At 71.2% G+C, this 57671-nt stretch carries 49 protein-coding genes (2 of these 49 cut by a window edge); 21 read left to right on the top strand and 28 right to left on the bottom strand.

The genetic code is table 11. The features are described 5' to 3' along the window. The 6 genes in view from ACSP50_RS17850 to ACSP50_RS17825 are tightly spaced (at most 4 nt apart) and all read right to left on the bottom strand, a layout consistent with a single transcriptional unit that may run on beyond the window. On the bottom strand, positions 1-608 hold the 5' end (the start) of the coding sequence (locus tag ACSP50_RS17850; RefSeq protein WP_014690639.1) for a glycogen/starch synthase. The gene continues 1597 nt to the left of window position 1, outside the view; only the first 608 of its 2205 coding nucleotides appear in the window; its start codon is at positions 606-608; its stop codon lies off the left edge, out of view. Continuing rightward, on the bottom strand, positions 596-1183 hold the full coding sequence (locus ACSP50_RS17845; RefSeq protein ID WP_014690638.1) for an NUDIX hydrolase: 588 nt from the start codon (positions 1181-1183) through the stop codon (positions 596-598). The genes ACSP50_RS17850 and ACSP50_RS17845 overlap by 13 nt, the downstream gene beginning before the upstream one ends. Beyond that, complete coding sequence (locus tag ACSP50_RS17840; protein WP_014690637.1) at positions 1180-2271, bottom strand: sugar phosphate nucleotidyltransferase; 1092 nt, start codon at positions 2269-2271, stop codon at positions 1180-1182. Before ACSP50_RS17840 ends, ACSP50_RS17845 begins: the two co-directional genes overlap by 4 nt. After that, positions 2268-4397, bottom strand: a complete 2130-nt coding sequence (locus tag ACSP50_RS17835; RefSeq protein WP_014690636.1) for a glycogen/starch synthase — start codon at positions 4395-4397, stop codon at positions 2268-2270. The genes ACSP50_RS17840 and ACSP50_RS17835 overlap by 4 nt, the downstream gene beginning before the upstream one ends. 4 nt (positions 4398-4401) lie before the next feature. Then, the gene (locus ACSP50_RS17830; protein ID WP_014690635.1) at positions 4402-5880 is read right to left on the bottom strand and encodes a 1-epi-valienol-7-phosphate 1-kinase; all 1479 of its coding nucleotides are present in this window, start codon (positions 5878-5880) and stop codon (positions 4402-4404) included. Beyond that, complete coding sequence (locus tag ACSP50_RS17825) at positions 5877-7172, bottom strand: aspartate aminotransferase family protein (protein WP_014690634.1); 1296 nt, start codon at positions 7170-7172, stop codon at positions 5877-5879. The genes ACSP50_RS17830 and ACSP50_RS17825 overlap by 4 nt, the downstream gene beginning before the upstream one ends. Positions 7173-8011: 839 nt before the next feature. Between ACSP50_RS17825 and ACSP50_RS17820 the strand changes: the two genes are divergently transcribed. Genes ACSP50_RS17820 through ACSP50_RS17810 form a run of 3 tightly spaced genes read left to right on the top strand, consistent with a single transcriptional unit; the run spans position 8012 to position 10685 of the window. After that, positions 8012-9085: an ATP-binding cassette domain-containing protein gene (locus tag ACSP50_RS17820; RefSeq protein ID WP_014690633.1), complete on the top strand. Its 1074-nt coding sequence runs from the start codon at positions 8012-8014 to the stop codon at positions 9083-9085. Beyond that, the gene (locus ACSP50_RS17815) at positions 9082-9885 is read left to right on the top strand and encodes an ABC-2 family transporter protein (RefSeq protein ID WP_014690632.1); all 804 of its coding nucleotides are present in this window, start codon (positions 9082-9084) and stop codon (positions 9883-9885) included. The genes ACSP50_RS17820 and ACSP50_RS17815 overlap by 4 nt, the downstream gene beginning before the upstream one ends. Further along, complete coding sequence (locus tag ACSP50_RS17810) at positions 9882-10685, top strand: ABC transporter permease (RefSeq protein ID WP_014690631.1); 804 nt, start codon at positions 9882-9884, stop codon at positions 10683-10685. The genes ACSP50_RS17815 and ACSP50_RS17810 overlap by 4 nt, the downstream gene beginning before the upstream one ends. A gap of 64 nt (positions 10686-10749) precedes the next feature. Here the strand turns inward: ACSP50_RS17810 and ACSP50_RS17805 are convergent, their stop codons facing one another. Then, entirely contained in the window at positions 10750-13950 is a 3201-nt protein-coding gene (locus ACSP50_RS17805) for an alpha-amylase family glycosyl hydrolase (RefSeq protein WP_052311612.1), read from the bottom strand. Positions 13951-14240: 290 nt separating this feature from the next. On the opposite strand from ACSP50_RS17805, the gene ACSP50_RS17800 reads away from it, so the two are divergent. The 3 genes from ACSP50_RS17800 (at position 14241) to ACSP50_RS17790 (ending at position 17619) form a co-directional block, all read left to right on the top strand. Further along, positions 14241-14525, top strand: a complete 285-nt coding sequence (locus ACSP50_RS17800) for a hypothetical protein (RefSeq protein ID WP_014690629.1) — start codon at positions 14241-14243, stop codon at positions 14523-14525. Between the two features lie 123 nt (positions 14526-14648). Next, positions 14649-15854: an EAL domain-containing protein gene (locus ACSP50_RS17795; protein ID WP_052311611.1), complete on the top strand. Its 1206-nt coding sequence runs from the start codon at positions 14649-14651 to the stop codon at positions 15852-15854. A 262-nt stretch (positions 15855-16116) separates the two neighbouring features. Then, a complete protein-coding gene (locus ACSP50_RS17790; RefSeq protein WP_014690627.1) occupies positions 16117-17619 on the top strand; it encodes a family 43 glycosylhydrolase in 1503 nt (500 codons plus the stop codon). A gap of 179 nt (positions 17620-17798) precedes the next feature. Here ACSP50_RS17790 and ACSP50_RS17785 read toward each other — a convergent pair whose 3' ends face one another. The 7 genes from ACSP50_RS17785 to ACSP50_RS17755 all read right to left on the bottom strand — a co-directional run bounded on the left by ACSP50_RS17785 (position 17799) and on the right by ACSP50_RS17755 (position 25392). Then, a complete protein-coding gene (locus ACSP50_RS17785; RefSeq protein WP_014690626.1) occupies positions 17799-19364 on the bottom strand; it encodes a GGDEF domain-containing protein in 1566 nt (521 codons plus the stop codon). Between the two features lie 21 nt (positions 19365-19385). Continuing rightward, a complete protein-coding gene (locus tag ACSP50_RS45060) occupies positions 19386-19565 on the bottom strand; it encodes a hypothetical protein (protein ID WP_369793957.1) in 180 nt (59 codons plus the stop codon). Between the two features lie 225 nt (positions 19566-19790). Further along, positions 19791-21560: a glycoside hydrolase family 15 protein gene (locus ACSP50_RS17775; RefSeq protein WP_014690625.1), complete on the bottom strand. Its 1770-nt coding sequence runs from the start codon at positions 21558-21560 to the stop codon at positions 19791-19793. A 162-nt stretch (positions 21561-21722) separates the two neighbouring features. Beyond that, the gene (locus ACSP50_RS17770; RefSeq protein WP_231956962.1) at positions 21723-22295 is read right to left on the bottom strand and encodes a MarR family winged helix-turn-helix transcriptional regulator; all 573 of its coding nucleotides are present in this window, start codon (positions 22293-22295) and stop codon (positions 21723-21725) included. A gap of 122 nt (positions 22296-22417) precedes the next feature. Beyond that, positions 22418-23368, bottom strand: a complete 951-nt coding sequence (locus ACSP50_RS17765; RefSeq protein WP_014690623.1) for a sensor histidine kinase — start codon at positions 23366-23368, stop codon at positions 22418-22420. Then, entirely contained in the window at positions 23365-24147 is a 783-nt protein-coding gene (locus tag ACSP50_RS17760) for an MEDS domain-containing protein (protein WP_014690622.1), read from the bottom strand. Before ACSP50_RS17760 ends, ACSP50_RS17765 begins: the two co-directional genes overlap by 4 nt. Before the next feature lie 66 nt (positions 24148-24213). Continuing rightward, the gene (locus tag ACSP50_RS17755) at positions 24214-25392 is read right to left on the bottom strand and encodes an ROK family transcriptional regulator (protein ID WP_014690621.1); all 1179 of its coding nucleotides are present in this window, start codon (positions 25390-25392) and stop codon (positions 24214-24216) included. A gap of 79 nt (positions 25393-25471) precedes the next feature. On the opposite strand from ACSP50_RS17755, the gene ACSP50_RS17750 reads away from it, so the two are divergent. The 3 genes from ACSP50_RS17750 to ACSP50_RS17740 are packed head-to-tail and all read left to right on the top strand — an operon-like array spanning position 25472 to position 28296. Further along, a complete protein-coding gene (locus ACSP50_RS17750; RefSeq protein ID WP_014690620.1) occupies positions 25472-26299 on the top strand; it encodes a LacI family DNA-binding transcriptional regulator in 828 nt (275 codons plus the stop codon). A gap of 60 nt (positions 26300-26359) precedes the next feature. Next, the gene (locus ACSP50_RS17745; RefSeq protein WP_043514522.1) at positions 26360-27358 is read left to right on the top strand and encodes a glycosyl hydrolase; all 999 of its coding nucleotides are present in this window, start codon (positions 26360-26362) and stop codon (positions 27356-27358) included. Then, positions 27355-28296, top strand: coding sequence for a PHB depolymerase family esterase (locus tag ACSP50_RS17740; protein WP_099343805.1), 942 nt, complete (start codon positions 27355-27357; stop codon positions 28294-28296). Before ACSP50_RS17745 ends, ACSP50_RS17740 begins: the two co-directional genes overlap by 4 nt. Before the next feature lie 135 nt (positions 28297-28431). Here ACSP50_RS17740 and ACSP50_RS17735 read toward each other — a convergent pair whose 3' ends face one another. Both ACSP50_RS17735 and ACSP50_RS17730 read right to left on the bottom strand, forming a co-directional pair. Beyond that, positions 28432-28809: a hypothetical protein gene (locus ACSP50_RS17735; protein ID WP_014690617.1), complete on the bottom strand. Its 378-nt coding sequence runs from the start codon at positions 28807-28809 to the stop codon at positions 28432-28434. Between the two features lie 143 nt (positions 28810-28952). Then, a complete protein-coding gene (locus ACSP50_RS17730; protein WP_014690616.1) occupies positions 28953-29348 on the bottom strand; it encodes a DUF1707 domain-containing protein in 396 nt (131 codons plus the stop codon). Positions 29349-29390: 42 nt separating this feature from the next. On the opposite strand from ACSP50_RS17730, the gene ACSP50_RS17725 reads away from it, so the two are divergent. Beyond that, positions 29391-30017, top strand: coding sequence for a TetR/AcrR family transcriptional regulator (locus ACSP50_RS17725; RefSeq protein ID WP_014690615.1), 627 nt, complete (start codon positions 29391-29393; stop codon positions 30015-30017). Between the two features lie 180 nt (positions 30018-30197). Here ACSP50_RS17725 and ACSP50_RS17720 read toward each other — a convergent pair whose 3' ends face one another. The 4 genes from ACSP50_RS17720 to ACSP50_RS17705 form a co-directional block, all read right to left on the bottom strand. Beyond that, a complete protein-coding gene (locus ACSP50_RS17720) occupies positions 30198-30692 on the bottom strand; it encodes an SUKH-3 domain-containing protein (RefSeq protein ID WP_157432784.1) in 495 nt (164 codons plus the stop codon). A 202-nt stretch (positions 30693-30894) separates the two neighbouring features. Then, on the bottom strand, positions 30895-32517 hold the full coding sequence (locus tag ACSP50_RS17715; RefSeq protein ID WP_014690614.1) for a methyl-accepting chemotaxis protein: 1623 nt from the start codon (positions 32515-32517) through the stop codon (positions 30895-30897). 302 nt (positions 32518-32819) lie between these two features. Then, positions 32820-33773 carry a GGDEF domain-containing protein gene (locus ACSP50_RS17710; RefSeq protein ID WP_231956961.1) on the bottom strand — a complete coding sequence of 318 codons (954 nt, stop codon included), beginning with the start codon at positions 33771-33773 and terminating at the stop codon, positions 32820-32822. A gap of 279 nt (positions 33774-34052) precedes the next feature. Then, positions 34053-34967 (bottom strand): GAF domain-containing protein, encoded by a 915-nt coding sequence (locus ACSP50_RS17705; RefSeq protein WP_014690612.1) that lies wholly within the window; start codon positions 34965-34967, stop codon positions 34053-34055. A 263-nt stretch (positions 34968-35230) separates the two neighbouring features. Here ACSP50_RS17705 and ACSP50_RS17700 point away from each other — a divergent pair, with 263 nt between their 5' ends. Beyond that, complete coding sequence (locus tag ACSP50_RS17700; protein WP_014690611.1) at positions 35231-35854, top strand: hypothetical protein; 624 nt, start codon at positions 35231-35233, stop codon at positions 35852-35854. Between the two features lie 26 nt (positions 35855-35880). Here the strand turns inward: ACSP50_RS17700 and ACSP50_RS17695 are convergent, their stop codons facing one another. Further along, positions 35881-36723: a hypothetical protein gene (locus ACSP50_RS17695; RefSeq protein WP_043511631.1), complete on the bottom strand. Its 843-nt coding sequence runs from the start codon at positions 36721-36723 to the stop codon at positions 35881-35883. A gap of 428 nt (positions 36724-37151) precedes the next feature. On the opposite strand from ACSP50_RS17695, the gene ACSP50_RS44610 reads away from it, so the two are divergent. Then, entirely contained in the window at positions 37152-37286 is a 135-nt protein-coding gene (locus tag ACSP50_RS44610) for a hypothetical protein (protein ID WP_255344734.1), read from the top strand. Positions 37287-37370: 84 nt separating this feature from the next. Further along, positions 37371-38291 carry a hypothetical protein gene (locus tag ACSP50_RS41975; RefSeq protein ID WP_014690609.1) on the top strand — a complete coding sequence of 307 codons (921 nt, stop codon included), beginning with the start codon at positions 37371-37373 and terminating at the stop codon, positions 38289-38291. A gap of 13 nt (positions 38292-38304) precedes the next feature. Here the strand turns inward: ACSP50_RS41975 and ACSP50_RS17690 are convergent, their stop codons facing one another. Then, positions 38305-39129, bottom strand: coding sequence for an aminoglycoside N(3)-acetyltransferase (locus tag ACSP50_RS17690; protein WP_014690608.1), 825 nt, complete (start codon positions 39127-39129; stop codon positions 38305-38307). After that, entirely contained in the window at positions 39126-39872 is a 747-nt protein-coding gene (locus ACSP50_RS17685) for a hypothetical protein (RefSeq protein WP_099343804.1), read from the bottom strand. The genes ACSP50_RS17690 and ACSP50_RS17685 overlap by 4 nt, the downstream gene beginning before the upstream one ends. Positions 39873-39991: 119 nt before the next feature. On the opposite strand from ACSP50_RS17685, the gene ACSP50_RS17680 reads away from it, so the two are divergent. The 4 genes from ACSP50_RS17680 (at position 39992) to ACSP50_RS17665 (ending at position 46321) form a co-directional block, all read left to right on the top strand. Continuing rightward, positions 39992-45025: a DUF6531 domain-containing protein gene (locus ACSP50_RS17680; RefSeq protein WP_014690606.1), complete on the top strand. Its 5034-nt coding sequence runs from the start codon at positions 39992-39994 to the stop codon at positions 45023-45025. Between the two features lie 21 nt (positions 45026-45046). After that, complete coding sequence (locus ACSP50_RS17675) at positions 45047-45349, top strand: hypothetical protein (protein ID WP_014690605.1); 303 nt, start codon at positions 45047-45049, stop codon at positions 45347-45349. After that, a complete protein-coding gene (locus ACSP50_RS17670; RefSeq protein ID WP_014690604.1) occupies positions 45346-45957 on the top strand; it encodes a hypothetical protein in 612 nt (203 codons plus the stop codon). Before ACSP50_RS17675 ends, ACSP50_RS17670 begins: the two co-directional genes overlap by 4 nt. A 67-nt stretch (positions 45958-46024) precedes the next feature. Then, positions 46025-46321 carry a WXG100 family type VII secretion target gene (locus tag ACSP50_RS17665; protein ID WP_014690603.1) on the top strand — a complete coding sequence of 99 codons (297 nt, stop codon included), beginning with the start codon at positions 46025-46027 and terminating at the stop codon, positions 46319-46321. A gap of 57 nt (positions 46322-46378) precedes the next feature. On the opposite strand, the gene ACSP50_RS17660 is transcribed toward ACSP50_RS17665, so the two are convergent. Beyond that, positions 46379-50716 carry an FtsK/SpoIIIE domain-containing protein gene (locus tag ACSP50_RS17660; protein ID WP_014690602.1) on the bottom strand — a complete coding sequence of 1446 codons (4338 nt, stop codon included), beginning with the start codon at positions 50714-50716 and terminating at the stop codon, positions 46379-46381. A 140-nt stretch (positions 50717-50856) separates the two neighbouring features. Here ACSP50_RS17660 and ACSP50_RS17655 point away from each other — a divergent pair, with 140 nt between their 5' ends. After that, positions 50857-52284: a hypothetical protein gene (locus ACSP50_RS17655; protein ID WP_014690601.1), complete on the top strand. Its 1428-nt coding sequence runs from the start codon at positions 50857-50859 to the stop codon at positions 52282-52284. Positions 52285-52306: 22 nt separating this feature from the next. Here the strand turns inward: ACSP50_RS17655 and ACSP50_RS44815 are convergent, their stop codons facing one another. Then, a complete protein-coding gene (locus tag ACSP50_RS44815) occupies positions 52307-52912 on the bottom strand; it encodes a TetR/AcrR family transcriptional regulator (protein ID WP_014690600.1) in 606 nt (201 codons plus the stop codon). A gap of 96 nt (positions 52913-53008) precedes the next feature. Here ACSP50_RS44815 and ACSP50_RS17645 point away from each other — a divergent pair, with 96 nt between their 5' ends. Further along, positions 53009-53476 carry an SRPBCC domain-containing protein gene (locus ACSP50_RS17645; RefSeq protein WP_014690599.1) on the top strand — a complete coding sequence of 156 codons (468 nt, stop codon included), beginning with the start codon at positions 53009-53011 and terminating at the stop codon, positions 53474-53476. On the opposite strand, the gene ACSP50_RS17640 is transcribed toward ACSP50_RS17645, so the two are convergent. From ACSP50_RS17640 to ACSP50_RS17630, 3 genes are all read right to left on the bottom strand, one after another. Continuing rightward, positions 53460-53651, bottom strand: coding sequence for a hypothetical protein (locus ACSP50_RS17640; protein WP_014690598.1), 192 nt, complete (start codon positions 53649-53651; stop codon positions 53460-53462). The genes ACSP50_RS17645 and ACSP50_RS17640 overlap by 17 nt on opposite strands. 140 nt (positions 53652-53791) lie before the next feature. Further along, positions 53792-54646: a hypothetical protein gene (locus ACSP50_RS17635; protein WP_014690597.1), complete on the bottom strand. Its 855-nt coding sequence runs from the start codon at positions 54644-54646 to the stop codon at positions 53792-53794. A gap of 111 nt (positions 54647-54757) precedes the next feature. After that, positions 54758-56407 (bottom strand): Ig-like domain-containing protein, encoded by a 1650-nt coding sequence (locus ACSP50_RS17630; protein WP_014690596.1) that lies wholly within the window; start codon positions 56405-56407, stop codon positions 54758-54760. A 237-nt stretch (positions 56408-56644) separates the two neighbouring features. Between ACSP50_RS17630 and ACSP50_RS17625 the strand changes: the two genes are divergently transcribed. Together ACSP50_RS17625 and ACSP50_RS17620 are read left to right on the top strand one after the other, a co-directional pair. Beyond that, entirely contained in the window at positions 56645-57454 is an 810-nt protein-coding gene (locus ACSP50_RS17625) for an alpha/beta fold hydrolase (RefSeq protein WP_014690595.1), read from the top strand. 121 nt (positions 57455-57575) lie between these two features. After that, positions 57576-57671, top strand: the 5' portion of a protein-coding gene (locus tag ACSP50_RS17620) for an ROK family protein (RefSeq protein ID WP_014690594.1). The gene runs 459 nt beyond the window's last position; only the first 96 of its 555 coding nucleotides appear in the window; the start codon lies at positions 57576-57578; its stop codon lies off the right edge, out of view.

The following is a 57671-nucleotide window of genomic DNA, read 5'->3' as shown; positions in this document are numbered from 1 at the left end:
AGGCGGTCCACCTGGGGCCGGTACACACCCAGGTCGATCGGCATGCTGCTGGCCACCGTGGACATCACCCGGAACCGCGGGTCGCCGGCCAGCACCGGGGGCAGGAGGTAGTGGTAGTACGGCTCGTAGGCCTGCACGACGGCGGGCTCGTCACCGGCCAGCCGGGACTGCAGGAAGCGCAGCCCACCGACCTGGAACACCAGCGGTTTGAAGTACGCCAGGTCGCTGCCCTCACTCGTGCCGGCCGGGTAGAGCCGCTCCGGCAGCAGATCGAGGTACTCGTCGCTGAGCAGGTAGATGTCGACGCCCTCGTGCCGCAGCAGGTGGGCCCGGGTGACCAGGGGCAGGCCCAGTTCGCGGGGCTGCCCCGCCCAGACGTCGGGGTCCGGGACCACGGGAACGACATGCTCGTCCCGGTAGTCGAGTTCGACCAGGTCGTACCGCTCGGCGAGGTACGGCAGGCGGCCGTGCGCCGGGGTGACGATCGAGGAGCGGTGTCCCTGGGCGGCGTAGTGGCGGGCCAGTTCCCAGGCCAGCGGGGCGAGCCCGCCGCGCATCATCCCTACGTCGAAGGCGAGGGCTTCGAAGGCGAAGCTCACCACGTGCACGATTCGGCTCCTTCCGGCATGGGCTGTCGCGTTCCGCTGTCGTACATCCGCAGCAGGGTGTAGGCCGCGAGCGTCGCGGCGTCGGTGATCCGGCCGGAGCCGACCAGGTCGGCCCAGCCGGCGGCGTCCACGGCACGCTGGCGCATGTCGGACTCGGTGCGCTCCCGCTGAGAGCGCCCCGCTGTGAGCTGTTCGGCCAGGAAGACGTGACAGCCCTGGCTGGCGTAGCCGTACGCGACGTGGATGCGCCCCAGCGGTGTCAGCCGGCCGGCCCGCAGCCCGGTCTCCTCGGCCAACTCGGTACGGGCGAGCAGGTCAGCGGCACCGCCGGCGGCGTCGGCCGGCCACGAGCCCTGCGGGAACTCCCAGAACCGCCCGCCGACCGGGTAGCGGTACTGCTCCACCAGGTGCAGCAGGCCGTTGTCCCGCGGGATGATCAGCGCGTAATCGGGTTTGGTGACGACCCCGTAGCTGCCCGGCGAGCCGTCGGCGTGCACGATGTCGTCCTCGCGCACGCTCATCCACGGGTTGCGGTACACCTCACGGGATCGCACGGCCCGGACGGCGCCGGTCATCGCCGGGCTCCGGTGGTGACCTGCTGGACGGTGCCGTCCTCGAGCACCACGGCGCCGTCGATCTCCGCGCCGGCCGGCACCACCGCTCCGGGCAGCAGCACACTGTCGCGCACCGTCGCGCCGGGCCCGATCCGCGCCGCCGGGAAGAGCACGCTGCGCTCGACGGTGCCGTGGTTGACCAGGTCCGCCGGTACGACACTGTGCCGCACACCGTCGGCCGAGGTCACCAGTGCCCGGGCGGTCCGGGGCGCCACGGTCCACGGCATGGCGTCGACGGCCAGCGACGGCGGTGTGCCCACCAGCGACAGGTGGGCCTCGTGATAGCGCTCGACGGTGCCGATGTCGGCCCAGTAGCCGGGCACCGGGCAGCCGCGGATGTGCTCGCCGGCGGCCAGCATCGCCGGGATGACGTCGCGGCTGATGTCGTGCTGCCAGTCGGTGCCGTCCAGCAGTTCCAGGTAGCGGTGCAGCACCGCGGCGTCGAACACGCAGAACGCGGCGAACACCAGGTCGCTGGTCGGTTCGGCGGGCTTCTCCACGAACGAGACCAGACGGTTACGGTCGTCGAACTCGACCATCCCGAACAGGTGCACGTACCGGCGGTCGATCCGCTGGTAGGACACGGTCAACGCGGCACCGGACGCGCGGTGCTCGGCGATCATCGGCCGGTAGTCGAAGCGGTACACGTGATCGGCGTGCTGCACCAGCACCTCGGTGACATCCGGCCCGAACAGGTAGGGGGCCTTGCGGATCAGCGCGTCCGCGGTGCCCCGCTCCGGTGGCCCGGTCGGCGGCTCGTACTCCACCGGGATCCCGTCGGTGTAGGCCCGGTCGTACGGCCCGAAGTGCACCCGGAACCCCGGCTGCCACCAGGTGCGCCGCAGGTCGTCCATCAGCTGCCGCTCCTGGTACTGCGACAGCAGCAGCACCTGGTCCAGGCCGGAGTCGCGGGCATTGGCCAGACTGAAGTCGATCAGCCGGGCCGCGCCCCCGAACGGCACCAGCGGCTTGAGCCGGCCCGCGCCGAGCGCTCCCATCCGCCGTCCCTCACCACCGGCGAGCAGCACCGCCCGTACGCCCGTGCTCATGCCGTCACCTCGTCCCAGACGGTGCGCCCGTCACTGAGGGTGAGCAGCAGGTCGGCACGCCGGGTTCCGGCCGGCAGCTGTCCGGTGAAGGTGTCGCCGGTCGGAGCCATCGCGGTCACGGTGACCGTTCCGCGCAGGGGTTCGGCCAGGTCGGGCAAGACCAGTTCGACCCGTTCGGCGGACGGCGGACGGTAGTGCAGCCGACCGTCGCGGTCGATGCGGCCGCGGCCGGCGAGCCGGGCCCGCCACTGCGGCACCCGCTCCTGCCGGTGCTCCTCGGCCAGCTCTACGGTCCGCGCGCAGGCCGGGAAGTCGGCCCGGGCCCAGGCCCGCTCGAAGAGTGCCGCCAGGGCGTCGAGGTCGTCGGGCCGGCAGCGCAGGTAGGCGTCGGCGTCGCCGTGGGCCAGGGCCACCTCCGCGATCTCGTCGCGGTGCAGCGTCCAGGCGTCCGCGGGCAGCTCGTCGAACCAGCCGAACCGCAGCAGGTCACCGACCGGCAGGCGGGGGGTACGGCCGGCCCACACCCCGGCGAACGCGGCCTCGTGCGCCTGGGCCGCCCGCCGCCAGGTGAACTCGCGGGCCCGGGCGACGGCGTTGGCGGACAACCGGCGGTACTGGCCGGGCTGCTCGTTCCAGAGCGTGACGGCCCGGCGGATCTGCTCGGTCAGGCCCTGGACCAGCAGCGGATCGTCCTCGGCGAACGAGCGGTTGACGGCGAATCCGGTGGCCGTCGCCGCGTCCGGCCCGGTCAGCGGGTCGGCGACGTGACCGAAGTGCGCCATCCCCAGCTGGGCGGTGGCGATCGGTACCGCACCGGCAGCCATCGCCTCACCCTGGGCGATCAGGAAGGTGTCCATCTCGAACTTGGACGGGAAGAGACAGAAGTCCGCGGCTCGGGCGTACTCCCGCAGCTGGTCCTCCGGCACCCGGTGCCACTCCAGATTCACCCGGCCCGGGTGGCGGGCCACCACCTCGTGGAAGAGCGGGTCGGCGATCCCGGCGTCGCTGAGGCAGCGCACGATGAAGCTGGCCCGCACGCCGCCGCTCAGCACCCGGTCGACGGCCCGGATCAGCTCGACCTGCCCCTTGTGGTTGACCGCGTACCGGGCGTTGTGGTAGAAGGCCGGCAGGTCCGGGTCCAGGCCGAGCCCGGCCAGCACCTTCTCCCGGTCGACCGGGGGCAGCTCGCCGGTCACCCACTCGTCACCGACGGCGCAGCCGCCGACGAACGTCTTGTCCGCGTTGCGCCGTACCGTCCGCGACACCGGCAGGGTGGCGAACAGCTGCGCGAACGGGGTGTCGGCGAAGCAGGTGTAGTAGTCGCGGTGCCCCGGCGACAGGAAGTCGATCCGGTCGGCGTGCTCGGCCACCAGGTCGTAGACCCGCACGTGGTCCGGCGGGTATTCGTAGTGCAGGTGGGTCAGCTGCTGGTACTGGCTCATCGCCACGGTGTGCGGCGAACGGCTGCCGGCCGGATCGTCGGCGGGCAGCGCGTTCGGGGCGCCGAGGAAGCCGAGCAGCCGCGCCACCTCGGCCCGGTACACCGACTTGTTGATCGGCATGTTGCTCTGCACCGTGCTGACCACGTGTTTGGCCGGGTCCGCGGCGAAGGCGGCCGGCATCAGGTAGTGGTAGAACGGCTCGTGTGCGTGCACGATCGCGCGCTGGTCACCGAAGTGCGACCTGATGAACCGGATGGCCGCCACCTGATAGGCGAGCGGCTTGAAGAAGACCAGATCAACCCCCTTGCTCTCGTACGGGGGATAGAACCGGTCCGGCAACTGATCGAGCAGTTCGTTGGAGAGGAAGTACAGGTCCACGCCCGCCAGCCGGATCCGATGCGCGGTGGTCCGCAGGGCGATGTCCATCTGGGCCGGGAACCGTTCGCCCCACACGCGCGGGTCGAGCACCAGCGGCAGTTCGTACTCGTCGGTGCCGGGCAGGTCCTCGACCTCGTGCAGCCGGCGCAGATCGTCCAGGCGGCCGTGCGCCGGTGTGACGATGGAGACCCGGTGTCCCAGGTCGGCCAGGCCACGCGACAGCTGCCAGAGATAGACCGAGGTGCCGCCCTGGATGAACCGGTGGTCGAAGCCGCCGCATTCGAAGTACGTCTCGATGATGTGCATGTGCTCAGCTCTCCCCGGTGACCGGCGGCCGGTAGGTCTGGAGGACGTGTCGAAGGTTGATCGCCGCGTGGTAGTGCTGGTCGTGGGCGTACGCGTAGTCCAGTTCGTGCAACAGACGGCGGAGCCGGAAGATCCGCCAGGCGGGGTGCTCCTCGGCCGCCTCGCCGCCGTCGGCATAACCGGACAGCAGCATCCGGCGGACCTGTCCGGCCCACACCGACGCCGCGTCGTGCATCCGCCGCAGCGCGGTGAGCCGGGACCCGGTCCAACCCGGCGTGTCCGGGGTCTGCCCGGCACTGATCAGCAGCACGGTCCGGCAGGTGTCGTCCTGGTCGGCGCCGAGCCGCAGGGCCGCCTGGTGCACGAACTCGTCGGCGGTGAAGATCTCCAGCCCGCGCAGCAGCGCCACCAGGTCCTGCCACGGTGACTGGGCGGCGCCGAGCGGGTCGGCCGGGTCGGGGGCGGGCGTGGACAGGTCGATCACACACAGCCGCCAGCCGTCCGGTGTCTGCCGGCGCAGGATGTGCGACAGGTGCAGGTCGCCGTGCGACGGGCCGGCCGGCCACGGCACCCGCACCGCGCTGGTGGTGGCCTGGTCCAGTTCGCCGGTCAGGGCGGCGACGACCGCCTCGCGCACCGGCCGGGGGTAACGTTCGTCGGCGCTGATCCGGCACCCCAGCGCCGCCACCCGCTCGGCGGTCTCCCGCAGGTAGGCGTTCACCGGGAACGTCGGCGCGGGTTCCAGCCGCTGCGCCAGTTCGGTATGGAAGTCGCGGAGGAACCGGCCGACGCCGGGCAGCTCGCCCGCGATGGACCGCTGCGCGGCCGTCACCGCGCCGGCCGGTTCGGTGCCGCCCAGCAGCGCCGGCCACATCGACCGGATGCTGTGCCGCAGCGGCAGGTCGAGGCTGTCGCCTTCGGCATAGGCGTAGAGCAGGCCCAGCGGGTAGCGGCGCCCGGAGGGCTGCTCCACGTAGTGGTAGTCGCCGGCCCATCGCTGGGTACGGCCGCCGCGATGCATCAGCCGCAGCAGATGCGGTTCCCGGGTGGCGGCCGACACCAGCCGGTACGCCTTGTGGATGTGCAGTGTCCCGTCCAGATCGGCCAGCGACAGGGCGTTGGTCGACCACCCGGGGTCGAACGGCCGGGTGGCTCGGAACGGCGCGGGGTCACCGTCGAAGACGATCAGATGGCCGGCTGCGGTGGGTAGTGCCAGCCGCTCGCGCATCGCCTGGACCACGGCCCGGTCGTGGGCGGCGTCGCCGACGGCCTCCCGGGACGGATCGTGGCGCAGAACGGCGACGAAGTAGCGGCTCTCGGGGTTCCGTTCGGCCGCGACGATCAGCAACCGGGACGGGCCGAGGATCGCCTCGTCGAGGATCCGCACCCCGCCGGGACCGCGCAGATCCTCGTGCGGCCAGTCGGCGGTGCGCAGCAGGCTGGCGAGGCTCACGTCGATCGTGCTGACCGGCCGGGGTGTCATGCCGTCACCCGCCCGGCCTCGGTAATCGCCCGGTCCAGCAGGTCCAGGCCGCGCAGCAGCTCGGTCTCGTCGATGACGAACGGCGGCGCGAGCCGGATGATGTGCCCGCCGATGGCGGTGCGCAGACCGGCGTCGAGGGCGGTGGTGTAGACCCGCCGGGCGATCTCCGGGGCCGGCCGCCGGCTCTGCCGGTCGTGCACGAACTCGAGCCCGTGCAGCAGGCCGATGCCGCGCACGTCGCCCAGGTGCGGGTGCCGGTCGTGCATCTCGGCCAGGCGGTCGGCCAGCACCGCGCCGAGGTCCCGGACCTGCTCGATCAGCCGGTCGCGGGAGATCACCGAGAGGGTGGCGTGGGCGGCGGCGATCCCGAGCGGGTTGCCGGCGTAGGTGGAGGCGGTCGATCCGGCGAGCCCGGCCCGGGGATGCCGCAGCACCTCGTCACGCCCGGCGAGCACGGCGAACGGGAAACCGGACGCGGTGCCCTTGGCCAACGTGACCAGATCCGGGGCGACCCCGATCGCCTCGCTGGCCAGAAAGGTTCCGGTCCGGCCGCCGCCGGTGAGCACCTCGTCGGCGACCAGCAGTACGCCGTTGTCCCGGCACGCGGCCGCGATCTGCTCCCAGTAGCCCGGTGGCGGCACGATCACGCCGGCCGCGCCCAGCACCGGTTCGAAGAACAGGGCGCTCACGTTGGGTTTCTCGGCGATGTGCCGGCGTACCAGGGTGGCGCATCGGACCTCGCACGACGGATAGCTCAGCTCCAGCGGGCACCGGTAGCAGTACGGGGCGTACCCCAGCACGCTGTTGCCGGCGAACGACTGGTCCCCCACGTCCCAGTGCACCAGCATGCGGGCGCCCATCGTCTTGCCGTGGAAGCCGTGCCGCAGTGCCCCGACCCGGTTGCGGCCGGGTTCGGCGACGGCCTGGACCGTCCGCAGTGCCGCCTCCACCACCTCGGCGCCGGTCGAGAAGAAGGCGAGCGTGGTGAGGTGGTCGGGCAGCAGTTCGGCGAGCAGTTCGCAGAGCGCGGCGCGGTCGGCGGTCGCGAAGTCGTGGACGTTCCACAGCTTCCCGGCCTGTTCGGTGAGCCGGGCCACCACCTCGGGGTGGCAGTGCCCGAGTGACTGGGTCAAAGTACCGGCGGCGAAGTCGAGGTATTCCACACCGTCGGCGTCGCGCAGGGTCGCGCCGCGGCCCTCGACGAACACCCGCCGGCCGAGCGCCGCCTCTTCGGAGGCTCCCGGAGCCAGGTGACGCGACTCCCGGGCGAGCAGGTCGGCCTGCCTGCTCACCGGAACCGCCGCCGGGTCGCGGCGCCGGTGTCGAAACGAACCGGCTCGGAACACATCACGGGTCACTCCTGAAGGGGATAGCCGCCGCATCCGGTGAGATGGGCTGGAAGTTCGGGGTTCAAGCGACGTCGGCGTCGCTGCACCGCCCAGCGAGCCGCACACTCAGCCGGGCCGGATCGGAACCGTCGAGGCCCGATGACCGCGAAATCTATGGCGGTGAAACCGGCACCGCAACTGGACCTGAAAGTTTCAGCAAGTTCTTGCATCGTTCACCGGCCGCCCCTCCGCAACCCCGCCCACCATCCGGCCCCACCCGCCGGTCCCGTCTGTAACCGCATTCATCTGGCCGAATGTCGGAAAAGCCGGCTGGTAATATATCGAGGATCGGCGATGGGTTTGTTGCCCGAAACAACAAATTATGACGCCGGTCACTCCATATCGGACGGGAAAGGTTTCGCGGTCACATTTCGAGGACCGGGCACGGCGGCTTGACGAGTGCCGCCGCAATCGCATTCAATGCTCACTTGGCTGATCCCGCACCGCACAGCGGATGACCGCCCTCCCCCTACCGAGCGATCGGCCGTGCCCCTCAGCACCTCGGACAACGAGGATGGCCGGCCGCACTCCGGCGCAGCGCGGCGCCGGCCGCCCGCGGATTGTCACACCGTCGACAACATCCTCCGGCCGACTGTTCGGATTGCTTCCATATAGCCGGTCGCCGAGACCGGCGCGACATTGTGGAAACTCGGTTAATTGATGGTAATCATCAATTTCAAAATGTTGCCGCCACGACATCTTCCGGAAAAGAAACGAGGATCCGTGAATCATCTCGACTCGCCATGCCCGGGTACGCCCGGCATGCCCGGCCGGACGGCACGACCGGCATGATCGTCGCCGAGCACCTCAGCAAGCACTTCAAGCGCTACCGGCGCGAGCCGGGTCTGCGGGGCAGCCTGCGAACCATGTTCTCGGCCCGGTACGACGTGGTCCGGGCCGTCGACGACATCAGCTTCGAGGTCCCGTCCGGTGTCAAGATCGCCTACATCGGGGCGAACGGCGCGGGCAAGTCCACCACGATCAAACTCCTGACCGGCATCATGCGCCCGACCACCGGGCGGGTCCGGGTCGACGGCCTCGACCCGCACCGGCAGCGCACCCGGGTCGCCGGCCGGATCGGCGTGGTCTTCGGCCAGCGCAGCCAGCTCTGGTGGGATCTGCCGGTCCTCGACTCGTTCCGCATCCTGCGGCACGTCTACGAGGTGCCGCAGGCGGTGTACGACCGGAACATGCGCCTGTTCCGGGACCGGCTGGACCTCGGCGCCCTCGGCAACACCCCGGTCCGCCAGCTGAGCCTGGGCCAGCGCATGCGGGCCGAGATCGCCGCCTCGCTGCTGCACGACCCGGCCGTGGTCTTCCTCGACGAACCCACCATCGGCCTGGACCTGGTCCTCAAGCAGGCGGTCCGGGACCTGATCAACCACATCCACGCCGAACTGGGCACCACGGTCATGCTGACCAGCCACGACATCGGCGACATCACCAGCATCTGCGATCAGGCGCTGGTCGTGGACCGCGGGACGATCGTCCACCAGGGAACGATGCGGGACCTGCTGCGGTCGGTGGACACCCGGGCGGTCACCTTCGAGTACGCCGCCGGCAGCGTCTCCGAGGCCGCCGCGCTGCGCATCATCACCGAAGGACTGCCCGAGGTGGACGCCACTCCGGCCGAGTCCGGCCGGATCCGGGTCGAGTTCCCGGTGGACCGCTGGTCGGCCCGGCAGGTGATCGCCTTCCTGCTGGACCGGTTCGACCTGAGCGACGTGCTGGTGCCGGACGCCGATCTGGAGACACTGCTGCGCCGCATCTACGCCGGGTCGCGCCCGGAGCCGGTCACCGCCGGGGACGGCGCATGATCCGCGCCGCGCGCCGGTACGCGCCGTTCGCCCTCGCCGGACTGCACGCCGTCACCCGTTACCGCTCGACCATCGTCCTGAGCGCACTCACGGCGGCTGCGGCCACCTCGTTGCAGGTGTTCCTGTGGCGAGCCGTCTACGCCGGCGGACCGGCACCGGCCGGCCTCCCGTTCGCACAGCTCACCTCGTACATCGTGCTCGCGCAGGTGCTCGGGATGCTGCACACCAACCGGATCGACGAGATGATCGCCGGCGAGGTGTACCGCGGGGACATCGCGGTCTCCCTGGTACGCCCGGCGAACTACGCGCTCAGCTGTCTGGCGGTGAACCTGCCGACCGCCGCGCTCAGTGCGCTGCTGGCCGGCGCCCCGGTGCTCGCCGGTTTCGCGATGTTCGCGTCGCTGCCCGCTCCCCCGCCCGCCAACCTGCTGCTGTTCGCCGTCGCGCTGCTGCTCTCGGTGATCCTCGCCTTCGAGATCAACTTCCTGGTGGGTCTCGCCGCCTTCGTCACGACCAACACCTGGGGCATCCGTACGATCAAGAACGCGCTCGTCGCCTTCCTGGCCGGCCAGGTCGTCCCGCTCGCGCTGTTCCCGGACGGCGTGGCCCGGCTGCTGCGGCTGCTGCCGTTCCAGGGCCTGATCGACAGCCCGTTGCGGCTGCTGCTCGGCGGCTACTCCGGCGGTTCCGGCGCCGCTGCCATCCTCGGTGTCCAGGCGCTCTGGGCGGTACTGCTGTACGGCGTGCTGGCCCTGGCCTGGAACCGGTCGCTGCGCAGGGTGGAGGTGCTCGGCGGATGACCGTCTCCACGGCGCGCCGGTACCTGCGCCTCACGGCGGTGCTGTGCGGGGCGAGCCTGCACCGGCTCACCGCGTACCGGATGGACTTCCTCATCGGGGCGGCCAGCTTCGTCATCCGGATCGCCTGCCAGATCGCCCTGATCGGGGTGATCTTCCAGTACGTTCCGGCGCTCGGCGGCTGGACCCGCCAGCAGGCGCTGTTCCTGCTCGGGTTCTCCCTGCTGCCCCGCGGGCTGGACCGGCTCTTCACCGACCAGCTGTGGATCCTGGCCTGGCAGCTGGTGCGCACCGGCGACTTCTTCCGCTACCTGATCCGGCCGGTGAACCCGTTCTACGCGCTGCTGTCCGAACGGTTCCTCTATCCGGACGGGTTCGGGGAGCTGGCCACCGGCATCGCCATCGTGGTCACCGCGGCCGGGACGATGGACCTGCACCTGACCGTGGCACAGTGGCTGCTGTTGCTGCCCCTGGTCCTCGGCGGCGCCCTGATCCACACCTTCCTCAAGGCGTTCCTGGCCTCCCTGTCGTTCTGGATGACCAGCAGCCTCAACGTGATGGTGGCGGTCAACCAGCTCAGCGAGTTCACCGCGTACCCGCTCAACCTCTACCACCCGGTGCTGCGCGGGGTGCTCACCTGGGTGCTGCCGTTCGCGTTCACCGCCTACCTACCGGTGCGCTACCTGCTCACCGGGGACGCCGGGCCGCTGCTGTGGATGCTGCCGGTCACCACGCTCACCGTCCTGCTGGGGTACGGCACCTTCCGGCTCGGGCTGCGGCGCTACGAGATGCCCGGCAGCTGACCGGTTCACCGCGATCGGGGGCCCGCGCGCTCGGCGCGGGCGCCCCGATCATCCCGGTCTCCGGTCAGCCGGTGAGGTCACCGGCGGCGCCCACACCGGTGGCCGCGAGCAGCTTGCCCGAGGCGTCCCGTTCGGTGATCACCACCTGACCGCGCAACGCCGTGGCGAGACGGTGCCGGTCGGCGTCGGCGACGCGGAAGGCGCCGTACCGCCACAGCTTCGGGAACCGGACTCGCTGGCTCTCGGTCAGGCCGTCACGCTGCGCGGTGAGCCGCAGGGTCCGGTACGCCCCCGCCAGCTCCCCGCCGACCACGGTGATCCCCCCGACCGGGGCGTAGGCCAGCTCGTACACCCGCCCGTCGGTGCCACCGCCGACCGGCTGCAAGGTGCTGCCCACACCGGTGTTCCAGACCACCGTGTCCCGGCTGGCCCACCCGGCGCGCGAGGTCGTCACATCGATCCCGGCGCCGGCCGCGGTCCGGCGGGTCACCGGCAGCAGGCGCTCGGCCACCCCGTCGAGCAGCCACACCTCACGGCCGGCGGCGAAGTCGATCCGCTGATCGGTCGGCTGGTCCTTGGTGTCACCGGCGTGCAGGACGTAGCTGACCCCAGTGGCGCCGTCGGCGAGCGGCACCCGGAACGTGACACCGTAGGCGTCGCGCCCGGACGGGGCCAGCGGCGCCGTCCACTCGGTGGGCTGGGCCGCGCCGTCCCAGACGTGCAGGCCCCATCCGGTGTAGTCGCCGTCGGCGCGCCGGTAGTGCAGGACGGCGGTCTTCGGGTCCGGTTGCGGGTCGGGCCGGCCGGTGGCGTCCTGCCGGGACGGGTACACCGTCGCGTCGCCCGCTTTCAGCCAGATCTCCGGTTGTCGGCCCGGGTCGACGAACCGGTCCTGCTGGACGTCCTTGACGCCGTTGCCGTCCACCACGACGAAACCGGCGTTCTTGGCGCCGGGCTTGAGTCTCACCCAGGCGAACGCGCCGTACTCGTCCTGGCCGGCGAACGGCTGCCCGTCCGGGTAGGTGGTCTGGGCGGACGCGTCGATGTCGCCGAAGGCGTACAACCGCCAGGCGCCGTAGTCACCGGCGGGCCGCTGGTAGTGCACCACCATCCGCTCCGGCGCGACGTGGGTGTCCGGGGTGCCGACCCGCAGCGACGAGGTGGAGCTCGCGGTACGTCCGCGACCGTCCCGGACCACCGCCTTGTACCTCACGGTGACCCCGCCGGCCAGACCGGTCAGGTCGTGGTGAACCTGGTACGGGGCCTGCCGCGCGGTGCCGATCACGGTCCACGGGCCGGATCCGGCCTGCGCCGCGAAGGTCACCGTGGCCAGCGGATCGCCGGTGACGTCGGCGACCAGATCGGCCCGCGACGGCACGGACGCCCCCGCGGCCGGTGCGCTGATCCGCACGGTGGGCCGGGCCGACGGGACCGCGATGGGGCTGCCGCCCCGGTAGACCACCGCGGACAGGGCGGGCACGGTCACCGTGAGCTTGCCGTCGGAGCCGGTGGCGGCGGTACCGCCCGCGCGGTAGACGCCGGTGAAGGTGCTGCCCGGCGTGGCGGTGCCGACGGTGGCCGTCTGTGCGGTGGTGGCGTTGTTGACCGCGACCAGGTATTCCTGGCGTCGGACCGGGTCGACCCGGGAGAACGCGAAGATGCCGGCGCCGGGCGCCGCGTACCGGGTGATCTGCACGCCGTCGCGTAGCGCCGGGTTCGCCTTACGCAGCGCGCCCAGCTCGGCGATGGTGCGGTAGAGCGGGTGCCCGGTGTCGTAGTTGTCGCTCGCGTGGGTCCGGTCGGTGCCGATCAGGTCGTCGTCGAGGTAGTCCGGCGTCCGGCTGGCGAACATGTCCTGCCGGGCGTCTTTGTCCCCGCCCGGCCCGGTGAAGCCCTGCTCGTCGCCGGAGTAGACCACCGGCTGCCCGCGGGTGAGGAACATCAGCTCGTGGGCCAGCTGGTCGCGCCGCAGGTAACTGGTCCGGTCGGCGCCGCCGGTGGTGATGAACGAGCCGATCCGGCCGATGTCGTGGTTGCCGAGGAAGGTGGGCATCCGGCCGGCCCCGGTGTCGCGGGCGGTGTAGAGGTCGTCGTGTCGGTAAAGGTCGGCCAGCGCGGTGGCCGGCGTGTCACCGGAGACGAACGTGCGGGCCGCCGACTGGAAGGAGAAGTCCAGGGACGCGGCCAGGCCGCCCTGCCGGACGTATCGGCTCTCCACCTCCTGGTCGGCGCTGAAGACCTCGCCGAACATGAAGAAGCCGGGTTTGCCGGCCCGTCGCGCGGCCTGCTGGATGGCCGGGTTGAACTGCTGCCAGAACTCGATGTTGCTGTGCTTGACGGTGTCCATCCGGTAGCCGTCGATGTCGGCGTCCCGGATCCAGTCGGCGTAGATCTCGGTCATGCCGCGGACCACTTCGGGCCGCTCGGTCCACAGGTCGTCGAGGCCGGTGTGGTCGCCGTACTCGCTGTTCTCCCCACTGAACAGCGAATTGCCGCGGTTGTGGTACATGGTCGGGTCGTTCAGCCAGGCCGGGACCTTCGCCGTGGCGTCGGCGGGGCTGGCGAAGACCGGCGTGTACGGGAACGACTGCAGGTTCACCTTCGGGAACGGCCGCGAGCCGTCGGCGTAGTTGTGGTCCTCGAACGGCCGGCCCCGGCTGTCCCGGTACGGGGCGTCGGCCTTGTCCACGTACGTGCTCTTGCCGCCCTCGTTCTGGATGACGTCGGCGGTGTGGTTGACGATGATGTCCAGGTAGATCTTCAGGCCCCGCCGGTGTGCCAGCTGCACCAGGCGCTTGAGGTCGGCGTTGGTGCCGAAGTGCGGGTCGACCTGGGTGAAGTCGGTGACCCAGTAACCGTGGTAGCCGGCCGAGGCGGCGGCGCCGGTCCCCTGCACCGGCCGATTCTTGAAGACCGGGGCCAGCCAGATGGCGGTGGTGCCGAGCCCCTGGATGTAGTCCAGCTTGTCGATCACCCCCTGGATGTCCCCACCGTGGTAGAAGCCCTTGTCGGTGGGGTCGTACCCGGTGGAGAGCCGGTCGCCGGAGAGACCGCCGGTGTCGTTCTTCGGGTTCCCGTCGGCGAACCGGTCGGGCAGGACGAAGTAGAACTGTTCGGCGGGTGCCGGCCGGTCGGCTCCCCAATGGGCCAGGGCCGCGGCGCTCGGCTCGGCCGCGCCGGCCGGCGCGGCCGACGCCCGCCACGGTGGCGCCAGCAGCAGGGGCACCACCAGGCCGAGCGCCAGCACGGCGGACAGGCGACGCATGACGTCGCGATGACGGGACAGAACCAAGACGCGGCCCTCCTCGGGGCGTGACGGGGAACGTGGTGCGGTGCCCGCGGGGGCGCCCGCCGTCCGGAGAGGCCGGCGCTTCATCGATGGCCGCCAGCGGCGTCACCGCACCGCACGAAGCTAGCAAACTCTTGCATCACGTGGAAGCACTTGCAAACAGCCGGGAAGCCGTCTGTCGCCAGCCGTTAACACTGTGGACGCACCGTTGCGATGGGAGCGCCCCCAGCAACGATGTCTCTCGATGCCGTCAGCGGGGAAGGCACTTGCTGCGGGACGGCCTGCCACTCGGCACGCATCCGCCCGGAAAGCGCCGCACCGGCAGACTCCGGCCGCACCTCGCGGATCAACCCGCCGGCCACCAGATCCTCGATCTTGAGCTGTACGGGCACGCACAGCCACACGAACGCTTCGTCGATCTCGTCATGGCGCTCCTCGGTATCGTCGTCCTCGTCGGCAAGGTCGTCCGCGTGTTCGGCACAGAGCAGGCGGCAGGCATGAATGCCGATAAGCAGGTCTTCGAATCCATGGAGTCGCGAGTGCTCAGGTGAGCCGGGTGTCAGCCGATCAGCAGAAGTGCGGAAACCATCTCGGACGGGACTGGTGGTGTGATCCAGAGGAACAGGCAGGTGTGTGACGCCCGGAACGAGTCTGTCGCGCTCATCTCCCGTGTAGTGGCCGAGCGTGCCGTTGAGCCGCTGTTCCAGCCCATCGTCGACCTCGATACCCGCCGGCTGGTGGGGGCGGAGGCGCTTGCGCGTGGGCCGGCAGGATCCCCGCTGGAGTTCCCGGACCAGTTGTTCGAGGCCGCTGCGCGGGTTGACCTGGTGCCGGAGCTGGACCAGTTGTGCGCCGCCCGGGCACATGAGATCGCTCAGGCCCCCGGAGCGGTGGTGCCACCGCTGGTGTTCATCAACAAGGAACCCGCCGGGGCGGATCGGCCGCTCAGCGAGGACCTGCGATTACGGCTCGCCTCGATCTCGACCTACCGATACGTGCTGGAGTTCACCGAGCGTGCCCTGGCGGCGCACCCGTCGGCGCTGCTTGAGGTCGCCGCCCGGGCGCACCGCACCGGCGGTGCGCTGGCGCTCGACGATGTTGGTGCGGACCGGCTGTCGCTGGCCTTCCTGCCGCTGTTGGAGCCGGAGGTCGTCAAGCTCGACATGCACCTGCTGCGCGACCCGTACTGCGCACACACCATCGAGACGACCGCGCTGGTGTGCGGATACGCCCAGCGGACCGGTGCGATGGTGATCGCCGAGGGCATCGAGACGGAGCAGGATCTCCAGGTGGCACGCGCCTTGGGCGCCGGCTGGGGGCAGGGATGGTTGTTCGCCCGGCCTGGGCCGCTGTCCGCCGTGCGGGATTGGCCGGTCGACCCGTCGGCTCGGTTGCGTGCTCCCCGCCCTGAGTTGTACGTACCCGGTGCCAGCCCGTTCGATATGGCCTCGGCTCGCCACCGCGCCCGGACCGGGGACCGGCATCTCCTCGACGGGCTCACCGCACACGTCTTGAGGCAATTGCCGTTCGCCGGCCCGTACGGCGTGGTCCTGGGCGCGTATCCGGACCTCGCGACGGGACACGGCTGGATTCCGCGGCTGGCCGACGCGGCATCGACCGCGGCGCTGGTGGGTGTCTCCGGTCCCGGCCCGGGCCTGCCAGCTCCTTCGCCGATTCGCACGTCGATCACCGATGGACTGAGCGGGGTGGAGTCGGAGGCGGCGCTGGTGATCGTGGACCCGCATGTCACCGTGGCTCTGTGCACGCGACGGCGCCACGACGATGCCATCGACTTCGTGCTGACCTTCGATCCCGACGAGGTTCATGCGGTGGCGCGAACGCTGCTGCACCGGCTCGGCCCGCAGGATCTACCCGGTTAGGACCGCCGAGCGCCGGGCCTGTCCCCGGTGGTCATAGCACTCGAACAATCCGCGGATTCTGGTGAGGAAGCCACGGCCGAGAAGGCGACCAGGCTGTCGGGAATCCGGTGCCCGGACGGCCCGAGGTCACGATGGCGTCGCAGCCATCCGAAAGATTTCGAAAATGTTTCTGACCTCCGTTGACCGCGCCTGGTGTTAGCGGTCACACTTCGCCTCCAAGGTTGCACGCCCGCCGCGACGCGGGCCGAACGAGAGGCACGGAATGGCACCTGACCTGCCCCGCCGCTTGGCCAGGGCGACGCTGGCCCTGGCGATGACCCTGACCGCCGCCATCGGAACATTGTTAACAGCAACAACGCCGGCAACGGCCGCCGCCACCACGTCCAACCTGGTGGCTCCGGCACCGTACGGCGCTGACCCGTGGATGGGTTACTACAACGGCAACTACTACCTCGCCGCCACGACCTGGAACAACCAGGTCGTGGTCAAGAAGGCGGCCTCCGTCACCCAGCTGTCGGGCGCCGCCTACAGCGTCGTCTACACCGGTGCCGGCTCAACCGTCTGCTGCAACGCCTGGGCGCCGGAACTGCACCTGCTCGACGGCCCGAACGGCAAGCGCTGGTATCTCTACTACACCGCCGGCACCGCGGCGTGCTGCGACGGGCAACGCTCGGTAGTTCTGGAGAGCAGCGGCACCGACCCGATGGGTCCCTACCACTTCGCCGCGCAGCTGCCGGTGCAGAACAACGGCTGGGCCATCGACGGCAGCGTCGCCACGATCGCCGGCAAACTGTATTTCTTCTACTCGGCCTGGGTCGGTGACCAGCAGAGCCTCTTCATCGCCCCGATGAGCAACCCCTGGACGATCAGCGGCGCCGCTACCAGGATCGCCGCCCCCACCAACGCGTGGGAGACGTCCGGGGCCAAGGTCAACGAAGCGCCACACATCCTGCAGCATGGCGGCAAGACCTTCCTCACCTTCTCCGCCAGCTCCTGCACCACGCCGGACTACAAGATCGGCATGCTGACCCTCACCGGCGCCGACCCGATGATCGCCACTTCCTGGGTCAAGAAGAGCACAGCTCTCTTCCAGCGCTCCGACGCCAACGGCGTCTTCGGGCCCGGTCATCACGCCTTCTTCACGTCGCCGGACGGCACCGAGACCTGGATGGTCTATCACGCGAACGACTCGGCCACGCAGGGCTGCGCCGGCACCCGTACCGCCCGGATCACCAAGGTGAACTGGAACTCCGACGGCACCCCGAACCTGGGCACGCCGGTCGCCTCGGGCACCACCATCACGGCGCCCTCCGGGGACCCCGGCGGCACCGTCACCTTCCCGGTTGCGGGCACCCGGTATCGGCTCGTCAACCAGAGCAGTGGCAAGGTCCTGGACGCCACCGACTGCGGCACCGCCAACGGCACCGGCGTACGGCAGTGGAGCTCGCTGGGCAACAGCTGCCAGCAGTGGAGCTTCACCCGGGTGGCCGGCGGCTACTACACCATCACCAGTGTCAACAGCGGCAAGGTGCTCGACTCGGTCAACTGCGGTACGGCGGACGGCGCCGGCATCGACCTGTGGACAGCACTCGGCAACGCGTGCCAGCAGTGGAGTGTCACCCCGGTCGGTACCCGCTACCTGATCGCCAACCGCGGCAACGGCAAGGTGCTCGACGTGGCGGACTGCTCCGCCGCGGACGGCGCGGCCGTCCGTCAGTGGACTGCCCTCGGCAACAACTGCCAGAGCTGGAACATAACGCCGTAACGACCACGTCCCGATCACGGTCACCTATCGGTGACCGTGATCGTCGCTTTCGCCCGCCGGTGCGGGACGCTGCTCGTCGCCACAGCGCTCGCCGGATGCTCAAGCAGCACCCTGACCGAGCGGCTGACCCGAGTTGCGGACCAGATGATGAAAGCAGTGGAATTCGGCACCCGCGTCGGTCAGGCGGAAGCCTCGGACAGGGGGCTGCACAGCCGACCGTCGGCATCCGCGTCGATTCTGTGCCGCCCCTCCGCGGTGTAGGTGGCGTGCCGGTTCTTGCCGGCGGCCTTCGCCTCGTACATCGCCAGGTCGGCGTGCCTGATCAGGGACTCCGCGTCATCGCCGTCGGTATACACGGCGATCCCGATGCTCATGCGCACGGGTAGCGTGACGCCGTGGGTCGCGATCGGTGGCCGCAGCGCCGCGATGATGCGATCGGCGGCCGTCCGTGCCGTGTCCTGATCTGACGACGGAAGAAGCACGGCGAACTCGTCCCCGCCTAGGCGTGCCACTCGCTGAGCTTGCGCGGCGGTGTCCCTCAGGCGCCGGCCCACCTCGACCAGCAGCGCGTCGCCGGCCGCATGACCGAAGGTGTCGTTGACCGGCTTGAAACCGTCCAGGTCCAGGAGCAGGACCGTCGCATCGTGCTGCGCGCAGGCCGCTGACACGTCCTCGTAGAACAGCGCCCGGTTGGCCAGGCCGGTCAACGGGTCATGGGTGGCCTGGTGCTGCAGCATCCGACGGTGCTCACGCAGCGAGTCGATCAGGTGCGTGTTGTCGCGGAACGCGATGATCTGCCGGCCGACGACCACGACGGTCACCAGGACGGACCCGATCACCATCGCGGTGTTCTGGCGCCCGTTCAGGGTGTGGATCAGCAGCAGCGAGTCGATGACGCCGACCGCGACGTACGGCATGACGCTGAAGGTGCTGCGGCGATCCGCCGCAGCACCGGCCGCGGCCGGCGGTTGCCCGGCCGCCACCACGACGAGAACACCCTCCACCGTGCTGATCAGCGGACCAACGCCCAGCCAGCGGGCGTCGTGTTCCAGGATTCTGGTCAGCGCTGAAGCCAGTGCCCCGATCAGGACGAGCAGGCCCAACGCCTGCAGCGACCGGACGGACACCGCGTCGGTGCCGGCGAGCATGAGCTTGACCACGGCGAGGACGGCGCCCATGCAGATGGCGCACACCAGCAGGGGACCGATCACCGTACGCAATTGCGGGTCCGACCCGATCATGGGGCGGACCTGGTATTCCCACAACACGGTCGCCGCCACTACCATGATCGTGGCGGCGTCGAGGCCGAGTCGGACCGCCTGACCGCGGGCGCGGTCAGCGACGGGAAGCCGCAGCAATGCCCCGATCATCAGCAATAGCGCGACTGCGATGAAACTTACCGCCACGACGAGAACAGCCGCCGCGGCCGGCAACGCCCCGGTGTTGACCGCGTTGATGAGGCAGGCGCCCGGAGTCACCAGAGCTGTGCCTATGGCGATCTGGGTCCAGAACCGTCGGCCGTCCGCGGACGCCGCACCGCGCCGGGCGATCCGCCAGGCCGCCCACGCTCCGAGGAGCAGAGTGACACCGCCCGGGATCCACGCAACGTTCGGTAGCCATCCGGGGTTCAGGGCCTGCACGACCAGCCACAACGCACTGGTGGCACACGCCGCCAGCAGACCGGCCCAGACGAAGCGCTGGTCGCCTCGCGGCGCTGACCGGTGTACCGCTCCGCGTCCTTGCACCCTTTCCACCCCCTCCTGCTCTCAATCGCCAGACCTATCGGCGGCGCGCGAAGCGGTATGAGAGACAGGAGCCGACACCACCGCCGGATCATGCAGATGGCCGGCCAGGGACACGCAGGCGCGACGCTGCGCGAGCTGCTCGACGATCGACCGGGTATCGGCCAATGACCGGGCCAGCCGCGCCGAGCCCGGGGTGACCAGGGTGTCCCCGGCTCGCAGCGAGCGCAGCGCCTGCTGCAGGCCGGGACGTGGACGCGCCGGTCAACGGCTCGTCCAGGAAGATCTGCGAGGCGGTGACGCCCAGCCTCCGCAGTACCCGAACCTGGTTCTCCCGGTCCCCCGGCTCAGCGGTACAGCGGGCGTAGCCGACGACCGACGACATGATCACGCCGGGATGAGCGGAGTGGTCGCGACGTCTGCGCCCGCCTACCCCTGCGGCCGGCCCAGGCGGCGGGCCGCGTTGACCAGGCCGACCAGGCTGAACGCCTGCGGGGTGTTGCCCAGGTGGCGGCCGCTGCCCGGGTCGTACTCCTCGGCGAGCATCCCGACGTCGTTGCGCAACGACAGGAGCCGCTCGAACAGCTCGGTCGCCTCGACGGTGCGGCCGATCCCGTGCAACGCCTCGACCAGCCAGAACGTGCACGCCAGGAAGGCGCCCTCGGTGCCGGGCAGGCCGTCCACCCCGTCCTGGTCGGGGCGGTAGCGCAGCACGAACCCGTCGTGGCACAGGTCCTTCATGACCGCTTCCACGGTGCCGATCACGCGCGGGTCGTCGTACGGCAGAAAACCGACCTGGGGAATCAGCAACAGTGCCGCATCGAGCCCCGCCGACCCGTAGTACTGGGTGAACGTACCGCGGGACGGGTCGAAACCGCGGTCGCACACCTCGGCGTGGATCGCGTCGCGGATGGCCCGCCAGCGGTCCGCCGGGCCCGGAAGGCCGTGCTTCTCGACCGCGGTGATCGCCCGGTCGAGGCCGGCCCAGGCCATCACCTTGGAGTGCACGAAATGCCGGCGCGGTCCCCTGACCTCCCACAACCCGTTGTCCGGGTGCTGCCAGTTGCTCTCCAGGAAGTCGAGCAGCGAGCGCTGCACGTCCCAGGCGTCGTCCTTGACCGCCAGCCCGGACTCGCGGCTCAGGTGCAGCCCGTCGAGGACCTCGCCCCAGACATCGAGCTGGAACTGCCCGGCCGCCGCGTTGCCGATCCGGACCGGGCCGGCGCCCTGATATCCGGACAGCCAGTCCAGCGTGTACTCGGGCAGCCGGCGGGTGCCGTCGAGCCCGTACATGATCTGCAGGTCGGCGGGATCGCCGGCGACCGCGCGCAGCAGCCACTCGCGCCACGCTCGGGCCTCGCTGACGTGCCCGGCGCCGAGCAGCGCCTGCAGCGTGAACGTGGCATCGCGCAGCCAGCAGTAGCGATAGTCCCAGTTGCGCGGGCCGCCGAGTTGTTCCGGCAGCGAGGTGGTCGCCGCCGCGACGATCCCGCCCGTGGGGGCGTAGGTGAGAGCTTTCAGAAACATCAGGCTGCGGCGTACGGCGTCCGCGTACGGCCCGTCGTAGTCGTGGCGCCCGAGCCACTCCTGCCAGAACCGCCGGGTGTCCCGCAGCGCGGCGTCCGGTTCGGCGCTCTGCGGCGCCGGCTCGTGCGACGGGCGGTAGGTGAGCACGAACGGCACCCGCTCGCCGGCCGTCACGGTGAACTCGGCGGTCGTGGTCAGGTCGTGGTTGTGCAGCGGCACCGGGGTGGTCAGCCAGACCGCGTCCGGCCCGGCGACCGCGTGCCACCCGTGCCGGGTCCGTCGCACCAGCGGCACGATGTGCCCGTAGTCGAAGCGCAGGGTCAGGTCGACGCGCATCCGCACCGAGCCGCTGACCCCCTCGACCACCCGGACCAGGTCGGCGGCCTCGCCGCGCGGCGGCATGAAGTCGGTGACCCGCACGGTGCCGTCCGGGGTGTCCCATTCGGTCTCCAGCACCAGCGTGTCGTCGTCGTACCGCCGCCGGGTGGCGACGCCCGCCCCGGCCGGCGCGATCCGCCAGCGGCCGGCACCCTCGTCGCCGAGCAGCGCGGCGAAGCAGGCCGGCGAGTCGAAGCGGGGCAGGCACAGCCAGTCGACCGACCCGTCCCGGCCGATCAGCGCCGCGGTGTGCAGGTCACCGACGATCGCGTAGTCCTCGATCCGCATTGCCATGCTGCCCGTCCTTCAGTTCGTGCCGGACATCGGCGGGGCCGGGTCGCCGCGGGTCACCGTGTCGTCGATCCGGGCCACGTGGTGCGCTCCGTCGGCATCCCACCTGTCCTGCTCAGCGCCAGCCTCTGTTCCCCGCTCTTCTTGTCGCCAACCACCATTGCGTTATGCAATGTTCTCGCCTACCGCGTCGCCCGGGGTCCAGCCCAGCCACCAGTCCGGGCCGCTCGGGCCGGCAGCCTGCGCTCCGACCGCGGGCGGCTTTCCGGCCGCAGACCGCTCCGTCGCCGCGGCCTGCTCCCCCGCCGCTGTCGCGAACGCGGTCAGCGCCTCGATCACCGGCGGCGACCACAGCCCCGGGTTCCCGTCGACGAGCCGCTCCAGCTCGCGACGGCGCCGGTCCAGGATCTGCTCGACCAGCCGCTGCCCGTCCGGGGTCAGCCGTAGCCGCACCACCCGCCGGTCGGTGGCCGACCGGGTCCGGCGCACCAGGCCCTTGCCGATCAGCCGGTCCAGCATCCGGGTCCCGGTCGACGGGTTCACCCCGAGCTCCTCGGCGATGTCGATGCTGCGCTGCGGGCCCCGTGCGGCCAGCACCACCAGCGTTCGGAACTGCGGCAGCGTCACCTCGCCCGGCACCGCCGCCAGCGCCCGCACGGTGATCCCGACGAACGCCCGGCTGGCCAGCATCAGCGCCTGCACCGCGGCGCCCGGCGCCGCATCGGAAGAAGGTTGCACACTGCCATGGTTGCATCATCGGACCCATTCCGGCCGCGACATTCTCGGCGCGAAACGGCCGCAGGGTGGACGTGACCGGCCACCAAGTTCCGGTCACGCCGCGGGGATGGCCGCGGCCCGGATCACCGGCCGGTGGTCAGCCGGATCGTGAAACCGTCGGTGTCGCGGTAGAGGGCGACGTGGTCGCAGGACTGGTGGGCGATCCACAGGCCCAGGCCGCCGTCGACGCCGTCGCCGGTCGGCAGCAGACCGGCGAACGGCTCCTTCGGGCCGGAGCCGGCGTCGGTCACGCTGACCACGAGCCGGCCGGGCCCGCACCACAGCCGCATCCGGACCGGGGGGCGGCCGTGCCGGTACGCGTTGGACACCGCCTCGCTGACCGAGACGACGAGGTCCTCCAGCTCGTCCGGCCCGACCACGCCGGTGCCGGCCGCGCGGACCGCCTGCCGGGCCTCCCCGGGGGTGGGCGATGACAGGTCGGCGGCCGGCGCGTCGCACTGCAGCGGGTCCGGCGGCGGCACCCGGCGGTCGCTGAGATAGAGCATCGGCTCGGTGTAGTCGGCGTTCGGCACGTGGCCGCCGTGCGGGGCCGCGGTGCGCGGGTGGGTGCGCAGCACGTCGGCGAGCACCGGCGCCGGGGTGACCCGCAGGTCGTAGGCGCACATGCTCCACAGCGGGAAGTCGTCGTACGCGTGGTTGATCGCCGACTCGTACCGCGCCCAGGAGTCCCAGAGCGGCCCGAAGGTGTCCGGCGACAGCTCGCCGATGATCCGGATCTGGGTCGCGCCGGCGGCGACGTGCCCGGTCAACAGGTTCCGGTAGGCGCGGATCGCGGAGGCCGGCCGCGCGTACATCGCCCCACCGGCCAGGACGGTGACCGGTGTGCCGGCCGGCAGCGCGGACCGCACCAGCTCACCGGTGCGCTCACCGAGCGCGATCATCGTGGGCTCGCCGGCCGCGATCCCGCCGAGCAGGAACGGCACGACCACCGCGAGCAGCTCGTCGTCGGCCGCGTAGCAGAGCGCCTCGTGGTAGTAGCCGTGGTGTCCGGCCGCCGCTCCGGTCCTGGTCATGCGGCCGGCTCCACGCGCACGTGGGTGAGGCCGATCAGCTCGGCCAGCCGCGCCGCGGCCTCGAACCGGGTGCGCAGCACCGCGGTCAGCCCGCGCGACTCGGCGTAGCGCTGCAGCACCAGCAGCGCCCGATGGTCGATGAACCGCAGCCCGGCGGCGTCCACCACGATCTCCCCACCGGCCGGCGCCAGGTCGGTGCGTCGCAGCGCGGTGGCGAACAGCTCCTCGCCGGCCGGGTCGAGCTCCCCGTCGAGCACCGCCTCCGCGCGGGACAGCGCCGGATGCAGCTGGAACGGCACGCCCGCCCCGGTGCTCGACTCGTGCAGGCAGGCGATCTCGGCGACCGCCGCGGCGCCCAGCACCCGCCGGTCGTAGGCGCACACCGCCCGCATCGCGTCGGTCCGCATGTAGCGCCCGATCAGGTATTCATAGCGGGCGAAGGCGTCGCGCTGCTCGTCGCCGCGGACCAGCTCGGTGACGTCGGCGACCACGCACAGCCCGGTGAACCCGTCGGCCAGCGCCTCCTCGGTCGCCGCCGCGTAGGCGCCCACCTGGGCGACCGGATCGAGGACGGCCTGGCCCGAATACGCATCGCCGAAGTGCACCACCCGGACCGCGTCACCGCCCGGCAGCGCCTGCGCGGTCAGCTCGGACTCCCGGCCCGGGACGTACCAGACCCGTTCGCCGCCGGCGATCCCGGCGAGGATCACCTCCCGCGCGTACGCGTCGATCACCCGCTGATCGTCGTACGACCAACACTCGTGCCCGGCGCGCTCCACCCCGCAACCATAGTCGCACCCGCCCCCACCAGCGACGTCCGCACCAGACCGCCCGCCGGGCAGCGGTCAGGGCCCGTCGGGGCCGGCCGGGCCCGCGGTGTGACCGGGGGCGATAGACGCCTGCACGACCAGGGCGGCAGCGCCGATGCCGGCGGCGTCGCGCGGCTGGGCGGAGAGTTCCACGACGACGTCGTGGCGGTAGCGGGCGTGCGCGGTCGCCGCCAGGTGGCTGCGCAGGCGGCGGGCGTAGATCGAGCCGGCGATCGCCATCCCCGGGCCGGTCAGCACGATCCGGCCCAGGTCGAGCAGGTTGGCCATCGAGGTGACCGCGACGCTCAGGTAGCCGGCCGCCCGGTCGACCACGGCGAACGCGTCCGGGTCGCCGCTGACCGCGGCGTGCGCGATCGCGTCGTACGCGCTGAACATGCTCTTCTGGTCGACGGCGAGGCCGGCGTCGCGGGCGGCCTCGACGGTGGCGGCCATCGAGGCGTAGCGTTCGACGCAACCGCGGTTGCCGCACGGGCACGGCCGCCCGTCGTAGGCGATGGACAGGTGCCCGAGCTCGCCCGCGTCGAAGCTGGTCCCGCGGAACAGCGCGCCGCCGAAAACCAGCCCGGCACCGACCCCGGCGGACAGGTAGACACTGCCGAACGCCTGCTCCCGGGACACCCGCCGGGTCCAGAACTCGCCCAGGGCGGCGGCGGCCGCATCGTTCTCCACCAGCACCGGGATGCCGAGCCGGGCGGCGAGGGCGCGACGGGCGGCGGCCCACTCCGGAGGGTTGTCCCGGTGGCTGGGCGGGGCGGCGGCCGCGACGACGGCCAGGCCCTCGATCCGGTCGCGGGGCAGGTCGAGGTCCACGATGAAGTCGTCGAAGCGTGCGGCGAGCTGGTCGGCCAGCCCGGTGTCGTCGAGCGGGACCACCTCACGGCCGACGACGCCGCCGGTCAGGTCGATGGCCACGCAGGTGACCGTGTCGGGGCCGAGCTGGAAGCCGATCCCGAACCGCGTGGCGGGGGTGATGGCGAGCAGTTTGCGGGGTTTGCCGCGTACCGAGTCCTCTGATCCCGTCTCGTGGATCACCCCGTCGGCGATCAGGTCGCGGACGATGTTGGAGATCGACGGCTGGGTGAGGCCGGTGCGTTCGGCGAGCTCCACCCGGCTGATCGAGACCGCCGAGCGGACCACGTCCACGATCAGGGCGCGGCTGCCCGGCCCCGCCGCCGGCGTTTCCCGACGCGCCATGTCGCCTGACCTCCATGTTCGAGCTGCCGCAGTGTCAGGCGATACCGTACCTGTCGGGTCGGAGGGTACGGAGGAATCGGTGGCACAGTCGCAGCGGCGGGTCGGGCTCGTTCTGGCGCGGGCCTCACGGGTGCTCGGCGAGGAGCCGTATTACCACGAGTTCATCGAGGGCCTTGAGCGGGTGCTCACCCCGGACGGGGTCTCGGTGCTGGTCAAGGTGGTCACCGACCGGGCGGCGGAGAACGCGACGTATCAGCGGTGGGCCGCCGGGCAGCGGGTCGCCGGGGTGATCCTGGTCGACCTGCAGCCCGACGACGAGCGGGTCACCCTGGTGCGGGAGCTGGGGTTGCCCGCGGTGGTGCTGGGCGCGCCGTCGACCGCGTCGGGGATGCCGACGGTGTGGACGGACGACGCCGGGTACGCACGGGAGGCGATCCGGTTCCTGGTCGACGGCGGGCACGCGACGATCGGGCACGTCAGCGGTCCCCTGTCGTTCGCGCACAGCCAGCTGCGGCGGGAGGGCGCGCAGGCCGAGGCCGCCGAGCTCGGCGTGACGGTGGTGCCGGCCGAGGGCGACTACTCGTACGAGTCGGGCCGCGCCGCCACCGCCGCCCTGCTCGACGCCCGGGCCACCGCGATCGTCTGCGACAACGACCTGATGGCCCTGGCCGCCCTGGACACGCTACGCGAGCGGGAGATCGCCGTGCCGGCCGACATGTCGGTGGTGGCCTGGGACGATTCGGCGTTGTGCCAGCTGGCGACGCCGGCGCTGTCGGCGATGAGCCATGACGTGGTGCGGGTCGGGGAGATCGCCGCGCGGGCGATGCTGGATGCGATGGCCGGGAAACCTCCTGCGGTCTACCAGGCGCCGCTGGCGCACATGGTGGTTCGGGAGAGCACCAACTGACTTAATAAATTATTAATCTAAGGTTGACATGCCCGCAACAGCGGTCGCATGCTCAGCGCCATGACCATCCCCCGTCCCGTCTGGGCGGTCGGCTCCGTGCTGGCCCTCGCCGCCGCCCTGATGATCCACAACGCCCCCGACGCCTCGGCGTTCGCCGCCACCCCGAAGTCCGCCGTGATCAACTACCTGAAGTCGATCACCGGCACCTCGATCGTCTCCGGTCAACACAACAAGGAGCCGGCCAACCTGCCCGGCCAGTACACCCAGCAGGTCCACGACGTCACCGGCCAGTGGCCGGGCCTGTGGGGCGGCGACATGATGTTCACCGCCACCGACATCGCCAACCGGCAGAGCGTGATCAACCAGGCGAAGACCGAGTGGGCCAACGGCTCGCTGGTCGCGCTCACCTGGCACGCCTGCTCCCCCACGGTCGGCGCGACCTGCAACTTCGACGGCGGTGTCAAGACCGGCATCACCGACGCCCAGTTCCAGCAGATCGTCACGCCCGGCACCACGCTGTACAACACCTGGCGCAGCCGGATGGCCGCCGTCGTCCCCTACCTCAAGCAGCTCAAGGACGCCGGCGTGCCGGTGCTCTGGCGGCCGTTCCACGAGATGAACGAGTCGTGGAACTGGTGGGGCCACCGCTCCGGCGCCAACGGCAGCCTCAAGCTCTACCAGCAGATGCGGCAGTACTTCGACAGCCAGGGCCTGGACAACCTGATCTGGGTCTGGAACGTGCAGGACAACCCGGCCGGCGGGTGGGCCGGCTTCTACCCCGGCAGCTCGTACGTCGACGTCGTCACCCTCGACGCCTGGTACAAGAACTACCCGTCGGCGGCGGACTACTCGCAGATCCAGTCGATCGCGGCCGGCAAACCGATCGCGATCGCCGAGATGGGCAAGGTGCCCACCGCCGCGCTGCTCGACAGCCAGCCGAAGTGGACCTACTTCATGATCTGGTCCGAGCAGCTGCGCGGCAACAACACCAACGCCGAGATCCAGACCTCCTACTTCCTGCCGCGCGTGCTCAACCAGGGCGAGGTCAAAATCTCTTGAGACGATTGACGGTGTACGCGGTGACCGCCCTGTCCCTGGCCCTGACGACCGCCGCGCCGGCCGCCGCCGGCCCGGGTACCTGCCCCCGGCCGGGCGGGCAGACCATGACGGTCGGCTACGGCGGCCGGGAGTATCCGGTCACCGTGTACGTCCCCGCCGGGGACCGGCCGGCCACCCGCCGGCCGATCGTCCTCAACCTGCACGGCTCGCAGAGCACCGGCGGCGACCAGCTGCACTACAGCGACATGGCGGCGGCCGCCGACGCGGGCGGCTACCTGGTCGTGGCACCCACCGCGGCGATCCCTGCCGGGGACGGCTTCTCCTGGAACGTACCCGGGGTCGGCAGCCCGCCGCCCGGGGCCCGGGACGACGTCGGCTTCCTCGACCGGGTGATCACCACGGCGGTGCGCGCGCTCTGCGGCGACCCGGCCCGGGTGTACGGCACCGGCTACTCCGGCGGCGGCCGGATGCTGTCCGCGTACGCCTGCCGGCGCGCCGACCGGCTGGCCGCGATCGCCCCGGTCGCCGGCCTGCGCGCCGGCCGCCCGGACCCGCAGGACAGCACCCGGCCGGACCCGGCGTCGTGTGAGCCGTCCCGCCCGGTCCCGGTAATCACCTTCCACGGCCTGCAGGACGCCACCAACCCGTACGCCGGTGGCGGCTCCCCGTACTGGGGTTACCCGGTGCCCCTCGCCCAGCAGCGGTGGGCCCGGCTCAACGGCTGCCGCGGCGCGGCCACCGAGTCGGCGGTGAGCCCGCACGTCACCCGCACCGCGTACCGCCACTGCCGCACCGGCGCCGAGGTCACCCTCTACACGATCGCGGACGGCGGCCACACCTGGCCGGGCACCCCGATCGACAACGGCAACGGCACGGTCACCCACGAGATCAGCGCCAACGCCCTGATGTGGCAGTTCTTCCAGCACCACCGGCTCTGACGATCCGGTCCCGCCGGCACCCCTTCGCCGAGCCGGGAGGGGTGCCGGTGGGGCGGTGTCGGTCTTCTTGCCAGGACCTGCCCGACCGCCGCGGGCCGTCCTCGACCCGGCATCCGCGTGGCCGGCGGGCGGCGGTCAACAGCGCAGGTCGTCCGCGAAGAGGACCATCGTGGCGCCGAGCACGCCACCACCCACGACGACCGGAGCGGTCAGGCAGACGGTCACCGCCAGGGCGACCCTCGACACGACTCGCAGCGAGCCGGTGCCGGCCCGATAGCGGGCGAGTCCGAAGGATGCCACGCCCAGGCACAGCAACGACGGCACGATCAGGATCAGGAAGGCCACGGCGACCACATAGATCCATGTCGACCGGCAGTGCGGTGTGACGTCCAGGTACGACCACGCCGACAGCGCGCCGACAGCCGGAGCGACCAAAGCCATGACCATCGAGCCGATGGCGAGGACCCACGGGCCGACGGGTTCATGGGCTTGCTGGACCGGTCGGTATGTCATCCCCGGCTCCGAGGCATCCGCGGGCCGAACCTCGCCGCGTTCCGACAGCACTCACAGGTGACGATCCTTGGCATGGGTCCCATCATGAGGGGCCCGCGCCACCGGTGGAGGGGCAGGGTTCACTCGCGCGGCCATCACGCGTGTCAGCTTCTGTCGCGCGGCCAGATCGCCACCGCGATGAGGACGGCCGCCCAGATACCGAGCGGCGCGACCGGCCAGTACCGCTGGAGCTGGCCGTCACGGAGGCACTGCGTGCCCCAGACAGCGTTCATGATCAACGCGCCGCCCAGCCAGTACCGCCACTCGGTCAGCCATTCGCTGCGGTCACGGCGTCGCTGCTCGGCCTGCGCCTGTCGGGCCGGGACCGGCACATCCGCGGTCAGCGGAACCAGCTCGCCGACCGTGGTGGCCCCGGCGGCGACCACCGTGCGCCGATCGAACTCGGCCAGATCGATCCGCCCCTCGGCGAGGGCTGCGGTCAGGCGCTCGATGGTTGCCGCCCGGTCGCTGTCGGCGGCGCGCGTGTCGTCGTGGCTCATCCCGACCTCCTTTAAGATACGACTGTATCCGAAAGGAGGAAGATGCCGAAAGTCGTGGACCGGGACGCGCAGCGCCGGGCGATCGGCGCCGCCCTGCTGACCGTCGTGGCCGAGCACGGACTGGAAGAGGTCAGCGTCCGCACGGTGGCCGCCCGGGCGGGCCGCTCACCCGGTGCCGTTCAGAAGTACTTCCGATCCAAGGAGGAGATGCTCCTGCTGGCCCTCGACATCGCCGGCGAGAAGGCTGAGCAGCGATTGCGGGCCGTCGACCGGTCCGGCACACCTCGCCAGGTGCTCCACCGCCTGGTCGTCGCGACGCTCCCGCTCGACCCCGAGCGCCGGGCGGAGGCGATCGTGTGGGCAGCATTCGCCGCAATGGCCGTCCGCCATCCACCGTTCGCCGAAGTGCTCCGCGAGATCGACCGGGCGGTCAGCGCCGACCTGGTCCGCTGGCTCGAGGCCGGCCGCGCCGACGGCACCGTCGCCCTGCGCGGCGATCCGCGCCGGACCGCGGACGCTGTGGTGGCCCTCTCCGACGGCATCGCGGCCCGGCTGATCTACCACCCCGAAGCCGCCGACGAACTCCTCGCGGCGCTCGACACCGCCCTGGACGCACTGCTCTCACCGCCGAAACCACCCCAACCCGGCGATACGGCTCAAACCACATAACCCCCAAACTACGTTGATCAGACGTCCTCTCGAGGCGATCACCACAAACTGAACAACGAGAGGGGCCCGAACCGCGTTTCCGCAGATCAGGCCTTCACCGAAGGAGTGCGCCCGAATAGGATCGAGCCCCCTAACCTTCTTATCCGTAGCCGCGCTCCAGGCCGACTCGACTAGGGGAACTCAGATCTTCGGCCAAGGTTCTAACCCTGGACTTGTGTATAGACATCTAAGCGGCCGATTAGCACAAACAGCTAGTTGCAGCGCATCCTCGAAGGTATCCCCTAAGCCCCAAATCCAGCCCATCCCAGTCGCCACAACCATGCCACCAGATTCAACAAATACGCTGGAATGGCTGAGCCATTCACCTATGGGGTAGAAATTTCCGCCCAGAATACTCTCCACCTCGCTAGCCAGGGACCGTTGACCGAATCCCCCAGCAGCTGGATCGAAGTTTAGAGGATCATCATTGGAAAAGTTGGGTCCGTCCTCTCGTACGGGCGCGATCGAGAGTCCGCCGAAGCTGCGAAGAACTTCGAGCGCAAGCCCATGTGCATCAAAACCGTCAAGTTTAAGCTGCTCAACCCAGTGGGCAATATCAACATCACGTTCGGTACTCCAGCCAGAGACTTCGAGGACCGAAAGCAACTCCGAGTCAAATCTATCGAACTTGATCACGCATCTCACGACCAAGGTGTGTCTAGCGCCTGCAATACCTTTCGGCAGCGACCACACGGTGAAGCCGGCTCACCATGACCCTCAACATTAGAGTTCGGCATTTCGTCGTTCTCGGTCATCAGAGTTCGCATCCTACCGCCGACGACACCGCTAGATCTCGTCGATCTCCTCGTTCGCGGGTGGACGGGGCCCGAGGCGCCGGTCAGACCCGGAAGGCCTGCACCAGGGCTCGCAAATCGGCCGACATCGTCGACAACTCGGTGGTGGCCTGCTGGGTCCGCGACACACCCTCGCTCGTCCGCTCCGCCGCGTCGGCCACCCCGGTGATGCCGGCGGCGATGTCGCCGGTCCCGTTGGCGGCGTCGCCGACGCTGCGATTCATCTCGGCCGTCGTGGCCGTCTGCTCCTCCACGGCTGAGGCGATGGTGGTCTGGAAGTCGCTGATCCGGGCCACGACCCGGCTGATCTCCTCGATCGCGTTCACCGAGCTGCCGGTGTCGGCCTGGATCGTCGCGATGCGCGCGGCGATGTCCTCGGTGGCCCGGGCGGTCTCCTGGGCGAGGTCCTTGACCTCCGAGGCGACCACCGCGAAGCCCTTGCCCATCTCGCCGGCGCGGGCCGCCTCGATGGTGGCGTTGAGCGCCAGCAGGTTGGTCTGTTCGGCGATCGCCGTGATCACCTTGACGACGTTGCCGATCTCGATCGACGACTCGCCGAGCTTCCGCATGCTCGCCGACGCCCCGGCGGCCAGCGCGACGGCTTCCCCGGCGACCCGTGCCGCCTCGGCGGCGTTCTGCGAGATCTCCCCGATCGAGGCGCCCATCTGCTCGCCACCCGCCGAGACGGCTTCCACGCTGCGCGAGATCTCCTCCGCCGCGGTGGACACCTCCTGCGCCCGGGTGGTCGTCATCTGCGCGGAGGCCGCCATCTGCGCCGCCGTGCCGGTCATCTCTTCCGAGGCTCCGGCCAGGGCCGCCGCGGATCCCGCAATGGTGGTCACCGTGCCGCGCAGCGCGCCGACGGCGGTGTCCATCGCCTGCCCCATGGCGCCGATCTCGTCGTGGGTGGTCAAGCCACTGGTGCGGGTGAGGTCCTTGGCGGCGAGCGCCTCGCAGACCCGCTTGACCCGGTTCAGCGATCCCACGATGCGACGAGTCACCAGAACACCCAGGGTCAGCGCCAGCAGCAGGCCGACACTGAGCACGAGGAGACTCACCGTGCGGTTGTGCGAGTACTCGGTGTCCGCGGCGGCCGAGCCGGCCCGGGCGGCCGCGGTCTCGGCGTCCCGCAGCACCGCCAGGTCGGCGTTGAGCTTTTCGACCACCGGTGTGACGGAGGCGTCGCGAACCCGCGACCACGCGCCCAGGTCGTTGCTGTCGCCCAGAGCCTGCAACTTGCCGCCGGCGATCGCGGTGTACGCACTCCACCGCTGGGCAAGGTCGTCGATGGTGGCGGCCGAGGCGGCCGGCGCCGTACGCCGGTAGGCGCTGAGCGTGTCGCCGAAGCGGGTCAGGTCGCTCTCGAAGGCTTGGGTGAAGTACTGCGAGGCGGACTCGGTGGGCGACAGCGCGGCGTTCGCCGAGTCGGCCTGCGCTTGGGCGGCGGCGCTCATGAGCTCGCCGACCGCCTTGATGCCGCCGACGTTCTTCGTAGAGATCGCCCTCGCCGCGTCACTGGTGTTGCGCAGCCCGGCCAGGCCGGTGATGCCGACGGTCAGCGCGACGGCTCCGGCCAGGCCGACGGCGCTGAGGATTCGTACGCCGACACCGAGGTCGGCCGGCGAGCGCCACCGCGCCCGCTCTCCGGTCAGGGGCCCAGCATCCACGGTGTGGCTCCTTGCTTCGCGGTCAATGTCAGACCTATCGGCACCCGGGCGCAGCCGGTGAGTGTCTGCCGGACATCGGTGGGGATCGGTGTCGGAGGTCACCCGGGCACCGTCCGGCTCGTACCGCGGTGACCTGCGGCGGATCGTCGGCGAGCGGCCGGTATCGCTGCCTCGACCGGATCAAGCAATGGCAAACCGTGGCAGCCCGCTACGCGAAGCGCGCAGCCCGCCACCACTCAGCAGTGCTGCTCATCGCCGCCCCGATCCGGCCGGCGTGCACCTCGGGGAAAGCCATGCACCCGTCAGGATGCTTCGGAGGCCGGGCGGCGGGCCTGCTTGGCGAGGTACATCGCCTCGTCGGCGGCGGCGAGCAGATCGTTCGGGTCCATCGACAGGCCGCCGGCGACGCCCACGCTGGCGCCGACCGGGGTGCCGTCGGTGGCGCTGAGTTCACCGAGCCGACGCTCGATCCGCTCCGCCAGGGCACGGGCCACCTCCAGCTGCGTGTCCGGCAGCAGCACCACGAACTCGTCGCCCGCGAGCCGGCACGCCAGGTCGCGGCTGCCCCGGCGCTTGGCGGTGCGCAATGTGTCGGCGACCTGGACCAGCACGTCGTCGCCGGCCGCGTGCCCCAGCCGGTCGTTGATCTGCTTGAAGCCGTTGAGGTCGAGGAAGAGCACCGCCACCGGCTCCGGGCCGGCACAGCGTCGCCGGAGCTCGGCGGTGAAGACGGCGCGGTTAGGCAGGCCGGTCAGCGGGTCGTGGTGCGCCAGCTGCTCCAGCCGTCGCTGCAGGCGGCGGGCACGATCGGTGCGCCACGCCAGCGTCTCGCCGACCAGCAGGTAGATCGGCAGCGCGTACCCGATGGAGGCCAGATCCGAGGCCGAGGCGCCGTCCAGGATCAGCGGCAACAGGTAGGCGACGATCAGGAACGGACTGGTCTTGAGCGTCATCCCCCGGCGTTCGCACATGCCGTACCAGAGGATCACCATGAGATAGAAATAGCCGTACCGGAACGGATCCAGCCCGGAGGCGATGTTGTAGAGGCCGGTGAGGCCCATCCCGAGGGGGCCGACCGCAAGCCGCATGCCGTCGGAGATCCGCTCCCAGGGCAGGGGCATGAACACCACGCCGAACGCCACCGCCACGAGGGCGACCATGACGGTGTTCCCGCGCCCGGCGTCGGGCTGGGCCGGCAGCAGCGTCATGGCCAGCGCGTACAGACCGCAGCTGGCGAACAGGGCACCGATGGTCACGCCGCTGGTCACCCTGAGATCGCCGGAACGCGCGTTGGTCCGGACGCGGTGCATGTACCACTTGCCCACGGCATTCATATCGGCGCTCTGGCCGATTCCGATGAGCCGCACGCCCATCCCGCGATGTCGGCGGCCGCGGGCGCCGGCCGTGTTCGCCCCACTGGCGCCGACGGCTTTCCTTCTCGTGCGCACAGGACGGCGCCGACCTGCGAAGTCACGCTGCCCACCTACTCCACGGCCAACCCGCCGAACTGGTCAGCGACGTTCTGGTCCCCCGGTTCAGCGATGGAGGTAAGCGGCCAGGCCGCCGAGTTCCTCGTTGGCTACGAATACCGACCGTACGGTGATGAGGGCCTCCTCGACGTGCGCGGTGCAGCCCCACGCGGAGTCACCCCAGGAGTCAGCGATCTTGAGGTCCGCCGGTGCGGTGCACCCGCCGGTCCCGCCGAGCTGACAGTGCTCCGGGCGGGGCAGCGTGGCCTGCGCCGTGACGGCGACACGCATCTGCGCGGCCAGTTCCGCGGCGGCGGCGGCGCGCCGGTCGGCCTCGGCCCGCAGTTGCCGTTCCGCACGAGCCGTAGCGTCGAGTCGGGCCGCCTGTGCACGGCTGCGGTCCAACTCCTGCCGCAGTTTGATCTGCGCGCTGGCCGCCTCCGCCAGGGTGTGCAAGGTTTCCACCTGATGGGGTTCCCAGGCCCGCCGCTGGTCGTCGACGGCGCACAGCCCGCCGATGACCTGCCCGTCGCGGTCGCGCACCGGCACTCCGGCCCAGGCGCCGATGCCGAGCTGCTCCACCGCGGGCACGTCGCGGATCCGTGGGTCCCGACGGGCGTCATCGCTGATCAGCTCCCGGTTGGTGGCGATCAGGAGATGGCAGGGACTCTCATGCACGAGGTTCTGCCGCTGCTCCACCAGCAGGTCGGGGCCGCCGATGCAGCTCTTCCAGAACGAGCGCCGGTCGTCGACGACGGTCACGAATGCTCGCCCGGCGCCGGTGACCTGCACGGCCAGCCGGGTCAACGCGTCGAACTCCTCCTCCGGCCCGGTGTCGAGCAGGCCCGTGGAGCGCACGGCAGCCAGCCGCGCCGGGTCGAACACGGCGGGAGGAAGTCCGTGGGGGTTCATCGGCGCCGCCAGCCCGTCCGCCGGACGCGGCGTGGGCGGCTGCGCGCTGGTATTCGTGTCCACGGTCATGATCACGACTGTAAGCCACCTCTCTTCAGATCGCCGGGAGTGGCCGCGACGTTGCCGAACCGCCACGCCCACGGGTATCGGGGGCTCAGGTCGAGAGCCCGCTGGCCCTGCCGGCGGACGCGGCTCCGATTCACTCCCGTGCCGGAAAGCACGACATGAAGGGCACGGACGGCTGGACGTCATGAGCGCCGTGTCGTGACAGTGTCCCGCGTTGCCGGCGACCGACTGTTGCACGCGTTGAGCATGATCACTGGGTGCTATTGATGCTGATCGCGCTCGGGCCGATCCTGTTGCTCTGGCTTCTCATGTCCCGCGCGCCGCGGACGCGGTGGATCATCGCCGCGGGCCTCGCCGGTCAAGCCGCGACGGCGTGCCTGCTCTTCCACGTCTTTCCCCGCGGCGTCCTCGAGATCTCTCTGTCGGTCCTGGTGCTGAGCGTGGCGACCGCTGTCACCGGCCGTCTCGTCGAACGGCGCCGGCTCGGCCCCGCGAAGCAGACCCGGGTGGGGGTGGCGACGCACCTCCTGGCCGGGTGGTCGTTGCTGGCGCTGCTCTGCGGCGGTGGCATCGCGCGGCCGGGGCCGTTCTTCCCGGAGACCGATGGCGTGCTCCCGTTGCCCGAGGGCCTGCATGCCACCGTCCGTCCCACCCACGATGCGGACTGCGGCTCAGGCTCGTGCACCCGGACGATCACGGTCACCGGCCGACCCGGGCAACGCGGCGATGACCTCTATGACGAGCTGAAACGGCACCTCGAGAAGCGCGGGTGGGGCTCAGGATGCCGCCCCGTCGGTTGGCTGTTGGACCGGAGCACCGCGTGCGTCGAGCTGTTCGTGGCCGGCAACGAGGTGACCATCGATCTTTCCGGCAACCGGGGCGGCCGGTAGCACGTCACGACCGTCGGCTGAGCCGATCACGGCAGCAGGCGGGACTCCTGCAGCAGCAGCGCGTCCAGCGCCTTCGGATCGTTGGGCGGCAGCGCGTACGTGTCGATCATGACCACCATGTCGGCGCGGACCACCAGGCCGCTGGAGCGGATCCGCCCGATCTTGTCCTTCTTCGGCTGGACCTGCGCCGACGTGTCGTCCGCGCCCGCCACCGGGACCGGCTCGCCGTACCCCGCGAACCGCAGCGAGGCCTGCTGGAAGTCGGCGAAGTACCGGGCGTTGCCGGTGCCCTCGAACTGGAACGCGCGCACGTCGACGATCAGGGACCGGCCGTCGATCCACCGGCGGGCGAAGCCGCGCCGGAACTCGTAGCGGTCGAGCACCGCCTGGAACGCGGCCGGCTTCGCGACCAGTTTGCTCATCGCCGCCGAGTCGGCCAGCGCCTGATCGGCGGGCGCGGTCGGCCACTTGCGCGAGCCCTTCGGCGCCGGGATCAGGTACTGCGCCAGGTCGCCCGGATGGGTCGGGCCCGGCGCCGGCTCCGGGTCATCCTCCGCACCCGGCGACACCGTCGGCTCACCGACCGCCACGGTGCGCTTCGGCTGGTGGTCGCGCACGGTGTAGGCCACGGCACCGATCCCGCCGCAGACCACGAGCAGCATCGCCACCACGGCCGAGCCGATGATCCACGCCGTCCGGCTCGACCGGCGCGGCGGGTGCGCAACGGCGTACGACGGCAATCCCGGCGGCCAGGAACCGGGCGGACCCGGCGGGAAGGCCGCAGCCGGATGCGCCGGATACATGGCCGGCGGGCCGGACCAGACGGGTGCGGCGGAGGACGGCTCGCCGTCGTGGGGGTTCGATGACACGGCGCCAGTTTGATGATCATCATCGGGCGGCGCAACCCGGATGTCCGCCCGGCCGGCCCGCGCGACGATTCCCGGGACTCCTATATCCGGCCACCGCGGCACGCCCCTCCCCTGTGCGACCGGAAGTCGGATGGCCCAACCGGCCGCCGCGATGCGGCGACCGATCCGGCAAATGGCGCCGCCCGAACCCACATGTCATCAGAGATCCATCGACGAACCGGCACGTTCCATCAAGGGCCACCGCGATCCGAGAGCCGCATCGTCGACGAGGCAGAGCAAGCAGTAGCGCCGTGCAGGGACATGGAGACATCGGTGCACACACCGACCTCAAGCAGGCCGGCGACGATGCCGGACCTGTCAGAAACCCGTCGGAGAATCGACGTCTTCGAATCCCGGCCCACTCGTCGGCGAACCGTACAGTCAACCCTGTGACGGACATCGGAAGCCGCAACGGTGACCGGCCCTGCGAGATAATCCGGGGAAAGACCATCGCCGCCCGGCAGATACACGCCTCGCAGGAGTTCGCCGTCGAACGAATAGCAGCCACCCCCTCCCCGGAGTGACCCCCGACACCGTATGCGCCATCACAACGTCAAGGCGGCCTGATCTACAGCGCTGCACTTCTCCAGTAAGGCAGGGCTTGGCCGATGGCGACCCCTCCACGCAGCAAGGCTGATCAACGGTTCGAGTTGTTTCTCATCCTGCTGCTGTGGCTGTTCGTCGGCTACCTGTACCTCTTCGTCGGTCCCGGAACGTTCTTCACCAACCTGGTTGACGGAGGCGGGGGTGACCAAGGGGGTAATGGCAATGTCCAAGAGGATGTTCAGCGCCGAAGAGCCGCAGCCGAAGCGGCGTTGTCCCAAGGAACCGCGAGCGCTGAATACCGTAAAGCGGTCAAAGTCGGCGAAACGGTTGAGGTGCGGTTGACGATCTGCGGAGCCGCGGCGAAGGACTGCAAAGACAGCCCCTCCGCTACATCTCATGACCCCGACCATGCCGTCGTGATCGCACCGACCAAGACCGGCGGCAACATCGAGGTCACATTGGTTTCGCCTGACAAGGAAGGTCTGCCGGAGGACCTCAGCGGTAACGGGACGAAGTTTGTGCCGGCCAACGGCACCAAACGTTGGGCTTGGTCGCTTAAAGCAGAGCGTCCAGGCACCTACAAACTCACCGCGCGGGTCATCATCCATTGGGGTGAGACCGAGGCGGAGTTGGACACCACTGAGGTGCCTCCCATAACGGTCGAGGTCGAGGACACTTTCAGTGCTTGGACGGCTCGATGGGCCAAACGCGCTGGTGACTTCATGAACAGCGTGGGAGGCGCGTTGGCCGCCCAGTTCGCCGCAGTCGTCGGCTTCCTGGTGTACCGCCACAGCAAGCGGAACACGCCGGCCACCGCGGCGGCACAGGCCCTACCCACGGTCCCGCCGCGGCCCGCCCCATCGACGGCGCAACCGCAGCCGCAGCCGATGGCGCCAAGAGCATCCGGCGCCACACGCCGGTCGCCCCCTAAACCACGGCAGCCCGTTGCGACGACTTCCCCCGACAGAGTCCGCAAAAGGTAGGGAGCGCGCCGGTCTACGTCGACATCCTGCACGCCGTCTTCGGCGGGCGGTGATCCTCCATCCAGGACGTGGCGAAGTCGACCACGTCCCGCTGCGGCATCAGGCGCGCAACGGCACTGCCCACCGGCCCGACCGCGATGGCGCCCACCGCCTCGTACGCCGCGCCGATCACCGGGAAATCCGAGGCGTCGGTGACCGGCGCCGTCCAGGTGACCCAGCGGCTGCCGCCCTCCCCGTCAGCCACCGCGGCCCCGTAATCCATCATCGGCGCCTGCGGCCGGCGACTCTCCGCCAGATGCAACGAGGTGTTCCGATCGTGTCCGCATCCCAGCAGCAGCACCTTGCCGTGCGCCCGGTAGAGCGCGCCGACCGGCGAGTTCTCCCCCAGCGGCTGGTCGAGCCGGTGCCCGCCGACGATGGCCCGTGCCCGGTCACCGACCGCGGCGAACGACACCGACGGATGGCCGCTGCGCACCGCCCCCGGCCAGGTCCGCACCGTCTCGGCCAGCACACCCATGTGCTGGCTGGGCGTGCACCGCGGGTCGAAGCCCGGACTCTGCTCGCGGATCACCGGCCACCACCGCGGCGGCACCGGCGGATTGCGCCACCCGGCGGGATCCGAGTTGAACGGCGTGTGCGTCGGCACCGCCAGTGTGCCGCCCGGTCCCACCACCTCGAGCAGGGCCCGGACGACCGCCTGCACCCGGCCGGCCACGAACCCGAGGGACCGCGTCGACGCATGCACCAGCACGGTGTCACCAGTCGACAGCCCCAGATCCCGGAGGTCGGCGGCCAGGCTTCCCACGGTGTGCGGCATCGGCTGGGTCTCCGCGGTCATGGTGTCCGCCCGATCGCGTCGTCGCCGTCCGCGTGCACCCGCAGCGACCCGCCGTCGCGGCTGACCCACGGATCGGTCCACGACTCCCCGGCGGCGGGCACGAGCAGCCGGGCCGAGGCATGCCCGGCGTCGTACAGCAGCAGCGATCTGATCCGGCGACCCAGGCCGCCCATCTCCCATTCCTGCGCCGGATGGTCGTCCGGCCCGGCGGCCTGCACCGTGTAGAACCGGTCGTCGACCCATCGCCCGACGCTGTCCAGGACGATCCCGTCGCCGACCGGCTGCCCGTCCACCCACAGCCGGCCGGCGTTCGCCCGGTCCCACCAGAGGACCGCCCGGTGCCGGCCGGCCGGGCTGAAGTCGATCCACACGTGCCCGGTGCCGTGTTCCAGGTAATAGGCGTGACAGGGCCGGTCCCGGGCGCAGACCGCCGGCTGCCGGCAGGGGCGGTCGATCCGCTGCGCGCAGCCGAAGCCGGCCGCCGCGCAGTCCCGCGGGACCGCCCGGGACAGCACTTCGATCAGCTGGTCGCGGTACGCGTCGTCGCCCAGCAGGTGCCGGTATTCGTCAGCCTCCTGTCGCCGGGTGTACAACTCCAGAGCCGTCGCCGAACCCCGCAGCCAGGACTTCCACTGTTCGTCCACGCCCCGCCACCGGCGGGCGCCACGCACCTCGAGCTCCTCCGGCGGCTGCCGCAGCGCGCGCACGATCCGCTCCTCGCGGGTCTTCTCACCGCGTCCCACCGCTCCCCCGATCATCGGTTTTGTGGCGTGTTGTACGGTCCACGCGGCAACTGTGGATGAACGTGAGAGTTCAGCCAGATTCAGGGCGTAAGCGTAGTGACCAATGGTAGGAGCAACTGATGCCGCGGCCGAGTGACTGGTGGGTACTCGACCTTGATGCGGACCCGACTCCCGGCGAGCCGGCGAATCTGGTCACGACGGGTAATCGGCTGCTGGACTTCGCCGACGACGCGCACCGCGCACAGCGGGCGGTGGATTCGCTGCAGGGCGACGGTGCGGTGCTGACCTGGATCGGCCAGTCCGGCGACGCGTTCCGTGAGCAGTTCGGCGAGCTCCCCGCGCAGCTGCGCAAGGTGTACGACTCGCACCGGATGGCCGGCGACGCGCTGCACGCCTTCGCGCCCAGACTGGAGGCCGCCCAGGCCATGGCCGACCGGGCGCTGGCCGACGGGCGCGCGGCCCGCGAGCAGCTGACCGGGTTGACCGGGCAGCTCCAGCTCGCGCAGGGCGACGTGACGGCGATCGGGCAGCAGGCGACGGCGTTGCAGCAGCACACCGACCCCGATCCGGAGCAGGTCAAGCAGGCGATCCGCGACTCCGAGGCGGCCAAGCAACGGCTGGCCGACGTGCAGGGCCGGGTGGCCAGCGGACAGCAGGCGCTCAACGCGGCGAAGTCGCTCGCCGAGCAGGCCCGCCAGCTGCGCGACGGCGCCGCTCAGGAGTGCAAGCGGGAGATCGCCGCGGCCTCCGACGCCGGGATCCAGCCGCGGTCGTTCTGGCAGAAACTGGGCGAGTTCCTCAAGGGGCTGTGGGACGTCGTCTGCGAGGTCGCCAAGTGGGTGGCCCTGGTGGCCGGCATCATCGCGATGATCATCGGCGGCCCGCTGGCCTGGATCGCCCTGGCCGCCGGGGCGGTGCTACTGGTCAAGGCGATAGTCGACTTCGCCCAAGGCAAGGGCAGCATCACCGATCTGCTCTTCGCGGTCCTCGGGATCATCCCCGGGGTCCGCGGGCTGACCTCGCTCTCCCGGCTGTCCGCGCTCTACAAGGCCGGCGGTCTCAAGGCGATCGCCCAGGCGGCACTGACCTCGATGAAGAACACCGTGCGCGGCCTGGCCACCACGGTCACCACCGCGGCCCGCGGGGTGGTCGACGTGGTCAAGACGGGGTTCAGCAAACTGACCGGCAAGATCAACAAGATTCCGGTCACCACTTCGAAGCGTACGTTCGAGATCCCCGCCTGCGGCGACCCGGTCGACGTCAGCACCGGCCGGGTGTTCCTGCCGGAGACCGATCTCGATCTACCCGGATCGCCGCCGTTGCTGCTGGAGCGCACCCACCGCTCGGACTACCGGTCCGGCCGGCTGTTCGGGGTGTCCTGGGCGTCGACACTGGACCAGCGGATCGTGGTGGAGTCCGACGCGGTCCACATGCTGGCCGCGGACGGGACGCTGCTGACCTATCCGGTGCCGGGTGCCGAGGGGCCGGTGGTGCCGGGCCACGGACGCAGCCTGCCGCTGCGCCGCTCCGGCGACGGCTTCCTGGTCACCGACCCGGCGACCGGCCGGTCCCTGCTGTTCGCCGCGCCGGTGGCGGATCCGGAGCCGGACCTGGTCGCCCCGCTGCTCCCGCGGGAGGTGCTGCCGGAATCGGCCGGCACGGTCCCGTCCCGGACCGCAGAGCTGGTCGCGATCGTCGACCGGGAGGGCGGCCGGATCGAGGTGCTCCGGGACGGCCGGGGCGCTCCGGTGGAGGTGCGGCACGGCGACGGCCGGCGGATCGCCGTCACCACCGAGGACGGGCAGATCACGGCGTTGCACCTGGTTCCGGCCACCGGCGGTGAGCCGGTGCTGCTGCGTACCTTCGGCTACGCGGACGGGCACCTGGTCACGGTGGCCGGCCCCGCGGGGCAGACGATGCGGTTCGGCTACGACGGTGACGGCCGGATGATCCGGTGGGACGACAGCAACGGCCAGTGGTACGCGTACACGTACGACGCGGACGGGCGGTGCGTGCTCGGCGAGGGACGGGACGGGTACTTCGGCTACCGGTTCGACTACGACCCGGACCAGCGGCGGACCAGCGCCACCGACTCGCTCGGGCACACCACGGTCTACCAGCTCAACGAGGACCTGCAGGTGGTGGCGGAGACGGATCCGCTCGGCAACACCACGCGCAGTGAGTGGGACAGCCAGCACCGGTTGCTGTCCCGGACCGATCCGCTGGGCCGCACCACCCGGTTCCTCTACGACGCCGACGGCGGCCTGGAGGCGCTGCTGCGCCCCGACGGCAGCTCGGCCAAGGTCGTACACCGGGGCGGGCGGATCGCGGCGGTCACGGTGACCGGGGACGACGGGCGACTGTGCCGGCGTGACTACGGGCGGGCCGAGGCACCGGACCCCACCGTCGATCCGCTCGGCGCCGGCCCGCGGCCGGCCGAACGGCACCGGGCCGGGACGACGGCCCCGGCCCGGGCGTCGGACCCGGCCTCGCCCCGGATGCTCGTCGGCGGCGCCGGACCGGCCGTATCGGTCGAGGCTCGGGACGGCTTCGGCCGGATCAGTGCACTCGGCGACACGACCGGCCGGCGCATCGTGCAGGGCTGGACCGTCGACGGGCAGCCGGCCTGGCGGGAGAACGCGGACGGCGATCGCCGGCAGTGGCGGTACGACGCCGAGGGCAACGCGATCGCGCACACCGACGAACTGGGCCGCACCACCCGCACCGAATACGGGCCGTTCGACCTTCCGGTGGCGACCGTGACACCGTCCGGCGCCCGCACCACCTACGACTACGACACCGAGCTGCGACTGATCCGGGTCACGAATCCGGCCGGGCTGCAGTGGCACTACCGGTACGACCCGGCGGGGCGCCTGATCGAGGAGGCGGACTTCGACGGACGCCTCAGCCGGTACACCCGCGATCCCGCCGGGCAGCTGACCCGCCTGGTCAACGCGGCCGGGGAGAGTTTCGCATTCGAGTACGACGTGCTCGGCAACCTGATCCGCCGGACGGCCGTCTCGCCGACCGAAACCCGTACGACGACGTTCCGGTACGACGCGGTGGGACATCTCGTCGAGGCGATCGGCCCGGACGCTGTGCTGGAGATCACCCGCGACGCCTTCGGCCGGGTCACCGCCGAGTCGATCAACGGGCGGGCGATCACGCACGCCTACGACGACAGCAGCCGCACGGTGACCCGGGAGACCCCGGCCGGCGTGGGAACACTGTGGTCCTTCGATCCGGACGGGTTCCCGATCGGCATCCGCATGGCTGGACACGAGGTGGCGCTCTTCCACGACGCGGGTGGCCGCCCCGTCGCCGAACGGCTCGACGAGTCGGTGACCGTGGTCCGGCAGTTCGACGCCGGCGACCGGCTCGTCCGGCAGCGGCTCAGCGACGGCGCCGGCGCGGAGGTGGAGCGCGCGTTCGGCTACCGCGAGGACGGGTCGCTGACGCTCGTCGACGACAGTCGCGAGGGCGTCACGGTCTTCCGCCTCGACGATGAGGGACGCGTCACCGCCGTCGACGGGCCGGGCCGTCGTGAGGACTACCGCTACGACGCCGCCGGTGAGGTGGTCGAGGCGTCCGCTTCGGTCGCCGGAGCGACCGTTCCCGGCGACCGGCGCTATCAGGGCACCCAGCTGGTTGAGGCGGGCGGGATCGAGTACCGCTACGACCCCGCCGGCCGCCTGGTGCAGCGCCGGGATCACGGGCGGGTCTGGACCTTCCGGTGGGACGCCGACGGCCGCCTGCACGGCGTGATCACCCCCGACGGCGGCCGTTGGCGGTACCGGTACGACCCGCTGGGCCGGCGGATCGCCACGCAGCGACTGACCGACGGGCCGGCCGACGCCCCGCTCGACGGTCCCGTGCTGAACCAGACGGACTTCGCCTGGGACGGGCCGGTGCTGGTCGAGGAGTCGGACGCCACCGGCCGCACCGTCACCTGGCAGCACGACCTGGACGGATCGCGGCCGCTGGTGCAGGTCGACGGCGACCGGCTGCATCTGCTGATCTGCGACCCGAACGGGGCGCCGACCGACCTGGTCGCCGCCGACGGCACCGTGATCCGCGGCTCCGCGCCGTCGCTCTGGGGTCACCACGCCGGGGCGGGGACGCCGCTGCGTTTCCCCGGCCAGTACGCCGACGCCGAGACCGGGCTGTACTACAACCTGCACCGCTACTACGACCCCCGGACCGGCCGTTACCTGAGCCCGGACCCGCTCGGGCTGAGCGCGGGACCCAGCCCGGTGCGGTACGTCGACGATCCGCTGCTGCAGAACGACCCGCTGGGCCTGTCGCCGCGCTCCTGCACGATCGGCAAACGGCCCCGCTACGACGACGACGCCCCGACCGAGCTGGACGATCTGCTCAACGACCCGGAGATGCTGCTCGCCGGCAGCGCGCTGAAGAAATTCAAGATCAGCGCCCCGCCGAAGACCAAGTTCCCCACGCCGCCGGGCAACCTGCTGATCGGCGACATGAAGACGGCGCTGGCGAAGTACGACTCCGACTTCGCCAACGCGTCCCTCGCCAAGTTCCACGGCCCGCAGGACCAGAGCGCGGTGCTGTCCGACGTCTTCAACATCGGCTCCAAGACCCCGAAGCTCGAAGGCTGGTCGGTGGAGTGGCTCAACAAGTTCGAGCGCACCGGCGGCGTCAGCGACTACCTCAAGAACGCCGACGTCGAGAACTCCTGGGTCCGCGGGCACCTGCTCAACGAGGACTTCGGGTTCACCGGGCACACGCACAACTTCGCGCCGATGACCACCATGGGCAACAACGCCTTCAAGAACGGCTTCGAGCAGCGGGTGAAGGACGCCTTCGTCCGGATGGACCAGCTGCAACGGCTCCACCCGCAGAAGTTCGACCAGCTCGGCTCGACGTTCACCGTCGACATCAGGGTGACGCCGAGCCGGGAGGGCCTGTTCGACGGGGTGCCCGGGGTGGACGTCGCGGAGCTGGCGATCCCCAAGCACATCAGGGTGGAAGCGCAGTACATGATCGACGGCAAGCCGCTGCCCGACAGCGTGCTGAAGGACCTCAACAGCACCATCTGGAAGGAACGACCGGTCAAGCCGCTGCCGTCGAACAACACCATGAACCCGGTGACCGGCGAGTGGGACCCGCCCGTCCCCACCAAATTCTGAGAGACGGAGAGAGGTCGACGGATGGCTTCGTCCGATCAGCTGAAGGTGGACCTGACCGGCCTGGAGGACCTGGCCGGGACTCTCGACCGCATCCGGGACGGCCTGAACAGCACCGGCCGCTGGATCCTGCAGTTCACCGGCGACCTCGGCGGCGACGACGTCGACGACGCGTTGGAGGACTTCGAGTCGCACTGGAGTGACGGCCGCTCCCGGGTGGAGAAGAACTGCGAGCGGCTCGCCAAGAGCGCCAAGCAGGCGGTGGAGCACTTCCGCAAGGCCGACGACGAGTTGACCAAGGAACTTCAGGAACAGGTGAAGAGTTGACAGACCCCACCGGCTTCGCGATCACCGTCCCGGACTCCTGGTTCGAGATCGACGTGCACCCCGACACCCGCAACAGCGCGATCAGCTCGCTGGTGAACGAGCGGGTCCGGTCGGTGCCCGAGCTCAACCCGCACCGCAGCGCGCTGACCCGGGCGCTGCGCGGCGTGGCGCGGACCGCTCACGCCAACGGCGCCGCCTACTGCGGGGCCATGGTGCAGGGCTTCGACGAGGCGTTGCTGACCGCGAGCGTCACCGTGACCATCGTGCGGGCCCCCGGCGAGGAGGTCGAGGCGTCGGCAGTCGCCGCCCAGCTCCGTCCGCTGCCGCGCTCCGGTGCGGACGGGCCGTGGCGTGAGGTGGTGCAGGCCGAGCTGCCCGGGATCGGCGGTGTCCCGCGGACCCGGGGCGTCACGGACGTCGTCCTGCCCGAAGGCGAGGGGTGGATCCGGTCGGTCACGATGCAGACTTTCGTGCCCTTCCCCGGGGTGCGGTCCGACCGGATCGCCGTTATCACCGGCAGCTCGCCGATCCTGCCGCTCGCCGAGGATCTGCTGGACCTCTTCGACGCGATCACCAGCACTTTCCGATTCATCTCGCCGGACTCCTGACCGCTCCTCGGTCGCCGGCCCACCAGCGGGAGCGAAGGCTTCCGTCGTACGAAAGGGAAATGTCGTCATGGCGAACGTCAATGTCACCTATGGGGAGATGCAGAATGCCGCGAACCGGCTCACCCGCGGCAAGGACGAGGTCCTGGACAAGCTGAACGAGCTCCGCCGGATGGTGAACGAGCTGGTCAACGGCGGCTACGTCACCGACTCGTCGAGCAAGCAGTTCGAGCAGTCGTACGACGAGTTCAACCAGGGCGCCACCAAGATGGCCGACGGCCTGGAGGGCATGGGCAAGTACCTGACCGCCGCGGCCGACGCGTTCAAGCAGGCCGACGAGGAGTTGGCCAAGGCGCTCAAGAGCTGAGCGGCACACCGCGGCGCGGGGGCCGGCCGGGACCACCCGGCCGGCCCCCGCCGTGTGTCAGCGCGGCACCTGCACCACGGTCGGCTCGGCGTCACCCAGGTAGAGCAGTGCCCGTCCGGGCTGGACCGGCTGACCCACCGCGGTCCGGGGCAGGCGCACCCCGACCAGGTCGCCGTCGGTACGGTTCTGCGGCGACAACAACGCGCCCCGGCGGGACTTGCGGGCGTCCACCAGCCAGCCGCTGAAACCGGCGCTGAGATCCTCGGGGTCGCCGGCGTACACGATCCCCAGCGGCCGGGGATCGCCGCCGCGCAGGATGGTCCGCAGCTCGGTGGAGGCGGCGACATCGCGCAGTGCCTCGGCGTCGTCCACCGCGATCAACGCCCGGCCGGTCGTGGCGTCCAGCGCCGCGGTGAACGCCGCGGCATCCACGTCGGGGCCGGTGAACGCCGCGACCACCCCCGGCCGGCCGGCCAGGTCGCGCAGCGGCGAGGTGCGCGGCGCCAGGATGATCACCTGCTGTCCGGCGTCCAGGGCGGACCGGGCCATCGCGACCAGCGCGGTGCTGCGGCCGGACTTCGGCGGGCCACCCACCGCGAACGCCGGCACCCCCTCGGCCAGGTCGGGACCGAACGCGGTCAACTGGTCGCCGCCGACGCCGAACAACAGCCAGCCGGCACCCGCCTCCGCCGGGCGCAGGGCCGCGACCTCGGCGTACGCGATCTGGGCCGGCAACTCGCCGAGCCGGAACGGCCGGGCCGCGGCCGGTACCGGGGCGTCCCGTTCGCGTGTCCGGCGCCCGATCTCGACCAACGCGGCCGCCTGCCCGGGCCCGCTCGCCTCGCCGGGCAGCAGCGCGATCTGGGTCTCCACGCCGGATCCGGCCCGCAACGCCCGGCCCGGCGCCATCCGCTGCGGCACGTCGCGCGGCGAGATCCCGGCCAGCGACATGTCACCGGGATCGGGCATGCGCAGGACGATCTTCTCCTCGGTCAGCGTGGCGATCCGCCCGGTCAGCACCGAGCGGTCGCCGGCGACGATAAGGTGCACGCCGCAGCTGGCGCCCTCCCGCAGGAACCGGAACAGGATGTCGGTCAGCGCGCCGGCGTCGAGTTCGCCGAGTGAGGACAGGAAGCCCTCCCAACTGTCCAGCAGCAGCACGATGTGCGCCAGCGGTCCGTCCGCGGTGGCCGCCGCACGTTGCTCGGTCAGGTTGGCGAAGCCACCGGCGGCCAGCACCGCCTGCCGGCGACGGATCTCCTCGTCCAGCCGGCGGATCAACCGGACCGCCCGCTCCACCTGGACCCGGGTGACCACGGCGCCGCAGTGCGGCAGCTCGGCCGCGGCCAGCAGCGCGCCGTTTCCGCAGTCCAGCCCGTAGAGGTGCAGGTCGGCGGTCGAGTAGGTGCCGGCCAGTGAGCCGGCGATGGTGCGCAGAACCTGCGACCGTCCGGTCCGCGGCGCACCCGCCACCACCAGGTGACCGAACCGCTCCAGCTCCACCACGGCGGTGTGCCTGGCCTGCTCGGCGGGCAGGTCGTCGACGCCGTAGGGGGCACCCGCGTCCGCCCGCAGCGTCTCCACGCCGAGGCTCTCCGGCAGCGCCGGCAGCCACGGACTGTGCTGCGGCGGGATGCCACCGGCCTCGGCGGCCGCGCTGATCGCCGCCACCAGCACCTGCAGGTCGGTGACGTCGTCCCGGTCGTCGCGACGCTCCACCGGCCCGTCCTCGGGAATGCGGCCCAGGTCGGCCCAGCCCAGCGGGCGTACCGACGGGTCGGGCAGGTCGGCCGAGCGCCGGCCGGACCGGCGGCCGCCGACCCGCGCCGCCTGGAACGGCACGAGGGAGGCGTGCCCGAGCCGCACGTACGCCCGGCCCGGTGTGCTCTTGCTGATCCGCGCCGCGTCCGGGGCGTTGATCACATCCTGGCTCTCCGAGGTGTCGGTGACCCGCAGGGCGATCCGCAGGTTCGTGTTCGCCCGGATCTCCGGGGACACCACACCACCGGGACGCTGGGTCGCCAGCAGCAGATGGATGCCGAGCGAGCGGCCCCGCTGCGCGATGTTGACCAGCCCGGTGACGAAGTCCGGCAGGTCACGGACCATCGACGCGAACTCGTCGATGACGATGAGCAGCCGGGGCAGCGGGGCGCGGCCGGGATCACGGTCGGCGGCCCGGACGTAGTCGTCGATGTCCTTGGCCCCCGCCGCGGCCAGCAGATGCTCACGCCGCCGCAACTCGGCGCCCAGCGACTCCAGCGCCCGCCGGACCAGATGTTCGTCCAGGTCGGTGACCATGCCGACGGTGTGCGGGAGGCGTACGCAGTCACCGAAGGCACTGCCGCCCTTGTAGTCGACGAGCACGAACGTCATCGCGTCCGGCCGGTTGGCGACGGCCAGCGACGCCACCACGGTCTGCAGCAGCTCCGACTTGCCCGCGCCCGTGGTGCCGGCGATCAGGCCGTGCGGGCCGTCGCGCCGCAGGTCGATCTCGAACGGGCCGTCGTAGGACTCGCCGACCACCACGGCCGTGCTGCGGCCACCCATCCGCCAGCGGGCCAGGATGGTGTCCGCGGCCGGCGGCTCCAGGGCCAGCACCTGCAGCAGGCGGCTGGAGGCGGGCAGCACGGCGTCCTCGTCGTCGTCGCTGACGTCCCGCAGCGGGGCCAGCGCCCGGGCCACCCGGGCACACCATCCGGGGTCGAGGAAGTCCGGGCGCACGCCGGCGATCTCGTCGCTGCCGGCCTGGGTCACCCGCAGGCCGCCGCCGGTGACCTCGACCACCGCCTGGCACTCGGCCGGCAGCAGCCGCCGATCGTCGTCCAGGCACAGTGCGTGGATGCCGACCGCCGGACCGGCGCGCAGCAACTGCACCACCCCGGGCAGCGACCGCAGCCGGCGCGAACCGTCCAGCACCACCAGTACGTCGGGCTCGCCGGCGGGCACCTCACCCGCCTCGGACCGCACGCTGGCCCGGTGCACACACATCTCCAGCAGTTCGGCGACCCGGCGGCTCACCGAGTCCGCGTCGGTGCCGATCAGCACGGCCGGCCCGGACGCACCCGGCGGCCGGGCGTGCGGCAGCCACCGCGCCCAGTCCCAGCACTCCCGGCCGGTCGGCTCGGTCAGCACCACCACGTGCAGATCGTCGGGACTGTGCAGGACCGCCGCCTGCACCACCGCCCAGCGGCCCAGCGCCCGGGCGGTGCCGTCCGCACCCGCGACGCCGACCACACCGCACTCGCGGAGCGGGACCGTCACCGGCACGTCGCCCGAACTCCACCGGCTCGAGCGGCGGTGCTCCTCCAGCGCCAGATCCTCGACGGTCACCTCGGACGGCTGAACCGCGCTCCCCACGCGCAGCCGCAGGTAGTCGGTGTCCCGCCGGCGCCGCTCCCACAGGCGGTGCCGCGGGCCGGTCGCGATGCCCGCGACGGCGGCCGGGTCGGGATACCGGTGCCGGCGTTCCCGCCGCTCCAGCCGGACCGCCTCGCGGATGTCGGCTTCGATGCCGGCCCGCCGGGTGCGGTGCTCGGCCATCTGCTCGGTGTACGAACGCCGGCCGTTGCGCCGGTTCACCAGATGGTTGCCGAGCATCGACAGCGGGCTGAGCAGAGCCAGGAAGAGCGTGCTGGTATTGCCGGTGATCATCACCAGCGCGAGCGCGGCGGCCAGGGGCAGCAGCGCCATCAGCCACGGCAACCGGGATCGGGAGGCCTCCTGGGGCGGCGCGGGCAGCCGGAATCGCGTCTGCCGCGGCACCGGGAGAATCCGTGGTGGACGGTTGTAGTCGATCGTGACGTCGTCGGCGGACATCTGCAGGGCCGCGTCCGGCAGCACGTAGTCGGCGAGTTCGAGGATCGTCGAGCCGAGCGTGACCTGCTCGCCGGGCGACCACCGGACCCGCGCCTCGACCGGCTCCCGCTCGATCTCCAGGATCGTCCCGGCGAGCGGCTCGATCCAGCAGTCCCCGCTGAGGTCGACGGTCAGGCGCGCGGCCACGGTGGCCAGCCCGGGGTCGGGCACGGACACCCAGCAGTCGTCGCCGGAGCCCACGTCGCCGGCGCCCGCGCCGAGGGGGTGCGTCGCACCGATCGCGGGGCCGCCGGTGACGCGTACCTCGAGGAGTCCCGGAATCTCGGTGATCGAGCCGTCGACCGGAGCGTCCAGGCCGACGACGGCTCCCTCCCGCAGTGGCGACTCGGTCAGGGTGAGAGCGGGATCGAGCGGCCGACCGCTCAGATAGAGCGCACCGGCGGTGCGGTCGGCGGCGTCGCGCATCAGGGTCTGCAGCACCCGTGCGAGATCACCGATCCGGTTGCCGGCGTCGGCCGTCACCGCGACGTCGGCGTGTTCGCTGGTTCGCGGATCGACTACAGTCAGGAAAAATCGCACAGTGTCTCCGTATGGGCGGCACGAGGTCCACTCGTGATTCCACAGCAGTCGGTCAAGGTGGTCGCGAGCGGGCGGTGATCGAGAGCATTGCGACACTCGCGTAGTCTTTTCGCGTTTGTCCAATCGTCTCTGGGGATCGCATGCGAAGCCGAGCGCTACCGACACCGTCCACCCTGCCCCTGCTGCTGGTCGCCGCCGTGCTGGGCCTGACCGGTGTGGTCGCCGCGGAACAGCCGGTCCGTCCGCCGGCCCACCCGGTCGCATACGCCGCCCAGGAGTCGGTGAAGTACTACGTCGTCAGGAAGTCGTACAAGGGCGAGCCGGAGTTCCTCTACGAGATCGCCGAACGGTTCCTCGGCAACGGCGACCGATATGCCGAGATCTTCCGGCTGAACCAGGGACGCCTGCAGCCCGACGGCCGGGCCATGACCAAGCCCGAGGAGGTCGGTGCCGGCTGGATCCTGCAACTGCCGGAGGACGCCAAGGGCAAGGGCATCGTCGTCGGTCCGCTGCCCGTCGTGAGCGCCCCCGCCGCCGCGAGCGCCGGTCCCGCCAGCGCCGGCGCCGGCGTGCCGCCGGCGGCGGCCCCGGCCGCCGCGACCCCGAACGCGGCCGGCGGCTCCGGATCCCATCTCGGCCCGGTGCTCGGCCTGGTGGGTGGCGGTCTCCTGCTCGCCGGCGCGGTCGCGGCCGGCCTGCTGCTGCGCCGGCGCCGCGCCGCGGGTGGCACGGTGGCCGGCGACACCGCCCCGGCTTCCCCGCTGCCCCGGGCCGGGGCGATCCCGGCACCGTCGGCACGGCTGAAACGGACCCCGGCTCCGGTGCTGGTCAGCCAGGTGGACGCCGCAGCGAACTGGGCCGTGGACCGGGCGCTGCGCGTCGTCGCCACGGCCTGTCACCAGGCCGGCCGCCCGCTGCCGCTGTTGTACGCCGTGATGATCGACGCCGAGCGGATGGTGCTGCGACTGGCCGTGCCGGACGACCGGCCGCCCGCGCCGTGGACGGTGCTGGAGAACGGCCGGGCGTGGGAGGCACCGCTGCGCGATCTGCAGGCCGCCCCGGTCGACCTCGCCGTACCGGTGCCGACCCTGCACCTGGTGACCATCGGTACCGCGGACCGGACCCGGGTGCTGCTCGACCTGGGCCAGTGCCACGGTCTCATCTCGCTGACCGGCGACAAGGCCGCGATCCGCGCTCTCGCGCTGATGTGGGCCACCGAACTGGCCACCAACTCCTGGTCGGCGGAGAGCGGCGTGCTGACCGTGGGCCTGGGTGACGCGCCCGGCGATGCGGGACGGATCCGGGCCGCCGACGGGGTCCGGGCTGCCCTCGACCTGGCCTCCGCCTCCGGTACGCCGAGCGCGCTCTTCCTGGCCGCCCCGCCCTCCGGCCGGGACGCGGCGGCCCTGCGGACGCTGATCGCCAGCCCCGAGTCGGGTTCCGCCGCGGTGATCCTGGGTTCGGTGGCGGACGCCCGGTGGACCTTCACCCTGCAGCCGGACGGGCGGTTGGACACCGGCGCGGTCGGCATCGTGGTGCACGCGCCGCTGACCACCGCCCGAGGCTGAAATACGGCGGTCGCCGGGTGGCTCAGTTCGTGATTTCGCTGAGGGCGGCTCGTGCGGCCCGCCGGGCGACGGCGATGACGACCTCGTCGCCGGGATCGGTGGAGGGTGCGGCCTGAACGGCGGCATTGATGCTGAGCACCGCCATCCGCAGCAGGAGCACGTTCTGCGGTGACGGGTCCGGCAGCAGGGTGGTCAGCTCGTCGACGAAGTGGTTCAGGCTCGCCCCGATGCGGTTGCCGTCGGGTCCGCTGGTCAGGGTGCGGGCCAGCAGCGGGTTGGCGCTCATGAACCGGATGCCTTGCAGCTTCTCGGCGGTGAAGGAGTCCACCCAGCGCAGGACCGCCGTGGTGAGCAGCGCCGGGGTGCGGGGCTGCTCACGCAGCCAGGTCACCAGCTGCTCGGCCTCGACACCGCGCTCGTCGAACAGCGACTGCAGGATCGCCTCCTTGCTGTCGAAGTAGTAGTACAGCGACGCCTTGTTGATGCCGAGTTCGTCGGCGATCTGGCGCAGCGACGTCGCCTCGTAGCCCTGTTCGGTGAACAGACGAAGGGCGATCCGGCGCACGAGCGCCCGGGTCTCCGCTCCGTCGCGGCGTCCGGCGGTGCGGGTCCGGTGTGGGGTGGCCATGCCACGAGCTTACCTAACGGCCGGTTGACAGTCTACCTACCGTTAGGTAGGTTCCTGCCGTCCCGGCTGGGATGCCCGATCCCGAGGAGATTCGTGATGAGCGAGTACGCCGTGATCCGTGAATACCCGTTCCCCGTGGCGGAGGTGTGGCATGTCCTCACCGATCCGGAGCAGGTCGCCCAGTGGACCACCAGCGGGCAGGGCGGACGCCCCGAGGATTTCGCTCCCGTACCGGGCACGCGGTTCCGGTTCGTCGGCAAGCCGACCATGGGCTGGGCCGGCATCGTCCACTGCGAAGTGATCTCCGTGACCGCGCCGCACTCCCTGCACTACACGTGGCGGGGCGACGAAGACGCGGGTGATGTCACCGACGTGACGTATCAGCTCCAAGAGATCACCGGGGGCACCCGGTTCACCTGGCATCACACGGGCTTCACCGGCGTCGGCGGGTTCGCGATGTCGCGGCTGCTCGGCTCGGTCCGCAAGAAGATGCTGACCGAGGGCATTCCGCCGGTCCTCGAGGCGTATCACCGGATTCAGCAGCGCACTAATCCTGATACGTGATCACGATGCGGCCGGATCGCAGGAATTTGTCGACCTCGAAGTCGGTCAGTTTCTCCCCGTTGCTCGCGCGCCAGGGGAACATGCCGACGAGCCGCTTGACATACCACCGGTCCAGGGTCTCGTCGTGGACGGTCGTACCGCTGGGCAGGTCGGCGGACTTCACAATGGCGGTCACAGCCTCGGCTCCTTCACTATCCAACCGGGAGGTCCGGGCGCGGAGTCGGCTGGCGTGCGCACCCGGGGATCATGACGATAACGATTCACCGGGCGGCTCTTCGCCGGCTATCGCCCGACATCACCCGCTCGACGGAGCCGTCATCGCGGAAAGGAACCGCCGGCGCGTGGCACGCCCATCGGGTTGGGATAGGGGACGACCGCGGCAACGGCGACGGTCAGCGGCGTCACCAGGTGCGCCAGCCGACTCTGATCGGCCGGGCTGAGCGCCGTCCAGGGCTGGGCGGCGAGCTGGTCGGTGCGAGCTTCGACGCCTCGGTGTGCGGCAGCGCCCCGCTCGGTGGGGCGCCCCTCCCGGTCGAGCCAGCCGCGCTGGGCCAACGCCCGGGCCGCGGCGTCCCACTCGCTGTCGGTCCAGCCCCGGTTGGGTTGCAGTTGCTCCCGGCCCCCGAACAGGGCGCTGCGCAGCACGAGCGCCTGGCAGCCGGTGATCTCGGCGTCGACCAGCGCGGCGATGTGCCCGTCCCCCCGATGCTCACGCAACACCGTGGCGGCGCGCCACAGCCGGGCGAGGGTGTCGCCGGGCTGCGGCAACGCGGCGTTGGCCGCACCGAGCGCCCGGCCGTCGGTCACCGCCGCGCGGGCCGCGATCTCCAGCAGCTCGGCGGCCTCCGCCCAGCGCTGCGGCTCCGGCGGCAGGACGGCCCGCAGCGCCTCCACCGCGCCGTCGAGGCGGGCGGCCAGGGCTTGTTCCGGCGACACCCGCTGCCACACCTCCGGTACGGCGCGCGCCACCATGGCGGGTGCGAAGGAGTAGAACAGTGCGGTGACCGGAGCTGCTGACACCGCGCCCAGCGGAGCCGCTCGCCCCGCGAAGTATCCGCGCCAGTACCCTCGCAGCCCGGCGCCCTCGAAAGCCACCCGGGCCTGCGGTGCGAAGTAGGTGACCGCGTGCAGGGGCTCATACATCTGCCACAGGTGTCGGACCGGGGACATGGGGTTGAGTCAAGCGCAGTTCCGGGCGCCGATGAACGGCCAATCGCGACATCGTGGCCCGCAGAATGCGGAAGGGCCGGCGCCGGGCGCCGGCCCTGTTGCATGTCGCGATCAGCCGATGGTCATGGCCCCGCCGGTGGCTGAGGACGGCTTGCCGTAGGCATCCCCGGCGAACTTGACCATGACGCGGAACTGCACCTTCCTGGTCGCGCTGACCAGCCCGATGTAGTAGACGCCGGAAGCGTCCAGGCTGAAGTCCTTGGCCTGTACCGTCCGCCACGTGCTGCCGGCCTTGCCCTGGAGCACGATGGTGATCTTGCGGCCGGCGACCGGTGAGGACACGGCGACCTTGATGACGACGTCCTTCTTGTCGTGGTAGTAGGCGACCTTCTTCACCGTCTTGTACTGCCCGGAGAGGCGGACCCCGGCGATCGTGACGGTCTTGTAGGCGGCCTTGGCGGACGACGGCTTGTTGCTGTCGTCGCCGTCGTAGTAGGCGGTGACCGTCCCGCCGGCCGGTGCCGGGATGTCGACGGTCGCCACGCCGCCCGCGTTCGTGGTGGCGGTCATGGTGAGGGCGCCCGCCGGGCTGGTGCGGACGAACCGGACCGGGACGCCCGGGTGGCCGGCCACGGTGGCGGTGGCGCGAACCTTGGCGCCGGCCTTCGCGGGCTGGACCAGGGCAAGCTTGGTGGTGGTCGCGGCCGGGGCGGCGACCGTCTCGAAGCCCCGCGCGAGGTAGTAGACGTGCGGCTGCTCAGCCCGGCCGGTGAAGTCGTCGAGAATCGCGTAGAGCCGAGTGTCGTCGGCGGACCAGGTCAGGGTTCCGGCGACCGGGGCCGGGCGGTTGTACGCGGCCTTCGGGTGGGCGTTGCCGGCGAGGACCTGGGTGCCCGCGGCGACGTCGAACGCGACGATGTTCCCGTCCGGCCCGGAGCCGCTGTCCACCCCGCCACCGATCATGGCGCCGCGGTGCGAGTAGGCGACGTCGGTCGGGGACGCGCCCGTGTCGAACGAGCCGGCCACCGCCAGCGTGGCGGCGTCGTACTGCGTCAGGTGGTACGGCGAGCGGGACGCCGTGGCGACCTTCGTACCGTCGGGGCCGGCCGAGACCCGGGCCAGGAACCCCCCGGTGTCCTTCTGCGCCAGCGGGGTGACGGTCGCCCCGTCGACCCGGTAGGTGGAGAGCGGACCGCTGCTGATCCCGCCCACACCGGCGACGAGGGTGTTCCCGGCACCGTCGAGCAGCGGTGCGGAGTACATGCGAGCGGTCGTCACGGTCTGCGGGTCGGTGCCGGTGGCGGCGTCGACCGAGCCGAGGGAGCCGCCCCACTGGTCGCAGCCGGCGCCGTAGAACAGCCGGGAACCGGCGAAGGCGAGGTGCACCGGACACTGCCCGGTGGTGTAGCGCGCGACCTCGGTCAGGGTGGCGGTGTCCAGAACGGCGACGGCGCCGGCCTGACTGAGCGCGACGTAGACCCGGTCACCGGACGGCGACGCCAGGACGTCCCGGGCGCCGAACATCCCGGTGACGCTCTTCTGCGTCACGCCGTCGGTGCCGAGGACGGCGACGGTGTTGCCGTCGGAGACGAACAGACGGCCGCCGGCGGCCGCCATGCTCTGCGGCGCGGCCAGCGTCGTGGATGTCGTGGATGTGTCGGTCACGGTGGCCGCGTGCGCCGGAGTGGCCGCGATCAGGGTGGCGGCGACGGCACTGGCGGTGGCCAGGACGGCGGCCGCGGGGCGGGAGCTGAGGGGCATCGCGTCGGGGGTCCTTCGGTCGGTCGCGGACAAGCTGGTGCAGGATCGGCACCGGGCGGTCCGAGCTTTAGCAGAATCGACCCACCGGCCTGTTCGCCCGGACCGGTGCGCCCGCCCGCCCCGCGGCCACGATGATTCAGGACACACCGACGGCCCGCTCGTCGTCATCGCCCGCCGCGGCACCCAACACCACTTCGAACGCGGCCGGCTCCAAGAACGTTCTGGAATGATCGCAGCGTGACACCGAATCTCGACGCGCCGGTCCTCGGCGGCCCGCGGGAAGCATCCATCCCGGTCTCCGGCGACGGTCGGCTGTGGGCCGAGCGCGTTGGCACCGGCAGCCCGGTTGTACTGCTGCACGGCGCAGGCATGGACTCCCGACTGTGGGAGCGCATCGTTCCCGAGCTGGCCCGGTACCACGACGTGGTCCGGTATGACGCCCGAGGCCTGGGCCGCTCCACGCCACCGAACAAGCCGTTCAACGACGTCGATGATTTGCGCGCCGTCCTGGACTACTTCGGACTGCGCCGGGCCGCCCTGGTCGGGCTGAGCATGGGCGGGGAAAGCGCGCTGGACTTCGCCCTCACCCACCCCGCGAGAGTCGCCGCGCTCGCCCTGGTCGGCGCCTCGGTCAGCGGACACCGCTGGCCTCAGGAGCCCGACCTGAGCGCCTACGCCACCGCACGCCGGGAACGGGACGTGAGCGCCCTGGCCGAACTCGAACTCTCCATCTGGGCAGGCATGGGCCCGACAGCCCCGGGATGGGAGCTCATCGACGCGATGGTCACGCACAACGCCGCGCGGCGCATCGTCAGCGAACAGCAATGCGTCACAGGCCAGAACGCCGAAGCGCACCTCGCGGACATCGCCGCACCGACACTGGTCGTCCACGGCGACCGCGACCACCCGGAGATCGGCGTCATCGCCCGACTGCTCGCGGCCCGCATCCCCGACACCCACGCCGTAACCATCCCGAACGCCGACCACTACCTGCCGCTGCGTACGCCCGAGGCCCTCACCGAAGTTCTCCTGGAACACCTGCCCTGACACGGGATCCACCGACCGCCGCGTCACCACCATCGACAATTGCTCAGTCGCAGAACCACTCACCGGAGACCTCGTCAGTATCGATGACCGCCGCACGTGGTGACGTCCATCAACCGGGTGCGTGTACCTGTCCGACAGCATCGGCGCCGGACTCGTCTTCGGCGGGGCACTGTTCCGCGGGGACGACTCCGCCGCCGGACGCTTCGGGCACATGTCG

The sequence above is a fragment of the Actinoplanes sp. SE50/110 genome (genome assembly GCF_900119315.1).
Lineage (GTDB): Bacteria > Actinomycetota > Actinomycetes > Mycobacteriales > Micromonosporaceae > Actinoplanes.
The sequence above is the reverse complement of the archived record's forward strand: the minus strand, read 5'-3'. Positions and strand labels throughout refer to the sequence as shown.

What these genes read in the sequence shown, in the direction of transcription:
- ACSP50_RS17845 (WP_014690638.1), bottom strand. Translation starts at nt 1,183, where the DNA reads ATGACCGGCGCCGTCCGGGCCGTGCGATCCCGTGAGGTGTACCGCAAC.
- ACSP50_RS17840 (WP_014690637.1), bottom strand. Translation starts at nt 2,271, where the DNA reads ATGAGCACGGGCGTACGGGCGGTGCTGCTCGCCGGTGGTGAGGGACGG.
- ACSP50_RS17835 (WP_014690636.1), bottom strand. Translation starts at nt 4,397, where the DNA reads ATGCACATCATCGAGACGTACTTCGAATGCGGCGGCTTCGACCACCGG.
- ACSP50_RS17830 (WP_014690635.1), bottom strand. Translation starts at nt 5,880, where the DNA reads ATGACACCCCGGCCGGTCAGCACGATCGACGTGAGCCTCGCCAGCCTG.
- ACSP50_RS17820 (WP_014690633.1), top strand. Translation starts at nt 8,012, where the DNA reads ATGCCCGGGTACGCCCGGCATGCCCGGCCGGACGGCACGACCGGCATG.
- ACSP50_RS17815 (WP_014690632.1), top strand. Translation starts at nt 9,082, where the DNA reads ATGATCCGCGCCGCGCGCCGGTACGCGCCGTTCGCCCTCGCCGGACTG.
- ACSP50_RS17810 (WP_014690631.1), top strand. Translation starts at nt 9,882, where the DNA reads ATGACCGTCTCCACGGCGCGCCGGTACCTGCGCCTCACGGCGGTGCTG.
- ACSP50_RS17805 (WP_052311612.1), bottom strand. Translation starts at nt 13,950, where the DNA reads ATGCGTCGCCTGTCCGCCGTGCTGGCGCTCGGCCTGGTGGTGCCCCTG.
- ACSP50_RS17790 (WP_014690627.1), top strand. Translation starts at nt 16,117, where the DNA reads ATGGCACCTGACCTGCCCCGCCGCTTGGCCAGGGCGACGCTGGCCCTG.
- ACSP50_RS17775 (WP_014690625.1), bottom strand. Translation starts at nt 21,560, where the DNA reads ATGGCAATGCGGATCGAGGACTACGCGATCGTCGGTGACCTGCACACC.
- ACSP50_RS17765 (WP_014690623.1), bottom strand. Translation starts at nt 23,368, where the DNA reads ATGACCAGGACCGGAGCGGCGGCCGGACACCACGGCTACTACCACGAG.
- ACSP50_RS17755 (WP_014690621.1), bottom strand. Translation starts at nt 25,392, where the DNA reads ATGGCGCGTCGGGAAACGCCGGCGGCGGGGCCGGGCAGCCGCGCCCTG.
- ACSP50_RS17745 (WP_043514522.1), top strand. Translation starts at nt 26,360, where the DNA reads ATGACCATCCCCCGTCCCGTCTGGGCGGTCGGCTCCGTGCTGGCCCTC.
- ACSP50_RS17735 (WP_014690617.1), bottom strand. Translation starts at nt 28,809, where the DNA reads ATGACATACCGACCGGTCCAGCAAGCCCATGAACCCGTCGGCCCGTGG.
- ACSP50_RS17730 (WP_014690616.1), bottom strand. Translation starts at nt 29,348, where the DNA reads ATGAGCCACGACGACACGCGCGCCGCCGACAGCGACCGGGCGGCAACC.
- ACSP50_RS17725 (WP_014690615.1), top strand. Translation starts at nt 29,391, where the DNA reads ATGCCGAAAGTCGTGGACCGGGACGCGCAGCGCCGGGCGATCGGCGCC.
- ACSP50_RS17705 (WP_014690612.1), bottom strand. Translation starts at nt 34,967, where the DNA reads ATGACCGTGGACACGAATACCAGCGCGCAGCCGCCCACGCCGCGTCCG.
- ACSP50_RS17700 (WP_014690611.1), top strand. Translation starts at nt 35,231, where the DNA reads ATGCTGATCGCGCTCGGGCCGATCCTGTTGCTCTGGCTTCTCATGTCC.
- ACSP50_RS41975 (WP_014690609.1), top strand. Translation starts at nt 37,371, where the DNA reads ATGGCGACCCCTCCACGCAGCAAGGCTGATCAACGGTTCGAGTTGTTT.
- ACSP50_RS17690 (WP_014690608.1), bottom strand. Translation starts at nt 39,129, where the DNA reads ATGACCGCGGAGACCCAGCCGATGCCGCACACCGTGGGAAGCCTGGCC.
- ACSP50_RS17680 (WP_014690606.1), top strand. Translation starts at nt 39,992, where the DNA reads ATGCCGCGGCCGAGTGACTGGTGGGTACTCGACCTTGATGCGGACCCG.
- ACSP50_RS17675 (WP_014690605.1), top strand. Translation starts at nt 45,047, where the DNA reads ATGGCTTCGTCCGATCAGCTGAAGGTGGACCTGACCGGCCTGGAGGAC.
- ACSP50_RS17665 (WP_014690603.1), top strand. Translation starts at nt 46,025, where the DNA reads ATGGCGAACGTCAATGTCACCTATGGGGAGATGCAGAATGCCGCGAAC.
- ACSP50_RS17655 (WP_014690601.1), top strand. Translation starts at nt 50,857, where the DNA reads ATGCGAAGCCGAGCGCTACCGACACCGTCCACCCTGCCCCTGCTGCTG.
- ACSP50_RS44815 (WP_014690600.1), bottom strand. Translation starts at nt 52,912, where the DNA reads ATGGCCACCCCACACCGGACCCGCACCGCCGGACGCCGCGACGGAGCG.
- ACSP50_RS17645 (WP_014690599.1), top strand. Translation starts at nt 53,009, where the DNA reads ATGAGCGAGTACGCCGTGATCCGTGAATACCCGTTCCCCGTGGCGGAG.
- ACSP50_RS17635 (WP_014690597.1), bottom strand. Translation starts at nt 54,646, where the DNA reads ATGTCCCCGGTCCGACACCTGTGGCAGATGTATGAGCCCCTGCACGCG.
- ACSP50_RS17630 (WP_014690596.1), bottom strand. Translation starts at nt 56,407, where the DNA reads ATGCCCCTCAGCTCCCGCCCCGCGGCCGCCGTCCTGGCCACCGCCAGT.